The 57,671-nt window shown below is 58.4% G+C and carries 53 protein-coding genes (2 of these 53 only partly in view); 10 read left to right on the forward strand and 43 right to left on the reverse strand.

Translation table 11 applies throughout. From position 1 onward, the window contains the following. The 12 genes from recG to spoVG form a co-directional block, all read right to left on the reverse strand. Positions 1-1,495, reverse strand: partial view of an ATP-dependent DNA helicase RecG gene (gene recG / locus QY316_06815; protein ID WKZ31636.1) — the 5' portion only. Its footprint begins 953 nt before the window's first position; only the first 1,495 of its 2,448 coding nucleotides appear in the window; its start codon is at positions 1,493-1,495; the stop codon falls past the left edge of the window. A gap of 2 nt (positions 1,496-1,497) precedes the next feature. Further along, a complete protein-coding gene (locus tag QY316_06820; protein WKZ31637.1) occupies positions 1,498-3,291 on the reverse strand; it encodes a KUP/HAK/KT family potassium transporter in 1,794 nt (597 codons plus the stop codon). An 11-nt stretch (positions 3,292-3,302) separates the two neighbouring features. After that, positions 3,303-6,629 carry a carbamoyl-phosphate synthase large subunit gene (gene carB / locus QY316_06825; protein ID WKZ31638.1) on the reverse strand — a complete coding sequence of 1,109 codons (3,327 nt, stop codon included), beginning with the start codon at positions 6,627-6,629 and terminating at the stop codon, positions 3,303-3,305. 110 nt (positions 6,630-6,739) lie between these two features. Next, positions 6,740-7,867 carry a glutamine-hydrolyzing carbamoyl-phosphate synthase small subunit gene (carA, locus tag QY316_06830; protein WKZ31639.1) on the reverse strand — a complete coding sequence of 376 codons (1,128 nt, stop codon included), beginning with the start codon at positions 7,865-7,867 and terminating at the stop codon, positions 6,740-6,742. An 89-nt stretch (positions 7,868-7,956) separates the two neighbouring features. Continuing rightward, positions 7,957-9,246 (reverse strand): dihydroorotase, encoded by a 1,290-nt coding sequence (locus QY316_06835; protein ID WKZ31640.1) that lies wholly within the window; start codon positions 9,244-9,246, stop codon positions 7,957-7,959. Between the two features lie 12 nt (positions 9,247-9,258). Then, positions 9,259-10,197 carry an aspartate carbamoyltransferase catalytic subunit gene (locus QY316_06840; protein WKZ31641.1) on the reverse strand — a complete coding sequence of 313 codons (939 nt, stop codon included), beginning with the start codon at positions 10,195-10,197 and terminating at the stop codon, positions 9,259-9,261. Positions 10,198-10,210: 13 nt separating this feature from the next. Next, positions 10,211-10,744 carry a bifunctional pyr operon transcriptional regulator/uracil phosphoribosyltransferase PyrR gene (gene pyrR, locus QY316_06845; GenBank protein ID WKZ31642.1) on the reverse strand — a complete coding sequence of 178 codons (534 nt, stop codon included), beginning with the start codon at positions 10,742-10,744 and terminating at the stop codon, positions 10,211-10,213. Between the two features lie 200 nt (positions 10,745-10,944). Continuing rightward, a complete protein-coding gene (locus tag QY316_06850) occupies positions 10,945-11,247 on the reverse strand; it encodes a hypothetical protein (protein ID WKZ31643.1) in 303 nt (100 codons plus the stop codon). A gap of 140 nt (positions 11,248-11,387) precedes the next feature. After that, the gene (locus QY316_06855) at positions 11,388-12,752 is read right to left on the reverse strand and encodes a UDP-glucose/GDP-mannose dehydrogenase family protein (GenBank protein ID WKZ31644.1); all 1,365 of its coding nucleotides are present in this window, start codon (positions 12,750-12,752) and stop codon (positions 11,388-11,390) included. Between the two features lie 161 nt (positions 12,753-12,913). Continuing rightward, entirely contained in the window at positions 12,914-14,317 is a 1,404-nt protein-coding gene (locus QY316_06860; protein WKZ31645.1) for an undecaprenyl-phosphate glucose phosphotransferase, read from the reverse strand. After that, positions 14,289-15,437, reverse strand: a complete 1,149-nt coding sequence (locus QY316_06865; protein WKZ31646.1) for a glycosyltransferase — start codon at positions 15,435-15,437, stop codon at positions 14,289-14,291. The genes QY316_06860 and QY316_06865 overlap by 29 nt, the downstream gene beginning before the upstream one ends. A 451-nt stretch (positions 15,438-15,888) precedes the next feature. Next, on the reverse strand, positions 15,889-16,182 hold the full coding sequence (gene spoVG / locus QY316_06870; GenBank protein WKZ31647.1) for a septation regulator SpoVG: 294 nt from the start codon (positions 16,180-16,182) through the stop codon (positions 15,889-15,891). 297 nt (positions 16,183-16,479) lie between these two features. On the opposite strand from spoVG, the gene purM reads away from it, so the two are divergent. The 4 genes from purM to QY316_06890 all read left to right on the forward strand — a co-directional run bounded on the left by purM (position 16,480) and on the right by QY316_06890 (position 19,643). Then, a complete protein-coding gene (gene purM, locus QY316_06875) occupies positions 16,480-17,541 on the forward strand; it encodes a phosphoribosylformylglycinamidine cyclo-ligase (GenBank protein ID WKZ31648.1) in 1,062 nt (353 codons plus the stop codon). A gap of 144 nt (positions 17,542-17,685) precedes the next feature. Next, positions 17,686-18,333 (forward strand): phosphoribosylglycinamide formyltransferase, encoded by a 648-nt coding sequence (purN, locus tag QY316_06880; GenBank protein WKZ31649.1) that lies wholly within the window; start codon positions 17,686-17,688, stop codon positions 18,331-18,333. Between the two features lie 4 nt (positions 18,334-18,337). Beyond that, on the forward strand, positions 18,338-18,775 hold the full coding sequence (locus tag QY316_06885; GenBank protein WKZ31650.1) for a DUF523 domain-containing protein: 438 nt from the start codon (positions 18,338-18,340) through the stop codon (positions 18,773-18,775). A gap of 196 nt (positions 18,776-18,971) precedes the next feature. Next, positions 18,972-19,643, forward strand: a complete 672-nt coding sequence (locus QY316_06890) for a metal-dependent hydrolase (protein ID WKZ31651.1) — start codon at positions 18,972-18,974, stop codon at positions 19,641-19,643. Between the two features lie 103 nt (positions 19,644-19,746). On the opposite strand, the gene QY316_06895 is transcribed toward QY316_06890, so the two are convergent. Beyond that, positions 19,747-20,106 carry a VOC family protein gene (locus tag QY316_06895; protein ID WKZ31652.1) on the reverse strand — a complete coding sequence of 120 codons (360 nt, stop codon included), beginning with the start codon at positions 20,104-20,106 and terminating at the stop codon, positions 19,747-19,749. Between the two features lie 318 nt (positions 20,107-20,424). Next, the gene (locus QY316_06900; protein WKZ31653.1) at positions 20,425-21,036 is read right to left on the reverse strand and encodes a YdcF family protein; all 612 of its coding nucleotides are present in this window, start codon (positions 21,034-21,036) and stop codon (positions 20,425-20,427) included. A 122-nt stretch (positions 21,037-21,158) separates the two neighbouring features. Between QY316_06900 and rpmB the strand changes: the two genes are divergently transcribed. Continuing rightward, entirely contained in the window at positions 21,159-21,350 is a 192-nt protein-coding gene (gene rpmB / locus QY316_06905) for a 50S ribosomal protein L28 (GenBank protein ID WKZ31654.1), read from the forward strand. A 50-nt stretch (positions 21,351-21,400) separates the two neighbouring features. Here the strand turns inward: rpmB and QY316_06910 are convergent, their stop codons facing one another. Continuing rightward, entirely contained in the window at positions 21,401-21,796 is a 396-nt protein-coding gene (locus tag QY316_06910) for a RidA family protein (protein WKZ31655.1), read from the reverse strand. Positions 21,797-21,837: 41 nt separating this feature from the next. After that, the gene (locus QY316_06915; protein ID WKZ31656.1) at positions 21,838-24,021 is read right to left on the reverse strand and encodes a bifunctional (p)ppGpp synthetase/guanosine-3',5'-bis(diphosphate) 3'-pyrophosphohydrolase; all 2,184 of its coding nucleotides are present in this window, start codon (positions 24,019-24,021) and stop codon (positions 21,838-21,840) included. Between the two features lie 138 nt (positions 24,022-24,159). Between QY316_06915 and QY316_06920 the strand changes: the two genes are divergently transcribed. The 3 genes from QY316_06920 to QY316_06930 all read left to right on the forward strand — a co-directional run bounded on the left by QY316_06920 (position 24,160) and on the right by QY316_06930 (position 29,181). Continuing rightward, complete coding sequence (locus tag QY316_06920) at positions 24,160-26,538, forward strand: PBP1A family penicillin-binding protein (protein WKZ31657.1); 2,379 nt, start codon at positions 24,160-24,162, stop codon at positions 26,536-26,538. A gap of 6 nt (positions 26,539-26,544) precedes the next feature. Next, the gene (gene moaA / locus QY316_06925) at positions 26,545-27,540 is read left to right on the forward strand and encodes a GTP 3',8-cyclase MoaA (GenBank protein WKZ31658.1); all 996 of its coding nucleotides are present in this window, start codon (positions 26,545-26,547) and stop codon (positions 27,538-27,540) included. A gap of 69 nt (positions 27,541-27,609) precedes the next feature. Further along, entirely contained in the window at positions 27,610-29,181 is a 1,572-nt protein-coding gene (locus QY316_06930; GenBank protein ID WKZ31659.1) for a tetratricopeptide repeat protein, read from the forward strand. 24 nt (positions 29,182-29,205) lie between these two features. Here QY316_06930 and QY316_06935 read toward each other — a convergent pair whose 3' ends face one another. The 3 genes from QY316_06935 to QY316_06945 form a co-directional block, all read right to left on the reverse strand. Further along, positions 29,206-30,420 (reverse strand): HD-GYP domain-containing protein, encoded by a 1,215-nt coding sequence (locus QY316_06935; GenBank protein WKZ31660.1) that lies wholly within the window; start codon positions 30,418-30,420, stop codon positions 29,206-29,208. 217 nt (positions 30,421-30,637) lie between these two features. Next, on the reverse strand, positions 30,638-31,417 hold the full coding sequence (locus QY316_06940) for a metallophosphoesterase family protein (GenBank protein ID WKZ31661.1): 780 nt from the start codon (positions 31,415-31,417) through the stop codon (positions 30,638-30,640). A 15-nt stretch (positions 31,418-31,432) separates the two neighbouring features. Next, complete coding sequence (locus QY316_06945) at positions 31,433-31,741, reverse strand: hypothetical protein (GenBank protein ID WKZ31662.1); 309 nt, start codon at positions 31,739-31,741, stop codon at positions 31,433-31,435. 474 nt (positions 31,742-32,215) lie between these two features. Here QY316_06945 and QY316_06950 point away from each other — a divergent pair, with 474 nt between their 5' ends. Both QY316_06950 and QY316_06955 read left to right on the forward strand, forming a co-directional pair. Next, on the forward strand, positions 32,216-33,310 hold the full coding sequence (locus tag QY316_06950) for a hypothetical protein (protein WKZ31663.1): 1,095 nt from the start codon (positions 32,216-32,218) through the stop codon (positions 33,308-33,310). A gap of 56 nt (positions 33,311-33,366) precedes the next feature. Next, the gene (locus tag QY316_06955) at positions 33,367-35,658 is read left to right on the forward strand and encodes a DUF1998 domain-containing protein (GenBank protein WKZ31664.1); all 2,292 of its coding nucleotides are present in this window, start codon (positions 33,367-33,369) and stop codon (positions 35,656-35,658) included. 82 nt (positions 35,659-35,740) lie between these two features. Here QY316_06955 and leuB read toward each other — a convergent pair whose 3' ends face one another. The 24 genes from leuB to QY316_07075 form a co-directional block, all read right to left on the reverse strand. Beyond that, positions 35,741-36,820, reverse strand: coding sequence for a 3-isopropylmalate dehydrogenase (leuB, locus tag QY316_06960; GenBank protein WKZ31665.1), 1,080 nt, complete (start codon positions 36,818-36,820; stop codon positions 35,741-35,743). A 223-nt stretch (positions 36,821-37,043) separates the two neighbouring features. After that, the gene (locus QY316_06965) at positions 37,044-37,256 is read right to left on the reverse strand and encodes a DNA-binding protein (protein WKZ31666.1); all 213 of its coding nucleotides are present in this window, start codon (positions 37,254-37,256) and stop codon (positions 37,044-37,046) included. Next, positions 37,253-37,747: a 3-isopropylmalate dehydratase small subunit gene (locus tag QY316_06970; GenBank protein WKZ31667.1), complete on the reverse strand. Its 495-nt coding sequence runs from the start codon at positions 37,745-37,747 to the stop codon at positions 37,253-37,255. The genes QY316_06965 and QY316_06970 overlap by 4 nt, the downstream gene beginning before the upstream one ends. A 57-nt stretch (positions 37,748-37,804) precedes the next feature. Then, the gene (locus QY316_06975; protein ID WKZ31668.1) at positions 37,805-38,449 is read right to left on the reverse strand and encodes a methyltransferase domain-containing protein; all 645 of its coding nucleotides are present in this window, start codon (positions 38,447-38,449) and stop codon (positions 37,805-37,807) included. Between the two features lie 30 nt (positions 38,450-38,479). Beyond that, a complete protein-coding gene (gene leuC, locus QY316_06980) occupies positions 38,480-39,748 on the reverse strand; it encodes a 3-isopropylmalate dehydratase large subunit (GenBank protein WKZ34090.1) in 1,269 nt (422 codons plus the stop codon). Positions 39,749-39,917: 169 nt separating this feature from the next. Then, entirely contained in the window at positions 39,918-41,459 is a 1,542-nt protein-coding gene (locus tag QY316_06985) for a 2-isopropylmalate synthase (protein WKZ31669.1), read from the reverse strand. 10 nt (positions 41,460-41,469) lie between these two features. Then, the gene (pssA, locus tag QY316_06990; protein ID WKZ31670.1) at positions 41,470-42,276 is read right to left on the reverse strand and encodes a CDP-diacylglycerol--serine O-phosphatidyltransferase; all 807 of its coding nucleotides are present in this window, start codon (positions 42,274-42,276) and stop codon (positions 41,470-41,472) included. Further along, positions 42,269-42,910 carry a phosphatidylserine decarboxylase family protein gene (locus tag QY316_06995; protein ID WKZ31671.1) on the reverse strand — a complete coding sequence of 214 codons (642 nt, stop codon included), beginning with the start codon at positions 42,908-42,910 and terminating at the stop codon, positions 42,269-42,271. The genes pssA and QY316_06995 overlap by 8 nt, the downstream gene beginning before the upstream one ends. A gap of 96 nt (positions 42,911-43,006) precedes the next feature. Further along, the gene (gene ilvC / locus QY316_07000) at positions 43,007-44,023 is read right to left on the reverse strand and encodes a ketol-acid reductoisomerase (protein WKZ31672.1); all 1,017 of its coding nucleotides are present in this window, start codon (positions 44,021-44,023) and stop codon (positions 43,007-43,009) included. A 204-nt stretch (positions 44,024-44,227) separates the two neighbouring features. After that, entirely contained in the window at positions 44,228-44,713 is a 486-nt protein-coding gene (ilvN, locus tag QY316_07005; GenBank protein WKZ31673.1) for an acetolactate synthase small subunit, read from the reverse strand. A gap of 16 nt (positions 44,714-44,729) precedes the next feature. Continuing rightward, on the reverse strand, positions 44,730-46,424 hold the full coding sequence (gene ilvB / locus QY316_07010) for a biosynthetic-type acetolactate synthase large subunit (GenBank protein ID WKZ31674.1): 1,695 nt from the start codon (positions 46,422-46,424) through the stop codon (positions 44,730-44,732). 36 nt (positions 46,425-46,460) lie between these two features. Beyond that, on the reverse strand, positions 46,461-48,122 hold the full coding sequence (gene ilvD, locus QY316_07015; protein WKZ31675.1) for a dihydroxy-acid dehydratase: 1,662 nt from the start codon (positions 48,120-48,122) through the stop codon (positions 46,461-46,463). A 12-nt stretch (positions 48,123-48,134) separates the two neighbouring features. After that, complete coding sequence (locus tag QY316_07020; protein WKZ31676.1) at positions 48,135-48,365, reverse strand: DUF465 domain-containing protein; 231 nt, start codon at positions 48,363-48,365, stop codon at positions 48,135-48,137. A 343-nt stretch (positions 48,366-48,708) separates the two neighbouring features. After that, a complete protein-coding gene (gene tsaB / locus QY316_07025; GenBank protein ID WKZ31677.1) occupies positions 48,709-49,431 on the reverse strand; it encodes a tRNA (adenosine(37)-N6)-threonylcarbamoyltransferase complex dimerization subunit type 1 TsaB in 723 nt (240 codons plus the stop codon). Positions 49,432-49,548: 117 nt separating this feature from the next. Then, positions 49,549-50,850, reverse strand: coding sequence for an RIP metalloprotease RseP (rseP, locus tag QY316_07030; GenBank protein WKZ31678.1), 1,302 nt, complete (start codon positions 50,848-50,850; stop codon positions 49,549-49,551). A gap of 178 nt (positions 50,851-51,028) precedes the next feature. Beyond that, entirely contained in the window at positions 51,029-52,183 is a 1,155-nt protein-coding gene (locus QY316_07035; protein WKZ31679.1) for a 1-deoxy-D-xylulose-5-phosphate reductoisomerase, read from the reverse strand. Next, the gene (locus QY316_07040; GenBank protein WKZ31680.1) at positions 52,180-52,995 is read right to left on the reverse strand and encodes a phosphatidate cytidylyltransferase; all 816 of its coding nucleotides are present in this window, start codon (positions 52,993-52,995) and stop codon (positions 52,180-52,182) included. The genes QY316_07035 and QY316_07040 overlap by 4 nt, the downstream gene beginning before the upstream one ends. Positions 52,996-53,013: 18 nt before the next feature. Then, a complete protein-coding gene (locus QY316_07045; GenBank protein ID WKZ34091.1) occupies positions 53,014-53,823 on the reverse strand; it encodes an isoprenyl transferase in 810 nt (269 codons plus the stop codon). Further along, the gene (frr, locus tag QY316_07050) at positions 53,820-54,377 is read right to left on the reverse strand and encodes a ribosome recycling factor (GenBank protein WKZ31681.1); all 558 of its coding nucleotides are present in this window, start codon (positions 54,375-54,377) and stop codon (positions 53,820-53,822) included. The genes QY316_07045 and frr overlap by 4 nt, the downstream gene beginning before the upstream one ends. A 71-nt stretch (positions 54,378-54,448) precedes the next feature. After that, positions 54,449-55,162 carry a UMP kinase gene (gene pyrH, locus QY316_07055; GenBank protein ID WKZ34092.1) on the reverse strand — a complete coding sequence of 238 codons (714 nt, stop codon included), beginning with the start codon at positions 55,160-55,162 and terminating at the stop codon, positions 54,449-54,451. Positions 55,163-55,243: 81 nt separating this feature from the next. Further along, on the reverse strand, positions 55,244-55,891 hold the full coding sequence (tsf, locus tag QY316_07060; GenBank protein WKZ31682.1) for a translation elongation factor Ts: 648 nt from the start codon (positions 55,889-55,891) through the stop codon (positions 55,244-55,246). A 35-nt stretch (positions 55,892-55,926) separates the two neighbouring features. Further along, the gene (gene rpsB, locus QY316_07065; GenBank protein WKZ31683.1) at positions 55,927-56,727 is read right to left on the reverse strand and encodes a 30S ribosomal protein S2; all 801 of its coding nucleotides are present in this window, start codon (positions 56,725-56,727) and stop codon (positions 55,927-55,929) included. Positions 56,728-56,976: 249 nt separating this feature from the next. Beyond that, positions 56,977-57,576: a hypothetical protein gene (locus QY316_07070; protein WKZ31684.1), complete on the reverse strand. Its 600-nt coding sequence runs from the start codon at positions 57,574-57,576 to the stop codon at positions 56,977-56,979. A 62-nt stretch (positions 57,577-57,638) separates the two neighbouring features. Continuing rightward, positions 57,639-57,671, reverse strand: the end of a protein-coding gene (locus tag QY316_07075; GenBank protein ID WKZ31685.1) for an SUMF1/EgtB/PvdO family nonheme iron enzyme. It continues 822 nt past the right edge of the window; only the last 33 of its 855 coding nucleotides appear in the window; its start codon lies beyond the right edge, outside the window; it ends in the stop codon at positions 57,639-57,641.

The raw sequence follows: 57,671 nt of genomic DNA on the forward strand, positions 1-57,671 counted from the left end.
CCACGTCTTTCTGTATGAGGGCGTGTGTGCCTATGACGAGGTCTGCCCCGCCATCGCTCACGGACCTGAGCAGCCTCTCCCTTTCCGATTTCCTGGCGCTCCCTGTAAGGAGGACGGGCTTAAGGCCAAGCGGTTCGGCATACTTCCTCGTAAAGAGATAGTGCTGCTCCGCGAGTATTTCGGTGGGGGCCATTATCGCCGCCTGGAACCCGCACTCCACGGCCATGAGCGAGGCAAGGAGGCTTACGACGGTCTTTCCCGAGCCCACGTCGCCCTGGATGAGCCTGTTCATCGGGTGCGAGGCGGCCATGTCCTTCCGTATCTCCGAAAGCGTCCTCTCCTGAGCGCCGGTAAGCGTGAACGGGAGTATCTTGCGTAGGCCCCTCTCAAGCCTGCCACCTGCCCTGAACGATATGCCCCGCTCCTTTTTGATGCTTGCCCTTCTTAAAGCCAGCCCGGTCTCAAGTAGAAATAGCTCGTCAAAGGCTAGGCTCTTTTTCGCGAGAAGCGCAGTGCCGGCCCCGGACGGCAGATGGGCCTCCCTCATGGCCGGGCCCAGGCCCATGAGCCCGTGCCTCTCCGAGACGCCGGAGGGCACCCCGGCTACCGTCTTGCCGCCGTAGTCGTCGACAACCGACCGGACGATCTTCCTTATGGTCTTCTGGTGGAAGTTTTCCACCTGCGAATATACTGGGACTATCCTGCCGAAGTCATCCGGACCAGCGGCTCCGGCCACTTCATTCTCTTCGACAAGCTCTATATCCGGGTGCACCATCTCCTTCCTGCCACCGAAGGCCGAGACCTGCCCGAAGACGATGAGCTTCTGCCCGTTCCTGAACCTCTTCTTAATGTGAGGCCCGAAGTTGAACCATTTGACCTTGAGTATGTCGCTGCCGTCACCCACGGCCATCTCGAGGACGCGCCTTCTTCCATAGCGCGCCTCTCCTATGGCGAGCACCTCTCCCGTGGTGCTCTCGCTAAGGCCCGGCGTAAGCTCGCGTATCCTTTTAAGGCGGCTCCTGTCCTCGTACCTGATTGGAAGGAAATAGAGGAGGTCCTCGACAGTCGTGAGCCCCTTTTTTGCAAGCCTCTCCGCGAGCTTCGGCCCTATGCCCTTCACGAAAGAGAGCGGGGTCTTAAGCTCCATAAGCCTCTTCTCAGCCTCGACAGGGCCGACCACAGGCACCGAAAGAGGCGCGGGCAAGGCTTCAGCCTTTCCTTCCCCGCTTATCGAAGCTATCAGTTCGAGTGCGGCGAGCACCTTCTCCTTCCTGGATGAACAGCCGAGAGAATCAAAGCCGGAGAGGATACGCATGAGCCCTTCAAGCCTGGCGTCTACGCCGGGCGGGTTCCTCAGGGAAAGGGCTTCCTTCAGGAGAGAGCTGGCGAGAGGCTCAAGTGACTTGAGCGCCCCCAGGTGCCTGAAGCCGTCCTTTGAGGCGAACCTCAAGGGCTTGAGGACCGCTTCGAGGATTTCGGCGAGCCTCCCTTCCATCGCTACATCTCGACGCGGGTTATGACGCCGTGGAGCTTGTTTGCGGGGAGCTTATAGAATACCAGGAAAGAGGGGGTGAGCTTCTTTATGACGGAGAATATCATCCATATGAAATTGGAGGTGGTTATCTCCTCGAGGCCGTAGAATATGGTCTTCTCGTTTATTCCGGCCTCCTTCAATATGGCCTCCACGTCCACCACCTCCATGTAGCCGAGCCTGAGCTCGAATACCCGGAGGCCCGGGGCGAGGTCTTCCTTGAACTGATATTCCACGCCGAAAGGCTTCTCCGCCCTTATGAGCGAGACGAGGATGTTGTCCTCGTAGATAATGTTGTTCTTGAAGATGGTGTGGACTATGTACGGCGCTATCACCTTCGATTCCTTGGCGAAGAACAGGGCCGTGCCGCCGATCTTGGGCAACGCCTTGTATATCTGGTTGTAGCCGATGAGGAAGGCCTCCAGGTTCAGGGGCTTCATGGCCTTATAGAGCCTCTTCTGCCCGTTCGTGTAGACGAGTATGAGGCTCAGCGGCAGGAGCGCTATGATTATGGACCAGTACCCGCCGTGGGGTATCTTGAATGTGATGGAGAAGAGATATACGAGCACGATACCGGTCACAAATACTGCCGTGGCCATTTTGAAGTAGGATTTTTTCTTGTAGAAGATCATGCTCATGAGCGTGCCCGTGACGGTCATGGACCCGGTCACCGCGACGCCGTAGACAATTGCCAGATTGCTCGTTTCCCTGAACTCGAACATAACGAAGATGACAAGCACAAGCAGGAACCAGTTTGCGAAGGGTATGTATATCTGGCTCTTGATCTTCTGGGACGTATAGTCCACCCTGAACAGCGGCATGGCGTGCGTGGTTATTGCCTGGTATACGATCGAGAAAATTCCGCTTATCATGGCCTGCGACGCGATGATAGCCGCAGCTATGCTCAATAGCAGGAACGGTATGTACAAAAACTGCGCCTGGCTGAGAATCATCTCGAAGAGCACGTATTTGGCATCAGGGTTGCTCAAGAGGAAGGCGCCCTGGCCGAGGTAATTGGCCACGAGCACCAGGAACACGAAGAACCAGGCCTTGATTATGGGGATCCTGCCGAGGTGGCCCATGTCGGCGTACATGGCCTCGCCGCCTGTAGCGCAGAGTATCACCTCCGAGAGGATGATGAACCCGGCTATGCCGTTCCTGGCGACAAGCTCAACCCCGTAATACGGGTTTACGGCCCAAAGGACCGAGGGCTGATCTATAATCGCCGTTATCCCGGAGACGGCCAGCGAACCGAACCAAAGGACCATTATCGGTCCGAAGGCAAAGGCGACCCGCTCGGTCCCCCGACTCTGGAAATAGAAGAGCCCGAAAGCTATGAAGGCGGCAATGACGACCAGCCCTGTCCTGCTGAGGTTCTCGAAGCCGGGGAGGAGAAGCGAACCCTCGACCGCGCTCAGGATGGATATCGCCGGGGTGATCACCCCGTCTCCTATGAGAAGGGATATGCCTATATAGGCCAGTATAGTGACAATGGCTATCTTCCTCCCGCCTTTAAGGTACGGGAGGAGTATTTCCCTCAGGACTATGTCGCCGCCTTCGCCCCTCTTGCTGAGGCTCATCGCGAGCCAAGCGTACTGTATGGTCACGAGCGTGATGAGCGTCCAGACGACGAGCGAGAGCACGCCTCTTACATTCTCGTAGGTGGGCTCAAGGAGCAGGAATACGACTGTGATTGTGTAGATCGGGCTGGTGCCTATGTCGCCGAAGACTATGCCGAGGGATTTAAGTATGCTTCTCATCTAACCAGCCGTCAGGCGGGGCCTGGGATTTCAGCCGTTATCTTAAGTAGCGGCTTAAGCTCCTGATGATACTCCTGAAGCGCCTTGACTTCAAGCCCTCCCTTTAGCATGGCCTTTATGCCCTGGGCGGCTGCCCTTGCGCCGGCGACGGTCGTAACGTGCGGAAGCCCGAGCTCGATCGACGACCTCCTTATGGAGTACGAATCGGCCACGCTCTTTGCGCCGAAGGAGGTGTTTATGACCATGTCAACTTTTTTGCTCTTTATGAGGTCCACGATATTTGGCCTTCCCTCGGTGACCTTCAAGACCGTCTCGACCTCGACGCCCTCTGCCAAAAGAAACCTTGCGGTGCCTCCGGTCGCGATTATGTGGAAGCCCGATTCCTTGAGGCTCCGGGCCACCCCGGCGATGTCGGGCTTGTCCGCGTCGCGCACACTAATGAAGACCGTCCCTGATAGCGGCAGCCGGTTCCCCGCGGCTATCTGCGCCTTGGCAAAGGCCCCGCCGAAGTCGCGGGAAATGCCCATGACCTCGCCGGTGGATTTCATCTCCGGGCCGAGGAGTATGTCGACGCCGGGGAACTTTATGAACGGGAATACCGCCTCTTTTACGGATGTATAGGAAGGCTGCACCTCGGATGTGAAGCCGAGCTCCTTAAGGGTCATCCCGGTCATGAGCTTGGTCGCGAGCTTCGCAAGAGGCACGCCAATAGCCTTGCTGACGAATGGTATTGTCCTCGACGCCCTGGGGTTTACCTCAAGCACGTAGACTTCGCCGTCCTTCACGGCATACTGGACGTTCATGAGCCCTATTACCTTAAGCTCCTTCGCAAGCCTGACCGACTGCTCCCTTATTTCGTCGAGTATGCCGGTCCCGAGGGAGTACGGCGGGATTGAGCAGGCCGAGTCGCCCGAGTGTACCCCGGCCTCCTCTATGTGCTCCATTACTCCGGCGACCACGACCGTCTCTCCGTCGCTTATGCAGTCCACGTCCACCTCGACAGCGTTCTGCAGGAACCTGTCTATCAATACCGGGTGCTCGGGGGAAGCCTCGACCGCCCGCGACATGTAGTCCATGAGGCTCATCTCGTCGTAGACCGTCTCCATTGCCCTGCCGCCAAGCACATAAGAGGGGCGCACCATCACCGGGTAGCCTACCGCGCCAGCCACCGAGACTGCCTCGTCTATGGAGCGCGCTATGCCGCTCGCCGGCCTCTTTAGATCGAGCTTGTCGAGGAGCCTGTCGAACCGCTCCCTGTCCTCTGCCATGTCTATGGAATCCGACGAGGTGCCGAGTATCCTGACCCCGGCCTTCTCAAGAGGCACCGAGAGCTTAAGGGGCGTCTGCCCGCCGAGCTGGACTATGACGCCCATTGGCTTTTCCCTCTCGACTATGGCCATGACGTCCTCGAATGTCAAGGGCTCGAAGTAGAGCCTGTCAGAGGTGTCGTAGTCGGTCGATACGGTCTCGGGGTTGCAGTTGACCATTATCGACTCTATGCCCTCCTCGCGGAGCGCGAAGCTCGCGTGCACGCAGCAGTAGTCGAATTCTATGCCCTGCCCTATCCTGTTCGGCCCGCTCCCGAGTATCATTACCTTTTTCCTGTCCGTCGGCGCTGCCTCGCACGCGAGCTTTTCCTCAGTGCCCGACGAAATATTGAAAAAAGGCCTCTCATAGGATGAGTATAGATAGGGAGTGTACGCCTCGAACTCGGCGGCGCAGGTGTCGACCGTCTTGAATACTGGTCTGACCCCTGCTTCCTTGAGCGTCTTCCTTATACCGGCCTCGTCAATGCCGGAAAGAGACGCGAGCATCCTGTCGGAGAAGCCCGCCTCCTTCGCCTTCCTTAGTATCTCTTTTGAAAGCTGCCCCTGTTTTCCCTGCCAGAAGACCCCTTCCTCTATCTCGATTATTTCCCTGATGTTATTGAGGAACCACCTGTCTATGCCCGTGAGCGCGTGCACGTCGTCCACGTGGAGCCCGGCCCTCAATGCCTCGGCTATGTACCATAGCCTCTCGGCCCTCGGCGTCTTGAGCATGGCTTTTATGGCGTCGAGCTCTGCCTCGGTCGGCCTGAATACGGGCTCGGGCCTGGTCTTACGGACAACCCTGTCGAAGCCGTGGTTCCCGGTCTCAAGCGAGCGCATTGCCTTCTGGAGCGCCTCCTTGAAGGTCCTCCCCATTGCCATTGCCTCGCCCACGGACTTCATCTGGGTCGTAAGCGTCTGGTCGGCCTTCTGGAACTTCTCGAAGGCGAACCTGGGTATCTTTACTACGACATAGTCTATGGTGGGCTCGAAGGACGCAGGCGTCTTCTTCGTTATGTCGTTAGGTATCTCGTCGAGGGAATAGCCGACCGCGAGCTTGGCGGCCATCTTCGCTATGGGGAAGCCCGTGGCCTTGCTCGCCAGGGCCGACGACCTCGAAACCCTCGGGTTCATCTCGATGATGTATATTTTTCCGTTCTCAGGGTTTACGGAGAACTGTATGTTCGACCCGCCCGTATCGACGCCTATCTCGCGGATTATCTTGAGGGATGCGTCCCTCAACGCCTGGTATTCCTTGTCGGTGAGGGTCTGCGCCGGGGCTACGGTAATGGAATCCCCTGTATGGACGCCCATGGGGTCGAAGTTCTCTATGGAGCAGATGATGACGACGTTGTCGTTACAGTCCCTCATCACCTCGAGCTCGAACTCCTTCCAGCCGATGACCGACTCCTCTACGAGTATTTCGCTCACCGGGCTGCAATCGAGCCCGAACCTCGCCATCGTCTCGTACTCTTCCATGTTATAGGCAATGCCGCCGCCCATGCCGCCGAGCGTAAAGGAGGGCCTTATTATGGCCGGGAAGTCCATGCCCTCCATTATGGCGAGCGCCTCATGAAAGTCCCTTGCGGTCCCGCTCTTAGGCACTTCAAGGCCTATCTTCTGCATTGCCTGCTTGAATAGCTCCCTGTCCTCGGCCTTCTTTATGGCCGGGAGCTTCGCGCCTATCATCTCGACGCCGTACTTGTCGAGCACTCCGCTCTCGGCAAGCTTAACCGAGACGTTCAAGGCCGTCTGCCCGCCCATTGTCGGAAGGAGCGCGTCAGGCCTTTCCCTCTCAATTATCTTCTCGACCATCTCCGGGGTTATGGGCTCTATGTAGGTCCTGTCGGCGAGCGTGGGGTCGGTCATGATGGTGGCGGGGTTGGAATTCACCAGCACCACCTCGTAGCCGTCCTCCTTCAAGGCCTTGCATGCCTGTGTGCCGGAGTAGTCGAACTCGCAAGCCTGTCCTATTACTATCGGCCCCGAGCCGATTATGAGTATCTTTTTGATGTCGGTTCTTTTAGGCAATTAACAGTCTCCTTGAAATCTGATGAGGCGACTTCTAAAAAGCGGGAAAAATCTCTTTTAGAAGCTTGCCAAGATCGTCCAAAGTCAAAAAAATCCTGAATAACCGTTTATCAAGCTCTTTCCATCATCTCCACGAACCTCCTGAAGAGGTACTGCGAGTCGTGCGGGCCGGGAGACGCTTCTGGATGATACTGGACAGAGAATACGGGCTTGTCCTTTAGCGCGATCCCTTCGCAGGTTTTGTCGTTGAGGTTAATGTGCGTAAGCTCGGCCTTGCCCTTGAGAGAGTCGAGATCGACCGCGAAGCCGTGGTTCTGGGAGGTTATCTCGACCTTGCCGGTGGTGAGGTCCATTACGGGCTGGTTCCCTCCCCTGTGGCCGAACTTCAATTTGTAGGTGCTTCCGCCGAGCGCGAGAGAAAGTATCTGGTGGCCGAGGCAGATGCCGAATATGGGCTTTCTGCCGATGAGCTTGCCGACCGTCTCCTTCGCATAAGTGACCGCATCGGGATCGCCGGGGCCGTTAGAGAGGAATATGCCGTCCGGCTTCATGGCGAGCGCATCCTCCGCGGGGAAGGAAGCGGGCACGACGGTCACGGCGCAGCCTACCGCAGAGAGGTTACGGAGTATGTTCTTCTTAACGCCGAAATCGTAGGCTACTACCTTGAACTTCTTCTTTTCTCCCTTGTCTACCGGAGGGTATCCGCCTTTCTCAAGCTCCCAGAGGCCGCCGTGCCATTCGTAAGGCTCCCGGCAGGTGACCTCTTTTGCGAGGTCCTGCCCGGCCAGGGACGGAAGCTCCTTAGCCCTTTTTACGAGCCTGGCAAAATCGCCGTCCCTCGTGGAGATGACCCCCTGCATTGCGCCCTTGTCCCTGATTATCCTGGTAAGTGCCCTTGTGTCTATGCCCGATATGCCGACTATCCGGTTCCTCATGAGGTATCCCATGAGGCTTTCGGTTGAGCGCCAGCTCGACGGGTATAGGCAGGGGTCTTTTACGATGAAGCCCTCTGCCCAGGGCCGGATTGACTCCATGTCCTCGGGGTTTATGCCGTAGTTCCCCTGCTGCGTGTAGGTCATTACGACCATCTGCCCCTTGTAGGAGGGGTCGGTCAAAACCTCCTGGTAGCCGGAAAGCGAGGTATTGAACACAACCTCGCCTGTCGCTTCTCCGTCCGCGCCGAATGACGTGCCCTCGAAGACCGTGCCGTCAGCGAGCGCAAGATAAGCCTTTCTCAATTCATCACCTCAAAAAGTATTTGAATCACGATGGTTACATTAAAAAATTAATAGATGATATTAAGTTACCTTCTATCCCGTCTTCTCGCTTATTCCCTGCTGTAGACGACATTTCCGGCAAGGACCGTCTTTACCACCACACCCTTGAGCTCCTTCCCGGCCCAGGGCGTATTCCTCGACTTTGATTTGAGCATGGCCGCCTCGACCTTCCATTTCCCGTTCAGGTCCAGTATGGCCATGTCAGCCGGGCTCCCGACGGTAAGCTTTCCTCCTTCGAGCCCGAATGCCTTTGCGGGGTTCGCTGACATGGCCGCCAAAGCCTGATTCAAGCTCAGGGCCCCTTCCTCGACAAGTCCGTATACTACAGAAAAGGCCGTCTCAAGGCCGATTATCCCGTTCGAGGCCTTGTCGAACTCTATGTCTTTCTCTATTGTCGAATGCGGGGCGTGGTCTGTCGCTATGCAGTCTATGGTGCCGTCCCTGAGGCCTTCCCTCAATGCCTCGACGTCCTCGCGGGAGCGTAGCGGCGGGTTCATCTTGGCGTTCGTGTCATAGCCCTTAACGGCCTCGTCCGTAAGGGCCAAGTGGTGCGGAGTAGCCTCCGCCGTGACCCTCACGCCCCTTGCCTTTGCCGCCCTTATCGCCTCGACCGCGCCCCTCGTGCTAACATGCGCCACGTGGAGCCTCCCTCCGGCAAGCTCGGCAAGGTGTATGTCCCTTGCGACCATCACGTCCTCAGCCGCATTAGGTATTCCCCTGAGGCCGAGCCTTGTGGCTACAGGCCCCTCGTTCATGACGCCGGAGCCTGCGAGCACCGGTTCCTCGGCATGGCTTATTACCGGCATGCCCGATATCTTCGAGTATTCGAGCGCCCGCCTCATAAGGGCGCTATTTACGACCGGCATGCCGTCGTCCGATACGGCAACGCACCCGGCGGCCTTCAATTCAGCCATCTCGGCAAGGCGCTCTCCCTTAAGCCCGACGCTCAGGGCCCCGATCGGATAGACCTTTGCCGCCGCGCCCTCGGCCCTCTTAAGTATATACCTCGTGACCGACTCGTTGTCGTTTACGGGCCTGGTGTTGGCCATGCACATGACGGCAGTATACCCGCCGGCTGAGGCGGCCTGCGTGCCGCTCCGTACGTCCTCCTTGTACTCGAACCCCGGCTCGCGGAGATGCGCGTGAGCGTCGATGAATCCCGGAGCGACAATTAGGCCGTTGGCTTCCACGACCTCCACGCCCGGGCCTGCCTCGGACGCGTCGGACTCGGCCTTCTTTACCGAGGCTATCCTACCGCCCATGACGTAGATATTGTAGAGGCCGTCGATACCTGCAGCCGGGTCTATGAGCCTTCCGCCTTTTATGATGAGCCTGTTCATATCGCCTTTACCTCAGACATGGTGCTCTTCCCTCGCCCCGCCGACAAGCAGGTAGAATATCGCCATCCTCACGGCGACCCCGTTGGTCACCTGGTCCAGTATCACGGAATAGGGGCCGTCCGCCACCTCCGGCGATATCTCGACCCCCCTGTTCATGGGGCCCGGGTGGAGTATGATCACGCCCTCTTTCGCGTTCCTGAGCTTAGTCACGTCAAGCCCGTAGAGCCGCGAGTATTCCCTCGCGCTCGGGAAGAAGGACTCGCTCTGGCGTTCGAGCTGGATACGGAGCATCATTATGACGTCCGCCCCCCTTACGGCCTCCTCCATATCGGAAGTCGCCCTGCAGCCGAGCCTCTCTATGCCGACAGGGAGCATGGTCGGCGGGCCCGCGACCGTCACCTCGGCGCCCATTTTCGTAAAGCCGTAGATGTTAGAGCGGGCGACCCTCGAATGCGCTATGTCGCCTATTATGGATACCTTTAGCCCCTCTATCGCTCCCTTCCTTTCCCGAACCGTCAGCATGTCGAGGAGCGCCTGGCTCGGGTGCTCGTGCGCGCCGTCACCTGCGTTCACGACCGGGCAGGTGAGATACCTTGATAGCATCTCCGGGGTGCCGGATGAGGAATGCCTTACGACGATGCAGTCAGGCCTCATGGCGCCGAGGTTCATGGCCGTGTCCCTGAGTGTTTCGCCCTTTGATACCGAGCTTGCCGACACCGAGATGTTCACGGCGTCCGCGCTCATGCGCTTGGCTGCTATCTCGAACGATGTCCGGGTGCGGGTGGAAGGCTCGTAGAAGAGGTTGATGATGGTCTTGCCCCTCAGGGTGGGGACCTTCTTTATCTCCCTCTCGGATACTTCCTTGAACGACTCCGCGGTCGAGAGCAAGAGCTCCAGCTCGTCCCTGTCGAGCCCCTCAATGCCAATAAGGTCTTTTCTTTTAAGCTTCATGCGTATATGCGTCCTACTGCTGGGCCTCTATCACGACCTCGTTTACGCCGTCCGTCTCAGTAAGGTGCACCTTAACCCCCTCCTTTTGCGAGGTGGGCAGGTTCTTCCCCACGTAGTCGGCCTTGATGGGCAGCTCCCTGTGACCCCTGTCCACGAGGACCGCAAGCTGTATGGCAAGGGGACGTCCGAAGTCCATGAGGGCGTCTATGGCGGCCCTTATCGTCCTCCCTGTAAAAAGGACGTCGTCGACCATCACTACCTTTTTCCCGTCTATGGGAATGGGTATCTCCATTTTCTTGAGCGCGGGCTGGTCCTTCTTTATCCCCAGGTCGTCCCTGTAGAGCGTCGCGTCCACTGCTCCGGCAGGGAGCATTACCCCCTCTATCTCCTCGATCTTTCTCTGGAGCCGGAGCGCGAGATGGTACCCCCTCGTGGGTATGCCGAGAATGACGAGCCCCTCGGTGCCCTTGTTTCTCTCGATTATTTCGTGGGCTATCCTGGCAAGGGCCCTCTCTATGGCCTTATCGTCGAGTACGGTCCTCTTCATCGCGGGCTGGACAAAAAAATACCTCCGCGCCGGAACGGACGCGAAGGCAAAAGGGTTCTTTTTATGAGTTGTGCCACTATCTCCCCGTTTTTAATCTCTCAGGATTAAATTAAAAGGGTTTTTATTCCGGTCGGGAACCCCTCGGCTTTGAGGCATTCAGGATTCACACCGGAACCATCTGTTTTTTTAAGGCTACTATTTCACCGCAGGGGCGCCCCGGTCTGCTTAAGCGGCTTCTGCACCTCTACGTTGTAGAAAAATTCTTTTTCGTACCGGTTCAGGAAATTCACGACGACAGTGTACTCGGCGTATATATAGATGTCTTCAGGGCCCCGTTCGATTATTAGCCCTGTTCTGTCGAGCGGCAAATCCCAGGCCGCGGCCTTTGCAATGATGCGTTCTTCCAGCGCCTCGTCGGTGTGCATGTGGGCGAACTTGGCTTCCTCGCCGACATCGGTCTTGAGCATCATATACCCGATGTACGGGGGCGCGAGCTTATACACGCCGTACCCGAAAAGCGATAGCAGGGTTAACCAGAATAAAGCCCTGACCGTTGCGTACCCGGCTTTATCTACCCGCCGCCTGTTCACTATCTGAAATGTATACAATTTCGGCCAGGCGTAGTCAATATAATAATTCCGGGCTATTCGGCTTTAGCGGCAGTGGCCTTGAGAGGCCCGGCAAAGGATAGCTCCGAGTCCTTCTCGCCCCTTCCGACGCAGACGTACTCGAAGCCCAGCCTCCTCATGGCGGCCGGGTCGTAGACGTTCCTCAAATCGAGTATCTTCGGGGCCTTCAAGAGCCCCTTCACCCTGTTGAGGTCGAGCTTCCTGAACTGGTTCCATTCGGTGAGGATCACGAGAGCGTCGCTCCCGTCGGCGACTTCATACGCGTCGGTGCAGAAGGTGACAGGCCCGCGCATGGCCTTTCCGGCGTTCTCCATTGCCGCAGGGTCGTATGCCTTTATGGAAGCGCCCTCGGCCATGAGCCTTTCGGCGATGTCCATCGCCGGGGATTCCCTTATGTCGTCGGTATTGGGCTTAAATGCAAGGCCGAGTATGCCTATCTGCCTGCCGGGAAGCTCCCCGGCAAGGCCCTTTATCTTCTCGATCATCCTGTCCCTTTGCTCCCGGTTCACCTCGATAACCGCCTCGACTATCCTGAACGCGTAGCCGTGGGAGCGGGCTATCTTGGTTATGGCCATCGTGTCCTTGGGAAAGCAGGAGCCGCCGTATCCCGGGCCGGCGTGGAGGAACTTGGGGCCGATGCGGTTGTCGAGCCCCATGCCCTTGGCGACCATCTTTACGTCCGCGCCCACGCGCTCGCAGATGTTCGCGACCTCGTTTATGAAGGAGACCTTGGTGGCCAGGAAGGCGTTCGAGGCGTATTTTATGAGCTCGGACGTCTCTATGTCGGTTATGACGAAGGGCGTTTCAATGAGGTAAAGCGGGGAGTAGAGGTCTTTCATTATGGCTATGGCCTGCTCGCTACGCGCCCCGAGTACCACCCTGTTCGGCCTCATGAAGTCCTCGACCGCGGAGCCTTCCCTCAGGAACTCGGGGTTCGAGACCACGTCGAACTTGTGCTCCCCGTCCTGCTCCTTCTCGATGATGCCCTCTATGAGCTTCCCCGTGCCCACAGGGACGGTGCTCTTCGTTACGATGACCTTGTAGCCGTTCAGATTTTGGGCGATGGTGCGGGCCACCTCTTCTATGTAGCAGAGGTCCGCAGAGCCGTCCCCCTTTGGGGGCGTGCCCACGGCTATGAAGATGACGAGGGATTTCTTTATGACCTCGGAGAGGTCGGTAGTGAAGGTGAGCCTCTTCTCGTTTATGTTCTTGTCTACGAGTTCCTTGAGGCCCGGCTCGAAGATAGGTATTTCACCTTTCTTGAGCATCGCAATCTTCGCGGCGTCCTTGTCGACGCAGGAGACGTTCACGCCGAAGTCGGCAAAACAGGTGCCGGTCACGAGACCCACGTAGCCCGTGCCGATTACGCAGATGTTCATGTGATAGATGACCTCCGGATGTCTGCGGGAATGGTATTGCGCGCATCTCGGCGCCTGCTCTTCTCCAGGCGCTTTGGAAAAACTCCGTCAAAACAGAGAGTAAGGTCAGTATAATCGCGGGCAGGTACCATGTCAAGGACGCAAAAGTGCGCCTTCCGCCATCAGTAGGCGTTCCGGTTTACGAACCCCTTCCAGAGCGTAAGGAAAAGTATTTTCATGTCCAGGGCCAGCGACCAGTTCTCTATGTAATAGAGGTCGTGCTCTATCCTTTTTTTAAGGTCCGTGTGTCCCCTCCAGCCGTTCACCTGCGCCCATCCTGTAATGCCGGCCTTCATCCTGTGCCTGAGCATATAACGGGGTATCTCCCTCCTGAACTCGTGTATGAAGACCGGCCGCTCGGGCCTCGGGCCTACGAGCGACATGTCGCCTCTCAGGACGTTTATGAGCTGCGGGAGCTCGTCAAGGCTCGTGGCCCTCAAGACCCTTCCGAGCATGGTACGCCTGGGGTCGCCCCGCCTTGCCCAGACCGCGCCGGTATCGTCCTCGGCCCCGGTCCGCATGGTCCTGAACTTGAGCATCCGGAAGGGCTGCCCGCCTATGCCCATCCTCTCCTGCCTGTAGAGGACCGGGCCCGGCGAGGTAGCCCTCACGAGCGCCGCTATAACCAGCATCAGTGGCGAGAAAAGGACGAGGGCGGCGACCGAGAGCACGATATCGAAGCCCCTTTTAAGGACCATGTTCCAGCCGTAAAGGGGCGAGTTACGGAGGTTCAATATGGGTATGCCCTCGAACTCCTCGACCCCGCCCCTCAGGGTCATGAACTCCACCATGTCCGGTATTACCTTTATGTCCACGGCCTCGTCACCGATGTGTTTGACGGCTTCCGCGACCTTCGAGTGCTGGTCCCAGCCGAGGGCGATGAATACCATGTCTATGCGCATGAGGCCCAGGAGCTCCCTTAAGTCCCCGGTGGAGCCGACTACCCTCACCCCGCACACCTGCCTGCCGGCCTGCCCCTCTTCAGGAGAGACGAGCCCTTCAATCTTGATGCCCACCTCCGGATGGTTCTCGATGTTTTCAATAAGCCTCCTTGCAGGCTCGCCGGTCCCGACGATAACCGCGTACCGGAGGTTAAAGCCCCTCCTCATGAGAGACCGGAGCGCCTTCCTGAACGCGAACCTCCCGAGGCTCAAGGCCCCGATATTTATGACGGTGAAAAGTACGAATACGAGCCTCGAAAACTCGTACTGCTTGGCAAAGAAAGTGACCGCGATGAATATGAGCATGGATATCCCGCACGCCTTCCCGATGTCGATCACTTCGGAAAGCGGGGTGCCTATCCTCTTGGGCCGGTACAGGCCGAAGACCTTGAATACGACCGCCCAGATTATCGTTATGGGTATGAGGAGGAGGCTGTACGCGAAAAAATCAGGCACGCCCCTTGGCACGCTCAAGAGCCCAGAATGAAAGCGTATATGGAAGGAGAGCGCCCAGGAGGAGGCGATTATGATGAGGTCCGAGATGAGAAGGAGGCTCTCAAAGAGCTGGCTGTGTTTTTTGAGCATTTCCCCTCCCGCCCCTGGACTCGATCAGCTTCGATTCTAAATACTTTCTGATCCTTTCCTTGAATACGGTTCTGTCAAAGGCGAGAGCATGCGCCCTTATGGACTCAGGGTTGAAAATTCCTTCGGCTTTTTCGAATATTTCGACGGCCTCGTTAAGCGCCGCCGGGGCCTGCTCCATGAAGAAGACACCGGTCGCGTTCCGTCCCCTGCCAGGCGGGACGACGGTCTCCGTAGCGCCACCCCTGCCGAAGGCTATTACCGGCCTGCCGGACGCCATAGCCTCGAGGGGCGTTATACCGAAGTCTTCCTCCCCGGGAAAAACGAGTGCCCTGCATCCCTGGTATAACCCTTTGAGCTCATCGTCCGTTTTCCAGCCCAGGAACTCGATATTTGGCCGGGCCGCCTTTACGAGCCTCTTCCGTTCCTGCCCTGAACCGGCGATGACGAGCTTCTTCCCCGACGCGTTGAAGGCCTCTATGGCAAGGTCTATCCTTTTATACGGGGCAAAGGCGGAAATGATGAGGTAATAGCTTCCCGGCCTTCGGCCTATCGCGAATTTCGAGCAGTCGACCGGCGGGTGTATGACATCCGCCCTCCTCCTGTAAAGCCTTCTCACCTTCTCCGCGACATTGGCAGAGTTCGCTATGAAGTGGTCGACCCTCGCGCTCGATGCGGCGTCCCAGAGCCTCAGGTAATGGGCGACTGCCCGGTAGGCAAGCGCCCGTACTCCCCTCTTTTGCCCGAAGTACTCGTGGTACATGTCCCAGACATACCTCATTGGAGTGTGTATGTAGGAGATATGCAGGGAGCCCGGCGGGGGCAGCACCCCCTTTGCTACGCAATGGCTTGTCGAGAGCACGAGCCTGTAGCCCTTAAGATGCAGCCCCTCGACTGCTGCAGGGAAGAGCGGCAGGTAGTGCCTGTATGCGCTACGCGCAAAAGGGAGGCCCTGTATGAAAGACGTCCTCACCCGCCTGCCCTCTATGACCCCGGAGACAGACCCCCGGTCGTGGAAAAGGGTATATAGGTCTGCCGAGGGGAAGAGCTCGCAGAAGACTTCCAGGACCTTTTCCCCGCCGCGCATGCCGGTCAGCCAATCGTGTACGAGAGCGACCCTCACAAGAAGACCTCCATGCGAACGCCGGACTGTTCTTTTTTCTTTGCGGATTTTTAATGCCAGGAGGTTGAGCTTTAGGGGCGTACGCGCCCCCTGAAAAGTATAATCCACAATCTTGGGCCGTCAAATGCTAGGCCAGGCTCCGGGATAGGCGAGCGGAGGGCGGGCTCAGGGTGAGAAAGGGGGACGGATTTCGGAGAAATGAAAAAAGCGGGTTAAGGAAGGGTTTACGAAGATAAGGCTGTCAGCACGGACCGAAGCAGCGGGGCGGGCCTGAGCGAATAAGGAATCGCTCTCGGCAACGGATGAGCAACAGCCGTTGCCGCTGACCCTCCTATTTCACGGAAGTGGCCGCGCCGAATCAGCGTTCGATTCCGCTTGGCCACTTCCGCGAGGCAAAGACAGACCCCCTGCCGGGCTCCAGACGCGGCCTCAATATGAAGAGGCCTCCGTTTCAAACCGCATTTGAAAAGGCCTGGGCGCCGTCTCCCTCGGCAAGCACCTTCTTGAACTCGCTCATGACCTGCTCCTCGAGCATCTGCCTTGTGGGCTTATCGAGCGGGTGGACAAGGTCCCTGTAGGTGCCGTCCTTCATCTTCTTGGCTGGCATGGCCACGAAATACCCGGTAGTTCCCTTTATCACCTTCATGTCCCTCACAACGAAACAGTCGTCGAGCTTGATAGTCACATAGGCCTTGAGCTTTTCATCCCCATCCACCGGAAGCACCTTGATCTCGGTAATGCGCATCGTCTTCCCCCCCTGATTGTTGGTTTTCATTGCCTGGCCCAAATCGATGATATGCGAATCAGCTTTTTTAATTGCAACTGATGTGCCAATCGCTGATGTAAAAAAATATTTAGGTTAATTAACAGGATGGGGAATCCAATAATCATTATCACCTGAAAAATCGCACAGTCTTTTGTGCATGGCGCATATATATCTGTGCGCCACACGAACTTTATCGGGCTCTGCGGAAAAAATCAAGGCGTTCCCGGCCTCTCGGCAGCATACCCGTTGACTTCAAAAAGTCTTTGCATTAATCTATTGCGCATGAAAAAACTTACCTATAAGAAAGCCGGAGTTAATATCGACGAAGGCGGCAGGCTCGTTACTCTCATAAAGCCCTCGGTGCGCTCGACCTACCGGAAAGAGGTGATGGGAGACATAGGCGGGTTCGGCGCCCTTTTCTCGGGAAAATTCAAAGGCATGAAAGACCCGGTGCTTGTTTCATCGACCGACGGGGTTGGAACCAAGCTCATGGTGGCCTTTGCCGCGGACAGGCACGACACCATCGGAATCGACCTCGTTGCCATGAGCGTTAACGACATACTCGTAAGCGGGGCCGAGCCTCTTTTCTTCCTCGACTACTTCGCGACCGGCAGGCTCGACGCGAAAAGGGGAGCTGAGGTTGTAAAGGGAATAGCGGAAGGCTGCAAGCTCGCCGGATGCGCCCTCATAGGCGGCGAGACCGCCGAGATGCCGGGCCTTTACAGGCCTGGAGAGTACGACCTGGCGGGCTTTGCCGTCGGCGTGGTCGACAGGAAAAAAATTGTGGACGGCTCCCGGATAAAGCCGGGAGACAGGATAATAGGGCTTGCTTCCAGCGGCCTACACAGTAACGGCTACTCGCTCGCGAGAAAGATAATCTTCGAATCCCTCGGGCGCAAGCTTACCGACAGGCCCAGGGGCCTTGGGACCGACATCGGGTCCGCCCTCCTTGCGCCGACCCGTATTTACGTGAAGCCGGTCCTGAAGCTCATGAAACACTGCGACGTCCTCGGCATGGCCCACATAACTGGCGGAGGCTTTATTGAGAATATCCCGAGGGTGCTGCCAAAAGGCACTGTGGCGGCCATAGAAAAAGGCTCGTGGCCCGTGCCGCCCATATTCAGGCTCTTAAGGGAGGGCGGCCCGGTAGATGAGAGCGAGATGTTCAGGACCTTCAATGTCGGCATAGGGTTGGTCATCGTCGTCAGGGCCCGGGACGAGGCCCGCGCGCTAAAGAGGCTTGCGGCCCTCGGCGAGAAGGCCTTTACCATAGGCGAAATCGCCCGGGCTAAAGGCGCGCCCCGGGTTGAATTCACCGGGAAAGCGGGTATGATTTAAGGCAACCTCTAAAAATTTGAGATTTTTCCCGCAATCAAGGAAGGGCGGGAATAAAAAGCGGAGCATATATGTGAATATGTGAGCATTTTTGTTCACGCCCTGACGCAGAGTCCGGGGAAAAAATCAATTTTAGAGGTTGCCTTAATGGTCAACATAGGGGTGCTCGTATCAGGTAGCGGCACGAACCTCCAGTCGATAATAGACGAGATAGAGGCCGGAAGGCTCGACGCCTCCATAAAGGTGGTCGTCTCGAACAAGCCCGACTCCTTTGCGCTTGAGCGCGCAAGGAAGCACGACATCCCTGTCGCCGTGGTAAGGGTCAAGGACTTCCCGCAAAAAGAGGCCTTCGACGCGGAGGTGCTTCGGATTTTGAAGGAGCACGGCGTCGAGCTTGTGGTGCTCGCGGGCTTCATGCGGATAATAACCAGGGTCCTCCTGGACTCGTTCCACATGAAGGTGATGAACATACATCCATCGCTCCTTCCTTCCTTCCCCGGGCTGGAGGTACAGAAAGCCGCGCTCGAATACGGTGTGAAGTTCTCTGGCTGCACCGTGCATTTCGTGGACGACGGCGTGGACACCGGGCCCGTAATAGTCCAGGCGGTCGTGCCGGTTAAGGACGAGGACACGGTCGAGTCGCTTTCAAAGCGGATACTGGCTGAAGAGCACAGGATATATCCGCGGGCCATACAGCTCTATAGCGAGGGAAGGCTCGAGGTAAGGGGCAGAAGGGTATTCGTCAGGGACGCTAAGTCACCTTCAGGGGGCATGGAAAATCCCGGAGAAGACTAAAGGGATGTACAACGGACCGGTCATAGTGAGCGCCTGCCTCCTGGGCCTCCGGACCCGCTACGACGGGAAGGACGCCTACTCCATCGAGGCCGTAACCCGCCTTGAGGGAAGGACGTTAATCCCGGTCTGCCCGGAGCAGCTGGGGGGCTTGCCCACCCCGCGCCCCGCATCCGAGATAGCCGACGGCGACGGCACGGCCGTCCTGGCCGGGACGGCAAAGGTCATTGACGAGTTCGGGGCCGACGTCACGCTCCAGTTCATGAAGGGCGCGATGGACGTGCTTCAGATTGCCAGGATCACAGGCTCGGAAGAGGCTTTCTTAAAAGAGAGAAGCCCCTCGTGCGGTGTAGGCACAATCTGCAGGGACAGCCTTTGCGTGAACGGGACCGGGGTCACTGCAGCGCTCCTTAAGAGGGAGGGGCTTGTGGTAAGTGGTTTTTAGGCCGCATCATTCGCACTTTTTTGAAAAAATGCAAAATCTATTCAGGCTGTCTCAAAAAGCTCCCAGATGCGAGGCCTCCGTTGTAATAGGGGAGCGAGGAATGAGGCGTACTTTTCGTGTACGCCGGAGTGACGAGCGCCGATGACAACGAAGCAGATGGACTTTTTCAGCAGCCTGCAGGAGCGGAGGGCGCAGGATGAAGATAACCTGGCAGGGACACTCGTGTTTCATTGTGGAGGCTCAGGGAAAGAGCGTCATAATCGACCCCTTCCTAAGCGGCAACCCTACGGCTAAGACAAAACCGGCGGATGTGAAGGTCGACGCGGTGCTCGTTACGCACGGCCACGGCGACCACCTGGGCGACGCGGTCGAGATTTCAAAGGCCAACAAGGCCCCCATTATCGGCACATTCGAGCTCGTTAACTACTGCATTTCAAAAGGCGCGACAGGCCACGCCATGCACATAGGCGGAAGCCACGCCTTCCCGTTCGGAAGAGTGAAGCTCACAATCGCCCACCACGGCTCGGCTACTGAAGCGGGCACCCCCGGCAACCCATGCGGCTTCATTGTCAGCATGGGCGGAAAGACCCTCTACCACGCGGGCGACACCGGGCTCTTCGCGGACATGGCCCTCATAGGAGAGACCAACTCAATTGACTGCGCCCTCCTCCCGATAGGCGACAACTTCACGATGGGGATAGAGGACGCGGTACGGGCTGTCGCGTTTTTGAAGCCCAGGGTCGCGGTACCCATGCACTATAACACCTTCGACCTCATAAAGCAGGACCCGCAGGCCTTCAGTAAGGGGCTCGAAGGCAAGCCAGTCGATGTCAGGATTATGAACCCCGGGGAGAGTACCGAGATATAAGCCGCTATTTTCAGGGAAGGCCTGATTAATAGCAATCTCATCTAAAAGGCCCTGTCCGGACTCCGGACAGGGCCTTCTTGTTCCATCTGCTATAACCCGGGATTCATCTCGCTTCCTTGCTGTCCTCCCATATGCCGAAGGTATTCCCCTCGGGGTCCAGGCATATGGCGTAGTACCCCATTCCGGGCACGGCCTTTTTCGAGACCAGCGTCTTTCCTCCCAGCGCCTTTGCCTTCTCCGTGAATTCGTCTATTGAGCTCACGTCAATGTAGTTGGTGATTGTCTGCTTCGGGCTTTCCCTCCGCATGAGGCCGCCGCCGATGGGGTTTTCGCCGGTCGTGTTTATGAGCCAGTATTCCATTCCGGGTATCCTCTCGATCTGCCAGCCGAACATGTCGTAATAGAACCTCCGCGCCCTGTCGGGGTCGTCGGCTGGTATCTCGAAATGCACTACCGTGGGCATGGGCAGCCCCCCTTTCATAGAGCCATAATACAAATCTAACCGGAAAACCTGCCTTGTCAACGGCGGGACGGGAACGTGATCGCGTCCCGACCATTGAGGACGGCGGGGCATGGAGATGATATGACCTCGCTCAAGCGCCGCGCAAGGGTTGAACCTGCCAGGCCTGAGAGGTTGCTGAAAAAAAAGAAGAACACATTCAGGCTCTCAGAATCTCAAGATGGAAAGAGTCGAAAAGCGAGGATGAGGCGCACTTTTATAGTACGCCGGAGTGTCTAACTTTGAAGACGGCGCCGCAGGTTTGGCTTTTTCAGCAGCCTTCTAAACGCTTCTCGCTGCGACGGCCCTGGCAAGGCCCGGCTCTCCAAGGATGGCGAACCTGGCCTTGTACCAGTAATATTTCAGGAACTCTACCGCAAGAAGGCCGAGTCCCTTTCCGCCGTACCAGCTCTCTATCTCGAAGTTGGCGGTTGATACGCTGTAAGGCTCTATCCGGACGTCAGGCATGATCCTGGCGAAGGTGTAATGGGCCCTTTTTATGTGATAGCCGGAGGTTATGAGGACCATCGATTTGAACCCCCTCTCCTCCATTATCCTTCTCACCTCGAGGGCGTTCTCATACGTGCTCTTTGAGAATTTTTCAAGCACTATGCTTGGGCGCTCGACAAGGTTGACCTGGTTAAGGTATATGGAGTCGAGGTCCGCGTCCGCGTGGACCCCGCTCAGTATCAGCACCGCCCCCTTGCCTTGCCTCAGAAGCGAAAGCCCCTCTGCCGTCCTCCCGCGCCCTCCGGTAAGGACGACTATTGCGTCGGCCCCCGTGCCTGCCTGCCTGTAGGCCCTCGTGTCGTCGACGAAATCGAGGAAGAGCGAGATGACTACCGAAAACGCCGCGATAGCGGCGATCAATATGACAGTGCCCCTTCTTTTCATAGCGCTTGAGGCCGGAAACGGCCCCGTCTCATTCTATCCCATGTACCTGCCTAAAAAAAACTTGCAAATCCAGCTCCCTTGTGATAAATATATCAGTTCAAACATTTTTGGAGGTAATAAACATGGCAGGCACATGTGAGATATGCGGAAAGGGACCTTCGTTCGGCAACAACGTAAGCCATGCGAACAACAAGACCAAGCGGAGATGGAACCCCAACCTCCAGCCGGTAAAGGCCGTACATAACGGCAGGGTAAGGAAGATAAAGGTCTGCAGCAGGTGCATCCGCTCAGGGGCCGTAGTAAAGGCCGCCTAAGCCCATTTTTTTCGGCGCATCGTGGCCTGCCGTCAATCGGCAGGCTTTTTTTATTTCACCTTATCTCCTAGCACCGCGACCGCGTCTATCTCCACCCCGACTCCCTTTGGAAGCGCGCTCACCCCGATAGTCGCCCTGGCCGGAAAAGGCGGTGAAAAGAACTCGCCGTAAACGCCGTTCATCTCGTTGAACCTGGCGAGGTCTGAAAGGTACACCGTCGTCTTTACGACGTCCTTAAGCCCGGCGCCCGCCTCCTCTAGGACCGCCTTGAGGTTTTCGAGCACCTGCCTGGTCTCGGCCACAATGCCGCCTGCGACTATATTCCCGGTGGCCGGGTCTATGGGTATCTGCCCGGAGGCGAAGATGAGGCCCCCTGCCCTTATGCCCTGCGAATAGGGGCCTATGGCCGCAGGCGCTTTCACGGTCTTTATCTCTTCCTTTTTCATCGGATTTCCTTCCATGCCCTCGCACCCGCGTTTGATTTTGCTCAGTGCACGCTCTCGGCCTCTGCTTCCCTGTGGCTGCCGCTCTTTATCCTTTCGACCTTTGTCACCTTCTTTATTCTCTTGAGCGCCGATATGATGTTCTTAAGGTGGTTCGAGTCGCTAACCTCCACCTCGAAGGTGCAGACGGCCTTGTTGTCCTGGCTCGTCCTTATGTCCGCGCTCGATATGTTGGCGTCGGCTGTTTTTATGGCGTTGGTCATCTCGGCCAAAAGGCCCTTCTCGTTCCTGCAGACCACCTGAATGCTTACAGGCCTCATGGATTTTATCTTCCGGTCCCACGCGACCTCTATCCTCCTGTCCCTGTCGATATGCAGGAGCGTGGGGCAGCCGACCGCGTGGACGGCGACGCCCTGGCCGTGGGTGATGTAGCCCTCTATCTCGTCGCCGGGGAGCGGGTTGCAGCACCTTGCGAAGCGCACGAGCACGTCCTCAACGCCCCTCACGATTATCGCGCTCCTGTCCTTGTCGCCGGGCTTCCATTTATCGAACATCCTCCTGAAGGAGAACTTCTGGCGGTCGCGGAGCTTCTCGGGCGGCAGGAGCTTTCCGAGCACCTGGGCCGCGGATATCTTCCCGTAGCCGACGGAGGCGAGGAGGCTCTCGGCGCTCTGGACCCCGAACCCGGAGGCGATCTTCTCGAACTCCTCGGATTTGAGGAGCTTCCCGGGTTCGAGGCCGTGGCGCGTAAGCTCCTTTTCGAGTATTTCTTTCCCGAGGGAGATGGACTTCGCCCGCTCCTCGGTCTTTATCCACTGCCGTATCCTGGCCTTGGCGCGGGAGCTTACGACGAATTTAAGCCAGTCCTTCGAGGGGGTGTGGCTCTGGGACGTTATAATCTCTATGATGTCGCCGTTACGGAGCCTGTATTTCAGGGGCACCATCTTGCCGTTCACCTTTGCGCCGGAGCAGGTGTTCCCTATGTCGGTATGGACCGAGTAGGCGAAATCCACGGGGGTCGCGCCTAACGGGAACTGCTTTATGTCGCCCTTGGGCGTGAAGACGAAGACCTCCTCCGGGAAGAGGCCGACCTTTAGGGAGTCCATGAACTCGTCCGAGTCCTTCAGGTCCATCTGGAACTCAAGGAGCTGCCTGAGCCACGCGAAGCTCTTGTCGTCCTTGCCCTCGGGCTCTCTGCCCTCCTTGTACCTCCAGTGGGCGGCGATGCCGTACTCGGCGATCCTGTGCATCTCCTCGGTACGTATCTGCACCTCCATCCTGACGCCGTAAGGGCCGACCACGGTCGTATGGAGGGACTGGTACATGTTGAGCTTGGGGATGGCGATATAGTCCTTGAACCTGCCGGGAACTGGCTTCCATGCGGAGTGTATGACGCCGAGGACGCCGTAGCAGTCCCTGAGGGTCTTCACTATCACCCTGAAGGCCATTATGTCGTATATCCTGTCGAACTCGACATCCTGCTCCTTCATCTTCTTGAAGATGCTGAAGAGGTGCTTCGGCCTGCCGCTCACGTCGCCCTCGACGCCGTTCTCCTTGAGCTTGGCCTCTATCTGCTCCTTCACCGTCTCGATGAAGTTCTCCTTGATGTTCAGGGCGCTCGCGAGCTTCTCTTTCAAGTCCGCGTAGCCTTCCGGCTCGAGGTACATGAAGGCGAGGTCCTCTAGCTCGGTCTTTATCCAGCCGATGCCGAGGCGGTTGGCGAGCGGCGCGTAGATGTCGAGTGTCTCCTGTGCGATCTTCCTCTGCTTGGCCGGGTCGAGCGAGCCGAGGGTCCTCATGTTGTGGAGCCGGTCCGCGAGCTTTATGAGGATGACCCTGATGTCGCGGCCCATGGCCAGGACCATCTTCCGGAAGTTCTCGGCCTCGTGGTCGGCCTTCTTCTCGAAAGTCATGCGGCTCAACTTGGTGAGCCCGTCCACCAGGCCGGCTATCTCGGCGCCGAAGAGCTCCTCTATCCTCTCGATGGTCGTGTGGGTGTCCTCGACCGTGTCGTGGAGGAGGCCTGTCGCGACGCTCTGCGAGTCCATCCTCAAATCCGTGATGATATTCGCCACTTCGAGCGGGTGAGTGAGATAGGGCTCCCCCGACTGCCTTATCTGCCCCTGGTGGATGACGCCTGAGACCACATAGGCCTTTTTTATGAGCTCCAGGTCGGCATTGGGGCTGTAGGAGGCCACCTTCTCCAGTATGTTCTCTAACCTGACCATATAGTACCAATTTAACCTAATAAACCGCCTTTTTCAATAGACAAGGGACGCGGTTTGAGGGCCCGGCGGGCGTGAAGGCCTACTCGCGGGGTGATTGCGATTGCCTTCACTCCCTCTTTTCTGTTATTATTTTCGTCTATGAAGTTCATCAGGAAATCGCTCTATTTCGTCATTGCCGCGGTAATCCTGGGCTTCGGGGCGTACTGGTATTTTACCCGCGACCTCCCGCCGCTCGACACCATCCAGGACTATAACCCAAACCTGGTCACAAAGGTCCTCTCGCACGACGGCAGGCTCATAGGCGAGTTCTATATAGAGCGCAGAGTCATAGTGGGCCTCGACCAGGTGCCGGCCCACCTGATAAACGCCTTCATCGCCGCCGAGGACGCCGGGTTCTACGAGCACGAGGGAATAAGCTACTCGAGCATATTCAGGGCCTTTCTCAAGAACCTCCAGGCGGGCCGCGTCGTCCAGGGCGGCTCCACCATAACCCAGCAGGTCGCGAAGAGCTTCTTTCTCTCCTCGGAGAAGAAGATATCGAGGAAGGTCCGCGAGGCCATAATGGCCTTCAGGATAGAAAAGAACCTCAACAAGGAGGAGATACTCCACCTCTACCTCAACCAGATATACCTCGGGAGCGGCGCTTACGGCATACAGGCCGCTTCCGAGGCCTACTTCGGCAAGGACGTAAGCGAACTCACGCTTTCCGAATCCGCTCTCTTAGCCGGGCTCCCCAAGGCGCCGAGCAAGTATTCGCCATACGAGAACATGGAGCTTGCCAGGAGAAGGCAGGCTTACGTCCTCGACAGGATGGTCGAGACGAACCACCTTACGCGGGACGAGGCGGACAGGGCGTATGCCGAGGGCCTCAAGCTCGTGCCGAGACGGTCGGAGAGCCTGTGGGTGGGCCCGTACTTCACGGAGGAGGTCAGGAAGCACCTTGAGGCGAAGTACGGGAGCGAGCTCCTCTACAGGGGCGGCCTCGAAGTGCATACTACCCTCGACGTCGAGATGCAGAGGGCCGCTAACAGGGCGGTGGACCAGGGGCTCCGCGAGCACGACAAGCGGCGCGGGTTCAGGGGCCCGGCAAGGAAGCTCAAGAGCGAGGAGGAAGCCGGGGCCTTCAGGAAAGAGATGGAAAAGAAGCTCCTCCACGACCCGCCCGGGCCGGGTAAATACTACCTTGCCGCCGTCAAGTCGTTCAGCGACAGGGACAGGAGCCTCTCGGTCGATATAGGCGGGAGAGCCGGTATCATCCAGGCCCAGGACATGCAGTGGGCAAGGCTCTATAACCCGACGCGCGAGCCGGACGGCGGAAGGCAGGAGGACCTCCGGAAGATACTCAAGGCCGGAGACGTCGTGCAGGTCGCCGTAAAGGCAGTGCCCGAGAACGCGGCGGCACCACTCGAGCTAAGGCTCGAACAGGAGCCCCTTGCGCAGGCCGCACTCCACGCAATGGAGCCCGAGACCGGGGCCGTAAAGGCGATGGTCGGCGGCTTCGATTACTCGCAGAGCCAGTTCAACAGGGCCATGCAGGCCCGGAGGCAGCCGGGCTCGGCCTTCAAGCCCATAATATACGCGGCTGCGATGGACAGCGGACTTACCCCGGCGAGCATCGTAATGGATTCCCCTGTCGTCTTCGAGGACACCGAGAGGGAGGACTCCTGGAGGCCCAGGAACTACGACGAGCAGTTTTTCGGCCCGACCACAATCAGGGAGGCCATAGCGAGGTCCAGGAACGTAATAACCATAAAAGTGCTCAGGCAGATCGGCATCAGGCAGGCGCTCAATTACGCGAGGCTCCTGGGAATAAGCTCGCCGCTCGCGGGCGACCTCTCCCTTGCACTCGGCTCGTCCGCGGTCACGCTCCAGGAGCTGACGGTCGCGTTTTCCACGCTGGCAAACCTCGGCGTAAAACCCGCCCCGATGCTTGTTACAAGGGTCGCCGACCGGACGGGCCGCGTCCTCGAGGTGACGGAGCCTTTTTCGACGTCGGTCATCAGCCCGCAGACGGCGTATATCATGACGAGCCTCCTTCAGGGTGTCGTGGAATCCGGGACAGGCATGAGGGCCCGGGCCCTCGGAAGGCCGGCTGCAGGGAAGACCGGCACGACCAACAACCTGAACGACGCGTGGTTCATAGGCTATGTGCCGGGGCTTGCGGCAGGGGCCTGGGTGGGGTATGATGATGAAAAGCCCCTGGGAAGCAGGGAGACCGGCTCCAGGGCCGCTCTACCCGTATGGCTTGGCTTCATGTCCGGGGCGCTTGCCGAAACCCCGGCAAGCGGGTTCCCGGTCCCCGAAGGACTGGAATTCGCCCGGATAGACCCGTCAACGGGCCTCCTTGCCAATGATTCCATAAAAGACGCCGTCTTCGAGGTCTTCAAGGCCGGGACGGCGCCCGTGGATGTATCGCCCGTCCGGAACATCGGCGGGCCGTCGGACTTCTTCATGATAGACACGGACCCGGCCCCTCTTACCAGGGCCCGGCCCGATGAAACCGAGTTCATGGACTGAGTCATTATGCAGCCCCTTGTCGACTCATACGGACGGAGGATTGATTACCTCCGGATTTCGGTCACCGACCGCTGCAACCTCCGCTGCGTCTACTGCATGCCGCCCGAGGGCATTGACCTTGCCGAGCCCGAGCACATCCTGAGGTACGAGGAAATACTGCGGCTTGCGAGGATAGCGGCAAGGGGCGGTGTTACGAAAATCAGGGTCACGGGCGGGGAGCCTCTCGTAAGGAAGGGCATCGTAGATTTCCTCAGGGACCTCGCCTCGATACCGGGCATTGAGGACCTGAGCCTTACGACGAACGGTGTGCTCTTGAGGGAATACGCCCGGAGGCTAAGGGAGGCCGGGCTCAGGCGTATAAACGTGAGCCTCGATTCACTTAAGCGCGAAAGGTTCGCGGCAATGACCAGGGGCGACAGGCTTTCGGAGGTGCTCGAAGGGCTCGACGAGGCCCAAAGAGCCGGGCTTACGCCGGTCAAGATAAACATGGTCGTCATAAAGGGCTTCAACGACGACGAGATAGTCGATTTCGCCCTTATCTCGAAGGAGAAGCCCTACCATGTAAGGTATATCGAGTACATGCCCTTCAACACCCAGGAGGGCTGGCAGAGGGACAAGTGCCTGACCGCCAGGGAGATTAAGGAGCGAATAGAGGCCGCGCTCGGGCCTCTGGAGCCCGTTATCGACCACAAGGACGGCGCCGGGCCCGCGAGGAGGTTCAGGTTCAAGGGCGCTCCCGGAGAGATCGGCCTCATAAGCCCTGTCTCCGAGCACTTCTGCGGCTCATGCAACAGGCTCCGCCTCACCTCCGACGGGAAGCTGAGGACCTGCCTCTTCTCCGATACCGAAGCCGACCTCCGCACCCCGTTGAGGGACGGCTCCACGGACGAGGCCATCGAAAGGATACTCCTTGCCGCTGTACGGGAAAAGCCCAAGGGGCACACCATAAACGAGAACATCTTCAAGAAATGCAGCAGGACGATGAGCCTCATAGGGGGGTAGTCCGGGCTCATCCTTAGAATTCGGGGCCGGTCGGCCCGCGTTGAGCGTCCATGGTGGGAACGGTTTGAGATGACGTCGTCAGGAAGAACCCGTGTTGCGATACTCCTCGCAGTCGCCTTGATCCTCTCCGTACTCGCCTATTCGAACACCTTTACCGGAGAATTCCAGTTCGACGACGACGGGACCGTGGCGGAAAACCCCTATGTCACGGATATAGGGAACTTCCGGGGGCTTCATCTTAAATCCTTCGTTGACGGCATCCGCCCGGTAGCGACCTTCACCTTCGCTGTAAACTACTATTTCTGGGGCCTCGACGTCCTGCCCTATCACTTGACCAACTTCGCCGTGCACGCCGTATGCGGCCTCCTCGTCTTCTATCTGGCGTTCCTGACCGCGCGCTCGCCCGGGCTCCTCTACGACGAAAGCCGCGCCCGTTTCATCGCCCTTCTGACCTCGGCCATCTTCCTCCTGCATCCGGTCCAGACCGAGTCCGTAAGCTACGTGTCGCAGAGGTACGAATCGATCGCGTCGCTTTTCTACCTCGCCTCGCTCATCGCGTTCGTAAAGGGGCGGCAGGCGGCAGGAGCGCCCGGGAGATACGTCCTCTATGCCTTGTCTATAGCATCCGGCATACTGGCGCTCGGCAGCAAGCAATTCGCCGTAACCCTCCCGCTCGTGATAATCCTCTACGACTTCTATTTCCTAAGCGAAAGGCCCTCCTTCAAAAGGATGGCCGGGCCCCTGGTATTTCTGGCCCTCGCGGCGGTCGCTGGCTTTATCATCGTCAAGGGGCTCAAGGGAACCGACGCGGGCTTCTCCGTACAGGGCGTTACGCCCTGGGAGTACCTCCTTACCCAGTTCAGGGCGGTCGTGACCTACATAAGGCTTCTCTTCCTTCCCGCCTGGCAGAACCTCGACTATGATTTCAGGATAAGCAGGAGCCTTCTTGAAATCGACACCCTGCTTTCATTTCTCTTCCTTCTTTCGCTTTTCGTCTCCGCTATATTCCTTTTCAGGAGGCGGCGCGCCGCTTCATTCTTCATACTCTGGTTCTTCATCGTGCTCGCGCCAACCTCGAGCATAATCCCGATAGTAGACCCCATATTCGAGCACAGGGTCTATCTCGCCTCCGCAGGCCTCTTCTTCATCTTTTCCGACGTCCTTTGGGCCGCGCTTTCACGGGCCGCCCAAGGCATGGGGCGCCCTGCCCGCGGCGGGACGCTCGCGATTTCAGGGGCGCTCGCCTTGATGCTCGTTCTTTCGGGGCTTACCTACGAGAGGAACAAGGTATGGAGGACGAAACTCTCGATGTGGCTGGACGTCGCGGCGAAGTCACCGATGAAGTCCAGGCCGCACAACAACCTCGGGAACTGCTACATGCTCCTGGACAGGCCCTTTGAGGCCATAGAGGAATACAAAAAGGCGATAGCCCTCGACCCAGGCAATATCGAGGCCTACTATAACATATCGCTCAATCTCGAGAAGACGGGCCGCCTCGACCAGGCCGCCCATTATTACGATATCTTCTCGAATAACGCGCCGCCAAGGTACGAGAAGCAGAAGGAGTTCGCAAGGAAGAGGGTCGAGAGGTTCAGGGAACTGGAGCGGCTCGGGTTTGCCGCGGAAAAGGCCGCGCCCTGATACCCGCGCAGCCAGGAGCCTGACTCACGCGTGGGGGCGACCGCGCTCACCGAGGATGAACCTGTTCGTGTCAATGCCGTACTTGCCGGGGTTTGCAGAGCCTTTTATGCAGAGGTCCTTGCGTTCGGAAAGGGCCACCTCGACAGGGGGCGCGAGGGACTGGCCGTTCTTGTTCAATACGACCAGCACCGCGGGCTTGAGAGGGTTTTCGCGGTCGTTGGATTTCACGACGGCTATCTCACCGGTAGAGAGCTCGACAACGCTTCCTATGGGATATATGCCTATGCACCTGATGAAGCCCTGCAGGAAGCGGGCGTCGTAAACGGTGTTATTACCGAAAGACATGACCTGCAGCGCCTCGTGCGGCGTAAAACTCTTCCTGTGCGGCCTTTCCGAGGTCATCGCGTCATAGCCTTCGGCAACGCTGACAATGCGCCCGAACTCGTGTATGCGCGTGCCGGAGAGCCCCTCCGGGTATCCCTTGCCGTCCACTCTCTCATGGTGCTGGAGCGCCGTGACGATCGATGAGCGCTTAAAGCCGTCTGTCTTGTGGAGCAGGTCCGCGCCGAGCTCTGAATGCCTCTGCATCTCGGCGAGCTCGCTTTCCGTGTACCTCCCCGGCTTTTTAAGGAGGGCCTCCGGCAGGAGGAGCTTTCCTATGTCATGGAGGACCGCCGCCGTGCCGAGCTCGATCAGCTTTTCCCTTTCGAAGCCCAGCTCGCTTCCGAGGGCAAGCGACAGTATGCAGGTATTCAGGGAATGCCGGAACGTGCAGTCGTCGTTGTCCCTCAGCCACGCGAGGCAGGTCAGGGCATCGGGGTTCCTGAATATGCTGTCTATCATCCTGACGACTAGGAGGCCGAAGGCCTCCGCGTCAACGCTCCTCCCGGCCCTTATGTCCGTAAGGAAGCCCATGACATGGCCGACGGCCTCGTCCTTCAGGGCGGCTGCCCTGTATATCTCATCCTCGAATCCCACGGCCTCCGGAAGCGCAGTGCCGGCTTCCAGGACCGTTATCCCGGCTTCCTGATGGTCAGGCCCCCAGGCCTGTCCTCCGGCGCAATCGTCCGTTATCACATACGCAATGCCATACCCCCTGCCCCGGAAGGCCTCTATGTCGGCATCGCTCCTGACCAGGAGCGAGTTCATGAAAAAAGACGGCCTGCCGGTATCGTCCTTTTCAAGGGCGCAGAGCTTCATGCCTATCTTCAACTCATCCATCTGGATCTTTCTGAACATGCTTGCCGCCCTCGGTACACTTAATGAAGTACATTAAGAATATGCTGGAACTAACTGGAAATATTGTTTTTACATGAATTTTGCCCGAACTTGAGCCAGGCTCGGGAGGCAAAGGGTATGGCCAATGGTATTAACCTAGATATCGGCTGAAGGCAGGACAGGCTTTAGTCCTTTGAGAGGGGTCGGGTAAGGGATGCCTATGTCTGGGCAAGGCGCGCTACCACCCGAGCTTGAGCCTTTCGGCGAGCCTGTCGGGTAGACCGGCCTGCAAAACCTTCTCAGAGGCGGAGCGGATGTCATACTCGACCCTGTAAAAGACCGCCTGGTTTTTCCTTGAATCGTATACCAGGAAAGCGGCCCTGGGGTCGCGGTCGCGGGGCTGTCCGAGCCCGCCCGGGTTTATGAGGTATTTGACCCCTTTTGCAAGCTTCAAGGGGTTCTCATGGAGGAGGACCGCCTCGCCGCCCATCTCCGAGTAGGCCGCCGGGACGTGGGTGTGCCCGAAGAAGCAGATGCCGGGGGCGCCGTGCCCCTCCATGAGCTCGAAATTCCTTTCCGCGTCCCTTATCCCCATTATGTACCTGTCAATATCGTTCACCCATCCGTGTACGGCCATAAACCGCCCCTTCACGGTGAAGCTCTTGGAAAGCCCCCTCAGGTATTCGAGGTTCTCCGGCTTCAGGGCGTTCCTCGTCCAGTACACGGCAGCCGCCGCATGGTAGTTGAAGTTGTGCGGCTCCTCGAACCCGGCCACCCGTGAGTCGTGGTTGCCGAGGACGCAAACGGCCCCCCTCTCCCGCAGAAGCTCTATGCATTCGTTGGGGTTTGCGTTGTAGCCGACGATGTCGCCAAGGCATATTATCCTGTCAACGCGGAGGCGGTCCGCGTCTTCGAGGAATGCGCTGAGGGCTTCCAGGTTCGAGTGGATATCGGAGATTACGGCGTAAAGCATGGTGTATGGGCGGGGGGCCGGCACGGCCTCCGGGGCGAGGGCCATCTGCTTATAGCGGCCTCAGTGTATGGTGCCCTTGATATCCTCTCCCTCGAACACGGCCTTGCCGGTCTGGAACGGGTCGCTGGTGAACCTGTCGCGGCAGGACTTGCACAGTATGAATATGAGCTCTTTTGATACGTCCTCTTCGAGGGCCTTCGGGTCCATGCTTTCCATGGCGTCAAGGAGGTCGTTTATGCCCTCCTCGACGTCGCCATCGAAGTCCTCGAGGTAGCCGTCGAAATCCGCAAAGCTCCTTATCTCGAGTATATATTTGAGATTGCCCTTGGGCAGTTCCCTGCCGCAGCAGTGGCACCTTAATTTTTTCATCGGAAGCTTGACCCTTTCCGGGGGAGTCCGCGTCAGGGGAACCCTTTGCGGATGGCGGCCTTGGTATTCAGCCCTCTAACGGGGTCCTCCGGGCGAATTAATGAGCAAAAAGCATGAAGGCTTGCTAAATCTTAACCCTAAAGATGCCGCTTGTCAAACCAAATGGGCCGTGGTAATTTTGCCTTATGCCGTGCGATTTTATCCCTTTCACGAAGACGCATGACCTCTCCTGCGCCCCGGGGTCCCAATTGAACCTGCCCGGCCTCGCAAGCGTCCGGACGGCGGCATCCGGACCGGACCGGCTCGCCTCCTCCGGGATATCTTCAATCGAATAGGACGGGTACGATGCCGTTTCACAGGCTCCTTAAAACCGGAAGTCGACTGAGAAGCCTTCTTGAGAAGACGGCCAGAGCGTGCGCCATGCTTTTGAAGCGAGGTGCGCTAAAGGCGCCAAGCGGTCCTTTCGAGCCGTCGATGTCAATCCTCCTGACGCAGGCGCCGGAGCGCGCTCACGCCGACGCGAGGCGGGTCATGGCCGAAGCTCTCGGGCTCCGGCTTATAAGTAAAGACGGCGAGTGGACCGTAATGGAAAAAGGCATCCCTCCCCGTGTTTTTCACGTGCTCTTCCCTGCTGCGCTATTGACATTGTTTTCAGGCGCGCTCATCACCCTCCTTTTCGCTTTTGAGGGCACGATAACGCTCAGGTCAGGCTCCCCAATGGAGTTCATGCCAGAAAACCGGGGCCTCATAAGGCCGTTCTGGAAATCCGAGACCGGGAGCGTTGGCCTGCTTTTCGAGTCCTCGATTTCCGAATACGTTCAGACAGCCTCGCTCGATTACCCGCCGGACATCAAATCAAGGCTCGCGATAAAGCTCGGCTTTCAGCGCCCGGCGATTGAGGCAGGGGAAGACGCCCTCGCCTCAATCGGGACGAAAGCGCATTTGAAGGTCCGGAGCGATAACGGCGTAACCGAAGGAGGAGCCGGCACGGAAGGGCCCTTTCGGTACGGCGCCTATGCTTTCCGGCTCATTGACATTGAGCGAACGCTCCGGTTGAGGATAGATGGAAGCCCCATACCCCTTAGCGTAAAGACCGGCGGCGAGGCCATCATACCGGGCAGCCTTTCAACGCTCGAATTCGGGCAGTTCAGGAAAGGCTCGGTTACGCGGCTTGACGGCACGAGGCAGGATCTCAGGCCCCATGTGGCGGTCAGGAAAAAAGGCGCTCCCGGAGAGCCTGCCCTGCTCCGGCTCGGCGAGCCTGTTATCGTCGACGGCGCGCTGGTGTCACTCGCCGATGTGAGGGAGACGGCTGTCCTCCGCTACAGGTACGACCCGGGGAAGGCGGTCGTCCTGGCGGGCGGCCTGCTTGCCGTAATCTCCATTGTGCTCAAGCTCTTCGGGCCTTATTATCTCCTCGCTTACAGGATCGACGCTTCCGTGGAGATCGCGCGTATCGACCTCCACGCCTCCTCGGGCGGCGCATTCTCCTCAAAGGCAAGGCTCCTTCATAGGATAGAGCGCCTTCTTACGAAAGACGACCTGAGGCCCGAAGCGCTCCCGGGCTGATATTCCAGCCCGCCTCTCTCTTGGAAAAAAACCTCCGCAGTGGTATCATTTTTCCGATGGACATCAATTCATTCATAGCAGAGATAAAGGCAAGGGCCGACCTGAGGGAGATAGTGCACCACGAGGAACTCCCATCCCGGGACCCCGCCTATGCTGAGACAGCCCTGCCCCTCATGGCCGAGGTAAAGGAGGCACTCGCGTCCCTCGGCGTAAAGGGGCTTTTCACACACCAGGCCCGGGGCATAGACCTCGTCAGGCAGGGCAAGAACGTGGTCGTCATGACCCCTACGGCCAGCGGGAAGAGCCTCATATACAACTTGCCGGTAGCCGAGGCCATACTCAAGGACCCTGAGGCAAGGGCCATGTACATATTCCCGCTCAAGGGGCTCGAGCAGGACCAGCTCGGCGCTTTCAGGGAGCTTGCGGCAAGGCTACCCCTTGAAACGGAAGGCGGCGCGCCGGAGAAAGGGAAGAGAAAGGCCTTCAAGCCGGGCATATCAGAGATATACGACGGCGACACATCCGCTTACAGGAGAAAGCGGATGCGCGAGGAGCCGCCTCGTGTCGTCCTTACGAACCCGGACATGATACATCTCGCCATAAACCCCTTCCATGGGAAGTGGGAGAGGTTCCTTTCCAACCTCCGGTTCGTGATAGTCGACGAGATACACGCCTACAGGGGCGTATTCGGCTCGCATGTGGCTAACGTGCTGAGAAGGTTCCGGCGGGTAGCGAAGCTCTATGGGAGCGACCCTGTCTTCATAGCCTCTTCTGCGACCATTGCAAACCCTGAAGAGCTGGCCGAGGGCCTTGTCGGCAAGGACTTCGAGGCCATAACCGAAAGCGGCGCGCCGTCCGGGAGGAGGCATTTTCTTTTCCTCAACCCCGCCTCGGGCGTAAGCCCCTATACCATAGCCACAAGGCTCCTGGCCTCGTCGGTCCGCGCAGGTTTCAAGACCATAGCCTTCACAAAGGCCAGGAAGGTGACCGAGCTAATGCATTCCCGGATACTCGACGGCTGCCCGGATATAAGCCCGGTCGTAAGCTCCTACAGGGCGGGCTTCCTCCCCGAGGAGAGGCGCGATATCGAAAAAAGACTTTTCAAGGGCGAGCTATCCGGCGTCATATCGACGAGCGCCCTCGAGCTCGGGGTCGACATAGGAGGCCTCGACGTCTGCATACTCGTGGGCTACCCCGGCACCGTAAGCTCGACCTGGCAGAGGAGCGGGAGGGTCGGCAGGAGCGGACGAGACTCGCTCATCGTCATGGTCGCGCTCGCGGACGCGCTCGACCAGCATTTCATGCGGAACCCTCCGGACTTCTTCAGGCGCTCATCAGAGTCGGCTGTCCTGGACCCCTTCAACAGGCCCATAGTGAAGTCCCATCTCCTCTCCGCGACATCGGAGCGGTATCTGAGGGGCGACGACCCTGTCTATGATATTGCGAGGCTTGAGCCTGTCCTCGAGGAACTTGAAGCCGAAGGGAAACTGAGGCGCGGCAGGCTCGACGTGTGGTTCGCAAGAAAAAGGCGGCCCCAGATGGAGAGCTCCATCCGGGAGGCGGGTGAGGCCTACGCCATAATCAAAGACGGCGGCGGCCTCCTTGGGGAATCGAGCTCCACGAGAGTACTCTACGACCTCCATCCCGGGGCGATATACCTCCACAAGGGCGTCCAGTACAGGGTCGCCTCTCTCGACATGCGCGACCGGGTGGCCGTCTGCAGGCCGGCAGGCGAGATAGCCTATTACACGAGGCCTATGACCGAGGAGGAATCCGAAATACTCTCCGAGGACGACTCGAAGCCATTGAGGAACACGCTCGTAAAATTCGGGACGCTGAGAATAACTGAAAGGGTGCTCGGATACAGGAAAAAACACATATTCACCGAGGCCCCGATGGGCGAGTTCCTCCTCGACCTGCCGCCCTCTGTTTTCACTACAAAGGGCGTGTGGATGAAGGTCGGCAATAGCATACTCGAAGAGGTGCGCGGAAGCGGTTTCAGCATTGGCGGCGCCCTCCATGCCGCTGAGCACGCGATGATAGCTGCGCTCCCCCTCTACGCTTTATGCGACAGGATGGACCTCGGCGGGGTGAGCTATACATTGAACCCCGAGCTTCAGAGCCCGGCGATATTCGTCTATGACGGCCACGAGGGCGGAGTGGGCCTTGCACGGAGGGGCTTCGATTGCCTGAGGGAATGGCTTGGTTCCGCTCTCGAGCTCATGGAGGACTGCCCCTGCGAGGTGGCCTGCCCGTCCTGCACACAGGACCCGAGGTGCGGGAACAACAACGAGCCGCTCGATAAAAGGGGCGCGTCCATGATTCTCAGGGATTGGCTTGGCCGATGAGATGAACGGCCTGAAAATTCTCTCCTGAAATAAAAAAAGCCCCGCCGAACGGCAGGGCTTTTTGATTTCGATTCAAAAAAAATCAGAGCTCCTTCAGTACCGCCTCGCCCATCTCGGGGCAGCTTACGCGGGTCATCCCGGGCTGCATGATATCGGCGGTCCTCAAGTTTTTCCTTAAGACCTTCTCGACCGCCGCGTCGATCGAGTCCGCGGCCTCGTTCATGTCAAAGGAGTAGCGGAGCATCATGGACGCCGAGAGTATGGTGGCTATGGGGTTGGACATGCCTTTTCCGGCTATGTCCGGGGCGCTCCCGTGTATGGGCTCGTACATGGCCCTGCCCTTCCCTGCACCCAGGCTCGCCGAAGGGAGCATCCCTATCGAGCCTGTAAGCATCGAAGCTTCGTCAGAAAGTATGTCGCCGAAGGTGTTCTCGGTCACGATAACGTCGAACTGCCTGGGGTTCCTTATGAGCTGCATGGAGCAGTTATCCACGTACATGTGGCTCAATTCCACGTCCGGGTAGTCCTTTGCCACCCGCACGACCACCTTCCTCCAGAGCTCGGTAGTTTCGAGGACATTGGCCTTGTCCACGCTACAGAGCTTCTTGCTCCGCTTCCTTGCGACCTCGAACCCCACCCTGGCTATCCTCTCTATCTCCGGGGTCGTATAGACCATCGTGTTAACGCCGCGCTCGGTCCCGTCCGGAAGCTTCTCAACGCCCCTCGGCGAGCCGAAATAAAGACCGCCGGTAAGTTCCCTTACCACGACGAGGTCCACGCCTTCTATTACCTCTGGCTTGAGGGTAGAGGCCTCTATAAGCTCCTTGTATATCCTGGCGGGCCGGAGGTTGGCGAAGAGACCAAGCTCTTTTCTCAGGGCAAGGAGCGCCCTCTCGGGCCTTACCGAGTAGTCGAGCCCCTCCCATTTGGGGCCGCCGACCGCGCCAAGGAGCACGGCGTCGCTCCGTAGAGCAAGGTCGAGGACCTTATCGGTTAGCGGCACGCCGTCGGCGTCTATTGACGCGCCCCCGACGAGCGCCTCGGTCAGAATGAACTCGGCCCCGAACCTCGAACCCACGGCCTTGAGTACCTTTATCGCCTCTCTGACGATCTCCGGGCCTATGCCGTCGCCCGGCAATACAGCGACATTAAACCTTTTCACTTGCAAGCTCCTTGGTGTTTTTAGAGTCGATAGACGCTTGTGCGGGTTGAAGCAGCCTGCGCGGAGGCCTTCTCAGGATGTTTAAAAGCCCTTCCCGGACCTTTCGACCACGGCTTGGCCGGAATGAATCCGTCGAAACCTCGCAACTTGCCCGACCTGGACAATCTTCGCGATTTGGCAATCCGTCCGTGGATTGCCTGGCATGGTGTTTTTCAACACCCTGTCAGAGCGTGTTGGCGACCTTCTGGAGCACCTCCATGAAAGCGGCGAGGCCGCTTACCGGGATGACCACCGTGCTCCGCCTGTCGTTGGAGAGCTCGGCTACCTGCAGGAACCTGCCGCCTTCGTTCTCCTTCAGGTCCACGAACAGGGTCTTGTTCTCTATATGCAATTTCTCGCTGGAAAGGACCTTGCTTTTTGCGCCTTCCCTTTTCATACAAACCCCCTCTTTCTTATCGACTCCATGAGCCCGCCGGCCTGTATAAGCTCCTGCATGAACGGAGGCACCGGCCTGGCCGTGAAGCTCTTCCCCTTGGTGAGGTTTACGATGGAGCCGGTCGAGACGTCTATCTCGAGTTCGTCCCCGTCGTCCGTGGCTCCGTATACCTCGTCGGATTCGAGTATCGTAAGCCCCATGTTGAACGAGTTCCTGTAGAAAATCCTGGCGAAGCTCTTGGCGATTACGCAGGCAACCCCCGCGGCCTTTATTGCGATGGGCGCGTGCTCCCTTGACGAGCCGCACCCGAAGTTCTTGTCAGCGAGAATTATGTCCCCTGGCCGCACCTTCGAGGCGAACGAGGGGTCCTCGTCCTCCATGCAGTGCTTCGCGAGCTCCGCCGGATCGGATGTGTTGAGGTATCTCGCGGGTATTATCTTGTCAGTGTCTATATCGGCTCCGTACTTCCAGACCCTGCCCTTAAGCTTCATCTGCTCACCTCTGCGTAAAAAAATTTGTTTTCAGTGCCGCCTCGCGGCACTCCTGTCCTATGCCCGCCTGGCGGTTACAAGCTGCAATGACCTGCTTGCGAGAAAGACGCGCCTGAAGTCCCTGAAGCCCAGGCTTGAGAGTAGAGATTGTATATCGGTCCTCACCCATGCCCTGGCCGGCTCGCCTTCGAAAAATGTAAAGACCAGGGACTGCAAAAAACCCGCGGGCCCCTCGGCCCTGTGGAAATCGAGTATGGAGAGCTTCCCGCCTGATTTAAGCACCCTCCCGGCCTCGAAGAGTATTCCCCTGAGCGCCTCGGGCCTGGCCTCGTGGAGGCCCATGGAGGCCATTACCCTGTCAAAAGAGCCGCCGGCGAACGGAAGCTCCGCCGCATCCCCCCTTACGAGCCCTATCCCGAGCCTTTCGTCCCCTGCCTTTTCGCGGGCGGCCTTGAGCATCCCCTCGGAAACGTCCAGCGCGAATACGCAAGCGCCGCGCCTGGCTGCCATGAGGGACAATGTCGCGGTGCCCGAGAATATCTCAAGCACCTTCTGCCCGCCTCTAACGTCGGCCTCGTCAAGGGTCCTGGCCCTCAAGCGTGCCTCGCCGCCGAAGGGAATGGCCGCGAGCCTTACCCCGAGGTCGTAAAGCGGGGCAAGCCAATCGTACAGGTAATAATGCGGGGGGCGGGGCTTTTTCATGGCGGTCTCGCGAGGCCCGGCCCTCCGGGCCTACTTCGATACCTCGTCCGGGTGGGCTATCCTCCCCTTTACGGCCGTTGCAGCGGCGACGGCCGGGTTCGCAAGATAGACCTCGCTCTTGGGGTCGCCCATCCTGCCCACGAAGTTCCTGTTCGTGGTCGCGAGCGCCCTCTCACCGGCGGCCAGTATGCCCATGTGGCCCCCAAGGCAGGGGCCGCAGGTGGGCGGGCTTATGACGGCACCGGCCTTGAGGAATATGTCGAAGTAGCCGAGGCGCATGGCTTCGTTGTAGATGAACGGGGTCGCCGGTATTACTATGAGCCGTACGTATTTCGCGACCTTCTGCCCCTTCAATATCCTGGCAGCGACCTTGAGGTCCTCAAGCCTGCCGTTCGTGCACGAGCCGATTATGACCTGGTCTATGGTTATGCCCTTGAGCTCCGATACCTTTTTCGTGTTCTCCGGCAGGTGCGGGCAGGCGACGGTCGGCTCTATTCCAGAGCAGTCGTACTCCTTCACCTCGGCATAGGTGGCGCCTGGGTCGCTCGAATAGAATTTGTACGGCCTCTCGGCCCTGCCGTTCACATATTCCTCCGTGACAGCGTCAGGGGCTATTATGCCGCTCTTTGCGCCCGCTTCGATGGCCATGTTGCACATGGCCATCCTCGAGTCCATGGAGAGCTTCTCTATGGCCCTGCCCGTGAACTCCATTGCCCTGTAGAGCGCGCCGTCCACGCCTATGTCGCCGATTACGCGGAGGATGAGGTCCTTGCCGCTGACCCACTTGTTGAGCTTCCCTTCGAAGACGAACTTGATGGACTCCGGCACCTTGAACCACACCTCGCCGGTTATCATGGCCGCGGCAAGGTCGGTCGAGCCGACGCCAGTCGAAAAGGCCCCGAGCGCGCCGTAGGTGCAGGTATGTGAGTCCGCGCCTATGACGACGTCGCCCGGCACGACTATCCCCTTCTCCGGAAGGAGCGCGTGCTCGACGCCAACGTCGCCGCCCTCGAAGTAATATTTCAGCCTCTGCTCTTTCGCGAACTCGCGGAGTATCTTGACCTGGGCCGCGGATTTTATGTCCTTGTTAGGCGTGAAGTGGTCCGGGACAAGGACGACCTTGTTCCTGTTGAAGACCTTCTTCGCGCCGATCTTCCTGAACTCGCTTATCGCGATGGGCGCGGTTATGTCGTTCCCGAGCGCGATGTCCACCCTGGCGTTTATGAGCTCGCCGGGCGCGACTTCCTTCAGCCCGGCGTGCTTCGCAAGGATCTTTTCCGTGATCGTCATCTGCCTCATGCTCTTCAAAAACCTCTCCTGGAATGTGATAAAACCCTTGCGGGCTGGAAACTCTATATGCACGCCTGCTGGAAAAGGACTTCTGGGGGAAACTTTCTGTAGAAAGGTTCCCCCAGAACCCCTGACTTTTAGTTCCTGAGAAGACCCCCAAGGCCTTTCAGCAGTCCTCCTAAAGCACAGGTGTGTCGCGCTTCTCCTTCTTCATGTGCTCGAGCCTGTTGAGCGCGTTTATGTAGGCCTTGGCGCTCGCGACAATTATGTCGGTGTGGGAGCCCTGGCCGAGCACGATGTGCCCGCCCTCCTGCACCCTCACGGAGACCTCTCCCTGCGCGTCGGTGCCGCCCGTGATGGCGTTTACCGAGTATTTGAGGAGCCTGCTCTTCGTGCCGGTAAGCGAGGCTATGGTGTTGTAGGCCGCGTCCACCGGCCCGTCTCCTGTGCCTGTTCCGCTTTCGGTCCTGCCGTCGACCTCCATCTCGACCTCGGCCCTGGGGGGAGTATCGGTCCCGCTCTGCACCTTGAGCTTGACGAGCCTGTACCTGTCAGGCACCTCGACCCTCAGCACCTCGTCCTGCACTATGGCCTCGAGGTCCTCGTCGAAGACCTCCTTTTTGAGGTCGGCGAGCCGTTTGAAGGTCTCGAAGGCCCTCTCGAGGTTCTCCTGCGAAAGGTCGTAGCCCATCTCCGAGAGCCTCGTCTTGAAGGCGTGGCGGCCGGAATGCTTGCCGAGGACCAGCTTCGAGCGGGATATGCCGACAGACTCGGGCCGCATTATCTCGTAGGTGGACTTGTCCTTGAGGAGGCCGTCCTGGTGTATGCCGGACTCGTGCGCAAAGGCGTTGTCGCCTACTATGGCCTTGTTTGGCTGCACCATTATGCCGGTTATGCCGCTTACGAGCCTGCTCGCGGGGAATATCTGCTCCGTTGTGATGCCGGTCTCGAGGCCGAGGACGTCCTTCCTCGTCCTGAGTATCATGACTATCTCTTCGAGGGAGGCGTTACCGGCCCTCTCGCCTATGCCGTTTATGGTGCACTCTACCTGCCTCGCGCCGTTCACGACCGCGGCAAGGGAGTTAGCAACCGCCAATCCCAGGTCGTTATGGCAATGAACGGATATTACCGCCCTGTCGATGTTCCTTACGTTGTCGCGTATGCCCTTTATGAGCGCGCCGAACTGGTCCGGGAGCGCATAGCCGACTGTGTCGGGGATATTAACGGTCCCGGCGCCTGCCTCGATAACGGCTTCTATCATCTCGTAAAGGTATGCGGGCTCGGTCCTCGAAGCGTCCATTGCCGAAAACTCGACGTCGTCGACGTGGCCACGCGCCCTCTTGACCATCTCGACCGCCCTCTCGAGGGCCTCGCTCCGGGTGAGCCTGAACTGGTGCTTCAGGTGTATCTCGGAGGTCGAGATGAAGGTGTGTATCCTGGACCTGGCCGCGCCCTTTAGCGCGCCCGCCGCGGCGTCTATGTCCTCTGGCTTGCACCTGGCGAGGCTGCATATGACCGGGCCCTCGACCTCGAGCGCGATCCTCCTGACCGAGTCGAAATCGCCCGGCGAGCTGAAGGCGAAACCCGCCTCTATGACGTCGACCCCGAGCTTCGTAAGCTGCCTTGCTACGGCTATCTTCTCCTCGACGTTCATCGAGGCGCCCGGCGACTGCTCGCCGTCCCGGAGCGTCGTATCGAATATCCTGACCCTGTTGTCCATTACTGCGTCCCTATCCCTTTGACCCGGCTTCCTTCGTTTCCTTCCTGTCCCTTGCAGGGGCCTTGAGCGAAACCTTCCTCCGCTTGTCCACTATCGTCGTTATGGGCCCGGACAGCATATATCCCAGGCTCAGTATGAATAGCATCACGGGCGGGTTGGCTGCCACGACAATGAGGAGAAATATTATCCCTACCAGAAGCCTGAAAGGCATCCTCTGCGAGGGGCTCAGCTCCTTGAAGCTGTAGTAATGCACGTTGCTTATCATGAGGAACGCGAGCGTGTACACGAGTACGAGTATGGTCACGTGCCTTACGGCCTCGTCGCCCCTGCCAAGGTGGAAGAACATGAGGACCGTGGACGCGACGAGCACCGCCGCCGCGGGAATCGGGAGCCCGTTGAAACGCTTGCTCTCGACCGTCGTCACCTGCACGTTGAACCGGGCGAGCCGGAGCGCGCCGCATACGACGTACAGGAACGCCGCGAGCCAGCCGTACCTCCCGAAGGGCCGCAAGGCCCACGTGAATATGAGGACCGCCGGCGCCAGGCCGAAGGCGATGAGGTCTGAGAGGGAGTCGTATTCCACCCCGAACTTGCTGCTGCCCCCGGTAAGCCTGGCGACCCTGCCGTCAAGCCCGTCGAGTATCGCCGAGATGATGATGGCTATGGCCGCGTACTCGTACTTGCCGTCGAACGAGGCTATGATGGCGTAAAAGCCCCCGAAAAGGCTCGCCGAGGTGATGAGGTTCGGAAGGAGATACACCCCCCTCTTGACCTTTTTCTTTTCGCCGCTATCCAGGTTTATTTCGTTATCAAGCATCCCATCTTCCTATTATTGAAGAACCTGCCCTGACCCTGTCCCCAACCTTCACGTTCGGAGACGCTCCGGCCGGGAGATATACGTCCACCCGCGAGCCGAACCGTATCATTCCGAACCTCTCGCCCTTGCCGTAGCTCATGCCCTGCCTTGCGTAGCAGACTATCCTCCTCGCAACGAGGCCGGCTATCTGGTTGAAGGCGAACCTCCTGCCGCCCTGGTCCTCCATTATGACGGCGTTCTGCTCGTTCATGAGCGAGGCCTTGTCCAGGGAGGCGTTGAAGAACCTGCCGGGGTTGTATATGACGTCCACTACCCTGCCCGGGGCAGGCACCCTGTTCACGTGGACGTTAAAGACGTTCATGAATATGCAGATGCGGAGCGCGTCGGCCTTGAGGAACTTATCGTCCTTTATCCGCTCGACCTTTATCACCCTGCCGTCCGCGGGGCTGACTATCGCATTGGTGTCAGTCGGGATTTCCCTTTCGGGGTCCCTGAAAAACGAGACCACGAATACGGCAAGCGGCACGAAGATCGCCTCAAGCCAGCGGAGCCCCGCCATCCATACCACGATTATACAAAAAAAAGACGCCAGGATAAAGGGATAACCTTCCCTGGCAACCGGAATCCTTGCCAATCATACCTCCTGCAACTCCCCCTGTAATACGATAATACCCTCCCGTATGGGGAGGGTATTATCGGCAAAGAGCGGGGGGCTCTCTTCTGAAAGACCTCAGTTCTTTTCCTTGTCTACTATCTTCCCCTTCTTGAGCCAGGGCATCATGTCGCGTAGCTTTCCGCCGACCTCTTCTATCTGGTGCTCCTGGCCGAGCCTGGTGAGGGCCGAGAAGACCGGCTTGTTTGCCTTGTTCTCGAGCATCCAGTCCCTGGCGAATTCCCCGGTCTGTATCTCGCGGAGTATCTTCTTCATCTCTTTCTTGGTCTCGTCGGTTATGACCCGCGGCCCCCGGGTAAGGTCGCCATACTGCGCCGTGTTGCTTATCGAGTACCTCATGTTCGATATGCCGCCCTCGTATATGAGGTCCACAATGAGCTTCATCTCGTGAAGGCACTCGAAATAGGCCATCTCGGGCGGGTAGCCCGCCTCGACGAGCGTCTCGAACCCGGCCTGTATCAGGGCGCTCACGCCGCCGCAGAGGACCGCCTGCTCTCCGAAAAGGTCGGTCTCGGTCTCGTCCTTGAAGGTAGTCTCTATGACGCCGGCCCTTCCGCCGCCGATGGCGCTCGCGTACGCAAGGGCCGTCTGGAGCGTGTCGCCCGAGGGGTCCTGGTAAACGGCCACGAGAGCCGGAACGCCCGCGCCCTTCGTGAACTCGTGCCGCACGAGGTGCCCCGGCCCCTTGGGAGCTGCCATGAATACGTTCACAGATTTATCCGGCGTTATCTGCCCGAAGTGGATGTTGAAGCCGTGCGCGAAAGCGAGGTATGCTCCCTTCTTGAGGTTCGGGCCTATCTCCGCCTTGTAGAGGTCGCCCTGGAGCTCGTCCGGGACGAGTATCATGACTATGTCCGCGCCCTTCACGGCCTCGCTCACGTTCTGCACCTTCAGGCCGGCGGCCTCTGCCTTTTTCCACGAGACGCCTTCCTTCCTCAACCCGACCACGACGTCCACGCCGCTGTCCTTCAAGTTCAGGGAGTGCGCGTGCCCCTGGCTTCCAAACCCTATGACCGCGACCTTTTTGGACCGGATCTTCTCAAGGCTCGCGTCCTTGTCATAATAGACCTTCATCAACAGATTCCTCCCCTTCTAGTTTTCGCAATCCGTATAGTCGCTTTACGCTTTTAGCTTATGGCAACCTCTAAAAATCAGAAATTTTTCCTGCAATCAAGGAAGGGCGGGAATAAAAAGCGGAGCATATATGTGAATATGTGAGCATTTTTATTCACGCCCTGACGCAGAGTCCGGGTAAAATAGCAATTTTTAGAGGTTGCCTTATCTCTGCTTGGGGCTCCGGGCCATTGCCACCCTTCCGGTCCGGACGATCTCCTTTATGCCGAATGGGCGGAGTAGCTCGGTAATGGCCCGTATCTTCTCCTCGTCCCCGGTTATCTCTATCGTGTAGGTCCGGGAGCTTACGTCAACGACCTTGGCCCTGAATATGTCGACTATCGAGAGTATCTCGGCCCTGGTCTCGGCGTTGAGGTTCACCTTTATGAGGGCGAGCTCCCGCTCGATATGCTCCTCGCCGGTGAAGTCGTATACCTTGATGACGTTCACGAGCTTGTTCAATTGCTTGTTTATCTGCTCGAGGACTTTGTCGTCGCCGCTCGTGACGATGGTCATCCGGGATATCTTCGGGTCGAAGGTCTCGGCCACCGAGAGGCTCTCGATATTGAAGCCCCGCCCGGAGAAAAGTCCCGATATGCGCGATAGCACGCCGAACTCGTTGGTTACAAGGACCGATATCGTATGACGCACGCGTTGGACCTCCCAATCAGACCAGAAGCATCTTGTTCAACGGCTGCCCGGCGGGGACCATGGGGTAGACGCACTCGAACTGGTCCACCCTGAAGTCCATCAAAACCGGCCTGTCCTTCACTGCCAGTGCCTTCTCCAGCACCGTCCCGACCTCTCCGGGCTTTGTCGCCCGGAGGCCGACCGCCCCGTAGGCCTCCGCCAGCTTCACGAAGTCCGGCGCGACCGAGATGCAGGTGTGGGAGTACCTCTTCTGGAAGAAGAGCTCCTGCCATTGCCTGACCATGCCGAGGACCATGTTGTTGAGTATCACTACCTTTACCGGGAGCTTGTACTGCACGGCAGTGGCGAGCTCCTGGATGTTCATCTGGAGCGAGCCGTCGCCCGCTATGTCAACGACGGTCTTCTCAGGAAACGCTATCTGCGCGCCGATCGCGGCCGGGAAGCCGAAGCCCATCGTGCCGAGGCCGCCGGAAGTAAGGAAGGTCCGGGCCTTGTCGTATTTGAAGAACTGGGCCGCCCACATCTGGTTCTGCCCGACCTCGGTGGTTATTATGGCGTCACCGCCCGTAAGCTCGTAGAGCTTCTCTATGACGAACTGTGGCTTTATCTTGCCCTTCGGGTCCTGCTTGTACGAGAGCCTGTGGCTTCCGCTCCACCCCTCGACCTCGTCCCTCCAGGGCTGTATTCCTTTTTTGAACTCCTTTGCCGGGGGGCAGGCCTTCAAGAGGTCCTTCAGGACCGTCCTCACGTCGCCGACAATGGGGATATCGACCTTGACGTTCTTGCTTATCGAGGTCGGGTCTATGTCTATGTGGACGATGCCTGCATACGGCGCGAACTCGTCTATCTTTCCCGTGACCCTGTCGTCGAACCTCGCGCCCACGGCGATGAGACAGTCGGTATTCATTACCGCCATGTTGGCGGCGTAGGTGCCGTGCATGCCGAGCATGCCCATGAACAGCGGGTGCGTGCCCGGGAACGCGCCGAGGCCCATGAGCGTCGTCGTAGTGGGTATGCCGAGCTTTTCGGAAAAGGCCTTCATCTCGGCCGAGGCATTCGAGAGGACCACCCCTCCCCCGGCGTATACGACCGGCCTCTTCGAGGAAAGTATCAGCTCAAGAGCCTTCCGTATCTGGCCCGGATGCCCCTTGTAGTTGGGCTGGTAGCTCTCTATAGCGGCCTTATCCGGGTACTTGTAATCCGGAAGCGTCGCGGTAAGAACGTCCTTCGGGATATCCACTAGCACCGGCCCCGGCCTTCCGGTCGTAGCTATGTAGAACGATTCCTTTATTATCCTCGGGAGGTCCCTTATGTCCTTGACGAGGTAATTGTGCTTGGTGCACGGCCTGGTGATGCCGACGATGTCCGCCTCCTGGAAGGCGTCGTTCCCGATCAGGGGCGTCGGCACCTGCCCGGTGAAGACGACCATGGGTATGGAGTCCATGTAGGCGGTGGCAATGCCGGTTACGGTGTTGGTCGCGCCAGGGCCGGAGGTCACGACCACGACCCCGGGCTTGCCCAGTGCCCTTGCGTAGCCGTCTGCCATGTGCACGGCGCCCTGCTCGTGCCTTACGAGTATGTGCCGGAGGGGGCTGTCGTAAAGGGCGTCGTAGATGGGCAGTACCGCGCCGCCCGGGAAACCGAATATGGTGTCCACGCCCTCCTTCAGGAGGCATTCGATGAATATCTCAGCGCCGTTCTTCCTGTTCATGACAATATATTTCCCGTCTGGAATTTCGGTTTGGGCCTAAGCCTTGAGTACCGCCCCCGTATAGGCCGATGTGACCGACTTGGCATACCTTGCAAGCCAGCCGTCCTTTATCTTGGGGGACGGCGTCTTCCATGCCTGCCTCCTCGCCAGAAGCTCCTTGTCAGGCACCTTGAGCTCCATCTTCCTCGCGGGGATATCAAGCTCGATTGTGTCGCCGTCCTTTACGAGCGCTATGGGCCCGCCCTCTGCAGCTTCCGGCGAGATGTGGCCTATGCAAGGGCCCCTGGTGCCTCCTGAGAACCTGCCGTCGGTTATTAGCGCCACGGTTTCGCCCATCCCCATGCCCATGAGGGCCGCCGTCGGCGCGAGCATCTCCCTCATGCCCGGGCCTCCCTTGGGCCCCTCGTATCTTATGACTATCACGCTACCAGCCTTGATGTCGCGGCCTACTATCGCCTTCATCGCGGCCTCTTCGGAATCGAAGACGCGGGCAGTGCCGGTGAAGCGCATCATCTTTTCGCTTACGCCGGACTGCTTTACCACGGCCCCGAACGGCGCCAGGTTACCCTTGAGCACCGCTATGCCGCCTTCCTTGTGGTAGGCCTCGGAAAGGGGCTTGATGACGCGCTCGTCGACGTAGTCGACGCCGTCTATTATCGCCTTTATCCTTTTCCCGGAGACCGTCGGGTTGTCCTTTATGAGGTCCTTGAGCCTCAAAAGGAGCGCGCCTATGCCGCCGCCCCAATGAAGGTCCTCCATGTAATACTCGCCCACGGGCTCAAGCGATGTTATGTGCGGGGTCGTGAGGCTCAGGTCGTTAAACACATCCAGCGGGAGCTTCACACCGGCCTCGTGCGCTATGGCAAGGAGGTGGAGTACCGTATTGGACGAGCCGCCGAGCGCGAGGTCCGCCCTGATGGCGTTCTCGAAGGCAGCCCTTGTCATTATCTTCCGCGGGGTGACGTTCTTCCTTACGAGCTCTACCGCGCGCACGCCGCTGTCGAAGGCTATACGGCGCTTTTCAGCCGACGCGGCGAGCGCGGTGCCGCAGAAAGGGAGGCTCATGCCCATGACCTCGGTAAGACAGCTCATGGTATTCGCGGTGTAGAGGCCCTGGCAGGAGCCGGCGCCTGGGCAGGCCCCGGTCTCGCAGGCGTTAAGCTCTTCTTTTGTTATCTCGCCCGCCCGGAAACGGCCCATTGCCTCGAAGGTGTTCCTTATGAACGAGGTCTTCCTGCCCCTGTACCTTCCGGTGAGCATTGGCCCGGCGGTGACGACTATCGTCGGGATATCGAGGCGCGCAGCGCCCATGAGCATCCCGGGCGTTATCTTGTCGCAGTTCGTAAGGAGTATGAGGCCGTCAAAGGCGTGGGCCTCCGCCACGCTCTCGATGGTATCGGCGATGAGCTCCCTCGACGGAAGGGAATAATGCATGCCCCTGTGCCCCATTGCTATGCCGTCGCATATGCCGGGGAGCCCGAAGAACATGGGGTAGCCGCCTCCGGTGTGGACGCCCTTCTCAATGAACCTTTCGAGGTCCCTCATGCCGATGTGGCCGGGTATGAGGTCGGAAAAGCTCGTGGCCACGCCGATGAAGGGCTTCTTCATCTCGCCGGTGGGTATGCCTGTCGCGTAAAGGAGGGCCCTGGAAGGGACCCTATCAAGTCCTTTCTTTATCCTGTCACTTCTATTCGGCATCTACGGCTGCGGCTACGCCCCCTTCTCCTCGGCGAAATCGGAAACCCTCTTCTCCATCTCGTCCTTCAATGCGAGCTTCAACTTCTTGAGCCTCATCTTCTCCATAGTCTCGTCTGCCGTGAGCCTCGGTTTTTTTTCGAGTTTTGCGACCTTGTTCTCATAGTCCTGATGGCTCTTGTAGATCTTCCTGAATCCATCGTCCTCTTCGAGAAGCTTTTTCAGAATCTCTTCGCGTCTCTCCATTCAAGCCTCCCTTCCACTTTGAGGTCCCTGTTCCGGGTCTCCGGCATTTCCCCCTTGCAGGAAACAGGCTCACGACGTTAATAAAAAGTGCTTGTTTTTCAAGGACAAAGCTAATTTTTATAATATCGCAACCCGGAGAGCTTGTCAATTTGTTACCAAACCGGCTTTTTTCGGCCTGTTATGGCGGGAAAAATGATTTCTTATAACGCATTCCAGCGCCCAAGTCCATAAAAAACCCGGCATTAGAATGGAAAAAACGGGGTTTTGGCTGAATCTGGAATATTGTACAGGCTGGAAAAAGCGGTTTTTTTGCGGGGACATGAGTCCCCTTCACGTTATCCTGTTAGCGACCGCTTTTAAGCTCTGCTTCGGATTTCCGGAGGTATATCGGGACGAGCTCCGCCGGAGAGACGGCCTCCGCCGCGTGCTCGAAAGCCAGGAGCCCTACGTTAGAAGCCCTTATGTGCCAAAGGTGGGGCAAGGCCGCGTACGCGTCCCTGAGCGCCTCGACGAGCATTTCCATGTAAACGGAAAGGCCGCTCCCCAGGAATACGACTTCCCCCTCAAGCCCCCTCCCCCTTATTTCCCCTATGAGGGCCTCGGGCCGCATCGCCGAATCGGGCATGACCGCCCTGGGGCGGCCTGACATGGTATCGTAAAGGGCGGTGTATACCTCGCCCTTTCTGGCGTCGAGCACCGGGCAGACCATCCTTGCGGAATAAGGGATGTTCATGGCGAGCGAGGCGAGGGTCGAAACACCGGCTATCTTTTTCCCCTGCGGCCACGCGAGCCCCTTTAGGGCCGATATGCCGATGCGGAGGCCAGTGAATGAGCCCGGGCCGACATCAATGGCGAAGAGGTCTACTTCGTCGAGCCCGCACCCGGCGCTCTCAAGGTGCGCTTCAAGGGACTTAAGGAGCCAGCTGGAATGGGTCCCCGCGTCCCCGACGGTCCATTCGGAGATGAGCTTTCTATCTTCGAGGAGGGCTATCGAGCCTGACCGGGACGAGGTATCGATTGAAAGTATCTTCAGGCAACCTCTAAAAATTAGATAATTTTCCCGCAATCAAGAAAGGGCGGAAATAAAAAGCGGAGCATATATGTGAATATGTGAGCATTTTTATTCACGTAACCTACGCAGAGTCCGGGGAAAAGGTCAATTTTCAGAGGTTGCCTTCAATGCCTATCCGAATATTCGGAAAAGGTCGTTATAGGTCACAAGGAGCATGAGCATGATGAGGAGCGCTATGCCAACCTGCTGGGCCGCGGTCATGAACTTTTCGCTCAAGGGCTTGCCTTTTACGGCCTCCATTCCGAAAAATACGAGGTGGCCGCCGTCAAGGACCGGTATGGGGAAAAGGTTTATTATGCCGAGCTGGAGGCTCAGGAAGGCCATGAGCGACAGGAGTTCGGCTATGCCCGACTCGGCGGCCTGGCCGGCCACCTGCGCTATCATTATGGGCCCGCCGAGCGTCTTAAGCGAGTAGTCGCCGACAATGAGCCCCTTTACGACCACGAAGAGCTTGTAGGTCATGTCGACCCCCGAGGCAATACCCCTCTGGATTGACTCGATAAAGCCGTATTGCCTCGTGACCTGCTCCTCCTGCCTGGAGATGCCGATTAGCCAGGCCTTGGCATCTTCGTTGTAGACAGGGGTTATCTCGAAGGAAAGCTCTTCGCCTCCCCTCGCCACTTTTATGACCTTCTTGTCGCCGCTTTTGTGTATCGCGCTTTCAAGCTCGGCCCAATGGTTTATGGGCGTGCCGTTTATGGAGAGTATCCTGTCGCCAGGCGTAAGCCCGGCGTCCTTTGCGGGGAATCCCGGGGCGACCCCGCCGATTACCGGGTCCATCGGCGGGAACATCCCGCCGTAGCCAGCGCCGGTCGCCTCTGAGACGGCCGGCACAAGCGTCGTCTCATGGCGGGAGCCGTCCCTTATGAAGCCGACCTTGAGCTCCTTCCCGGGGCTCATGGCGAGGCCCATGAGGAGCTCCTCCCAGTTCCCGGTCTCGCTGCCCGAGACAGAGACGATGGTATCTCCCCTTTTTATGCCGGCCCTGTCAGCAGGCTCATTGGGAGCCACGTACCCCACCTCGGCGGGCCTTTCGAGATAGACCGGGACCTGTATGCCTATCATGAATATAAGCGGCATGAGGACGGCTGCGAGGACCAGGTTCATGGCAGGCCCGGCGGCCACGATGGACGCCCTTTTCCAGAGGGGCTTGTGGGTGAACGACCTCATCCGGAGCTCTTCGGTTATCTCCTCGCCGGGCGCTTCCCCGACCATCTTTACATAGCCGCCGAGGGGCAGAAGCGAAATCCTGTACTCGGTCTCTCCCCTCTGGATGCCGACAAGCTTCGGGCCGAAACCCAGGGAAAACTTCTCGACCCCCACTCCGCTGGCTTTAGCGGCGAGGAAATGCCCGAGCTCGTGGATGAATATCAGTATGCCGAGGACGATTATGAAGGATATTATCGTTGTCATTTCCTATCTCAATTCAAGCGTGATTTTGGCGTAAATTTCTGGCAGCCCCTAAAAATCAGAGATCTTCACCCGAATCAAGGAAGGTCGGGGTTATTCCCGGCCTGACGCAGAGTCGGGGAAAAGATCAATTCTTAGAAGTTGCATTTATTATACAATAAATTGCCGGCCAGTGTCGCGCTCATGCGGAAGCGGCAGCCGACCTGGCGAGCACCCTCGCCTCCCGGTCGGCCTCCAGGACGTCCTCGATCGACTCCGGCTCCTTCGATCGGTGCGCCCCGAGCACCTCGCAGATGATCCGTGATATGCCGGTAAAGGGGATCCTGCCCTCGAGGAAAAGCCCTACCGCGACCTCGTCAGCCGCGTTTAGCGCGGCAGGTGCGGTGCCGCCGGTCCTGAGCGCCTCGTAAGCGAGCCCCAGGCACGGGAACCTCTCCGGCTCCGGCGCGCTGAACTCGAGGGAAAGGCGGCTGAAATCCAGCGGCTCGGTCCCTGAAGCTATCCTTTCAGGGTACGCAAGGGCGTACGAGATGGGCGAGCGCATGTCCGGGGCGCTCATCTGGGACATTACCGAGCCGTCGATATACTCGACCATCGAGTGTACTATCGACTGGGGGTGTATTACAACCGATATCTTCTCAGGCGGCAGGCCGAACAGCCACCTGGCCTCGATGACCTCGAACCCCTTGTTCACGAGCGTGGAGGAGTCTATAGTGACCTTCCTGCCCATCTTCCATTTCGGGTGCTTCAATGCCTCTTCAGGCCCCATCCTTTCGAGCTCGGGAAGCGGGGTCTTGAGGAACGGCCCGCCGGAGGCCGTGAGAATTATCCTCTTTATGTCCTCTTTCCTGTGCCCAAGGAGCGACTGGAAGACCGCCGAATGCTCGCTGTCTACGGGCAGTATATTGACGCCCCGCTTCGCGGCCTCTTCCATTACGAGCCTGCCGGCAAGCACGAGCGATTCCTTGTTGGCGAGCGCTATGTCCTTACCGGCCCTTACGGCGGCGATCGTCGGGAGGAGCCCGGATGCTCCCGATATGGCGGCTACCGTCATGTCCACGCCCTCGAAGGCGGCGGCCCTCATGGCGGCGGCGAGTCCGGCCTCAACAGCGACCGGAACTGAAAGCGAGTTCCTCAAGGCCACTGCCGCATCCTCGCTCTCTACCGAGACGAAAACGGGCCTGAACTCTTCAATCTGCTCCTTGAGGAGCGCGATATTCCGGCCCGCGGCCATTGAGACCACCCTGAACCTCTCCGGGTGCGAGCGCACCACCTGGAGGGTGTTCGTCCCTATGGACCCGGTAGAGCCGAGTATGGAAATCCCCTTTCGTTTCATGTGTGCATGGCCCTGATGGTCAGGTAAAAATAAACGAACGGGATATTGAAAATCAGGCTGTCTATCCTGTCGAGCATCCCCCCGTGGCCTGGTATGATAGCGCCCGAGTCCTTAACCCCGGCGCTCCTCTTCAGGACCGACTCGGCGAGGTCGCCCGCTATGGCTATAAGGCCTATGCCTGCCGATAGCGCGAATATATCCAGGTAATCCGGCCCAAGCCCGGCCAGACGGGCGAAGACGAAACCCGTAATGACGCCACCGGCAATGCCCCCTATCGCGCCCTCAACGGTCTTTTTCGGGCTTATCTCCGGAGAGAGCTTGTGCCTGCCGAGCGTCTTCCCGACGGACAGGGCAAAGGTGTCGTTCGCCCAGACCACCACGAGGAGGAAAAGGAGCCACCACTCGCCCTGGTGAAGCTCCCTGAGCGGGGTGATAAAAGAAATGGGCAGGGCTATGTACAAGAGGCCGAGCGCCTTGTGCGCCGTATCCAGGGAGGAATCGCCGAGAGGGCGGCCGGATACCATCGAATGGAAAAAGAAGAGGAATACGAGGGTGATGAGGGCCGGGGCCAGGAAGACCGGCCCGAGAAAATAGACGGCAAGTACGATTATTACGCCGGATGCGACGCCGAGCCGGTCGAAGACCCTGTCTTTAGCGTCCACCCGGGCGAGCGCGTTGAACTCGGAAAAGGCAAGCGCGGCGATTACGGCAGAGACCGCGAGTATCCAGTAAGGGCCGGCGTAAAGGACTATCGCGACGATAATCGGGATAAGTACGGCCCCGGTTGCTACCCTTTTCAGACTCCCCTCCAATCGGAAATGCGCGCCCGGCTACCTTCTGGCGGCCGCGCCCACTTCCTTTTCCTTCACCAGGCCGAACCTGCGCTCCCGCTTCCGGTAATCCCCTATGGCGGCCTCCAGGTGCTCTTTCGTGAAATCGGGCCAGAGCACGTCTGATATGTATATCTCGGTGTAAGCGAGCTGCCAGAGGAGGAAGTTGGATATCCTCATCTCGCCGCTGGTCCTTATTAGGAGGTCAGGGTCGGGGATGCCGGCGGTGTAGAGGTTCGACTGGACCGTCTCGTCCGTCACGTCGGACGGCATGAGGCTTCCCTCGTAGACCTGCATGGCGATTTTCCTTGCGGCCCGGGTTATCTCCTCGCGTCCGCTGTAGCTCAAGGCGAGCTGGAGCCCCATGCCCGTATTGCCCCTAGTATTCTCCTCAAGGTCGGATATAACGGCCCTAACCCCGGCCGGGAGGTCCTCGACGCAGCCGATGGCCCTGAAACGGATGTTGTTCTCAATGAGGCTTTTCTTCTCGCCCTTCAAGTGGGTCTCGAGGAACTTCATGAGCATTTGGACCTCGCGGGCTGGCCTGTTCCAGTTCTCCTTCGAAAAGGTGTACAGGGTCAGGTAACGGACGCCCATCTCCCGGCAGTGGCGGACGGTCTCCCTCGCCGCCTCCACGCCCTTACGGTGGCCGTTTATCCTGTTGAGGAGCCTCTTACGCGCCCACCTTCCGTTGCCGTCCATTATGACGGCTATGTGCCTGGGGAGATTGTCCCTGGGAATTTCGCTCATAGGGAAATGCGAAGCCTTCTTTTCATGTGGGGTCGAAGAGGCCTGAGGGAGGGCGGCTATACCTCCATTATCTCGGCCTCTTTCTGGACGACCATCTCGTCTATCCTGTGTATCTGCCTGTCGGTCACGTCCTGCACTTCCTTCTGGAACTTCTTAAGGTCGTCTTCCGAGATGGCCTTGTCCTTTTCCAGCTTCTTGAGGCCCTCGTTGGCGTCCCTCCTTACGTTCCGCACGGCTATCTTGCATTCCTCGGCGTACTTTTTGGCGAGCTTTACGAGGTCCTTCCTCCTCTCCTCCGTAAGCGGCGGGATGTTTATCCTTATGAGCTTGCCGTCGCTCGAGGGCGTAAGCCCGAGGTCCGAGGTCATTATGGCCTTCTCGATGGCGTGGAGCTGCGAGATGTCCCAGGGCTGTATGGTGATGGTCCTGCTCTCGGGGACCGAGAGGGTCGCTATCTGCTTGATGGGCGTGGGCGTGCCGTAATAATCGACCTTCACGTGGTCGAGTATCGCAAGCGATGCCCGGCCGGTGCGAAGCCCGCCGAGCTCGTGCGTGAGCGCCTCGAGGGCCTTTTCGGTCCGTTTCTTCAAATCGGAAAATATCTCTTCCTTCATCTCCTGCTCCGTTAAATCGGGATTAGCTTCTTTATTCCGCGCGAGCAGCGCTCAGAGGCTCCGGGCCTCTTTCAGGAAACGAGCGTGCCGATACGCTCGCCCTTTACTATCCTGACGAGGTTCCCGTGCTCCTTTATGCTGAATACGATTATAGGCAGGCTATTGTCCATGCAGAGGGAAATGGCCGTCGAGTCCATGACTTTCAAGCCGTCCTTGAGGACGTCTATGAACTTGAGGCTCTCGTACTTGACCGCGTCCTTCTCCTTCATCGGGTCCCTGTCGTAGACGCCGTCGACCTTGGTGCCCTTGAGGATCACGTCGGCGTGTATCTCCATTGCCCGGAGCGACGCGGCGGTGTCGGTAGTGAAGTACGGGTTTCCGGTGCCGGCAGCGAAGATTATGACCCTGCCTTTCTCGAGGTGGCGCACAGCGCGCCTCCGAATGTAGGGCTCGGCAAGCTCCTTCATCTCGATCGCCGATATGACCCGCGTAAAGACGCCGTTCTTCTCGAGCGCGTCCTGGAGCATGAGGGAGTTTATGACTGTCGCGAGCATGCCGACGTAGTCGGCGGTAGCCCTGTCCATGCCCTTGGCGCTCGCGGACACCCCCCTGAAGATATTTCCGCCCCCGATGACCACGGCCACCTGGACCCCGAGGTTATGCACGTCCTTTATCTCCTGGGCTATGGAGTTTATGACGGACGTGTCGACCCCGAACTCCTTGCTTCCCATCAGGGCCTCGCCCGAGAGCTTCAGGAGTATCCTGTTATATTTGTATTCTGGCATGTCGCGCACGGAAAGGCCGTCCGGCCTAAAGGTGAGATATGCAAAAAGGAGCGGGGGGCCTGGCCCTCCCGCTCCCGGTTTTTACTTCTGCGCGGCCGCCACCTCGGCGGCGAAGTCGGACTGCTTCTTCTCGAGCCCCTCGCCTACCTTGAACCTGGCAAACCTTCTTATCGATATGTTCTCGCCGAGCTTCGCGATGTTCTCTATCACGACCTGCTCGATTGTCTTTTCCGGCTCTTTCACGAACGGCTGCTCAAGGAGGCAGACTTCCTTCAGGAACTTCTCGACCTTCCCGTCCACCATCTTGGCCACAACGTGTTCGGGCTTCCCTGACTCCTTTGCCTGGGCCTCGTATATACGCCTCTCGCTCTCTATCACCTCGGCCGGGACTTCCTTCCTGCTTACGTAGGACGGGCTCATCGCCGCTATGTGGAGCGCTATCTCGCGGACCAAGGCGCTGAAGCCGTCAGTCTTGGCCACGAAATCGGTCTCGCAGTTCACTTCAAGGAGGACGCCCACCTTGCCCCCGCCGTGGATATAGCTACCTATTATGCCTTCGGTCGCGGCCCTGGCCGCTTTCTTCTCAGCCGCCGCAAGGCCCTTCTTGCGGAGAAACTCTACCGCAGCCGCCACGTCGCCCTTGGTCTCGGCAAGGGCCTTCTTGCAGTCCATGAAGCCGGCCCCGGTCTTCTCCCTGAGTTCCTTTACTGCTCCCGCGGAAATCTCCATTATCCGAAAAACCCCCTGGTATTATTATCTGCGGCTCAGCCCTGTGCCGTTCCCTCGGCGCCCGCTCCGGCCTGGGGGGCCGGGATTGGCGCCTCAGCACCCGCTTCAGCCTTCACGGCCTTCTTGTCGGCCTTGGCCTGGAGCGCTTCCTCGTATACGGCCTTGCCTTCGAGGCAGGCGTCGGCCATGGAGGCGGAGAAGAGCTTTATGGCCCTTATGGCGTCGTCATTTCCGGGTATCACGTAGTCGACCTCGTCCGGGTCGCAGTTCGTGTCCACGATGGCCACGACCTTGATGCCCAGCCTGTTTGCTTCCTTGATGGCTATGGACTCTTTCTTGGAGTCGATTATGAAAAGGACGTCAGGCACCTTGTCGAGGTTCTTAACGCCGCCCAGGTATTTCTCGAGCCTTTCCCTCTCCCTCCTGAGGAGCAGGAGCTCTTTTTTGGTCGCCGAGGCGAAATCCGGGTTTGTCTCGAGGGTATCGAGCTCCTTCAATCTGTTTATGGACTTCTTGACGGTGGCGAAGTTGGTGAGGAACCCGCCTATCCACCTGTTGTTTATGTACCCCATCCCGGCCCTTGAAGCCTCTTCCAGTATCGCGTTCTGGGCCTGTTTCTTGGTGCCGACAAAGAGGACCCTGCCGCCCTTGGAGGCGGAGTTCCTGATGTAGTCGTATGCTTCCTTGAAGAGCTTGACGGTCTGCTGAAGGTCGATGATGTAGATGCCGTTCCTGGCCCCGTAGATGTAGGTTTTCATCTTCGGGTTCCACCTCTTGGTCTGGTGCCCGAAGTGGACGCCTGATTCCAGAAGCTGTTTCATTGAAAGATAAGCCATTTGCGATTCTCCTCCCTTTCGGTTTTTTTCCTCCGCGGCGCATGGGACCGGAACCCTGGAAGGGCACCGCCGGTCCTGGATCTCCGCGTGCGTAGTTAATCGAAGATATTTAGCACAATGATGCGGTTGTTGCAAGAAGAAAAAGGCTTTCGCATGCCTTGTGAGGGGCGGGAATATGCGAAAGCCGCTGAGAATTATTGAACTTTATGAAAAAAGACGCAAGAGAAACGATTGACCAAGGACAGCCCGCTATTCGCCAGTCCGCCAGGCTATCTCGCCCCTGCCCATAACCCCGGTCACCACGAGCTTCAACGTGCCGTCTGCACCTGGCAGCTCCGTGCCTTCCTCGGAATATCTCGGGAATTGGACACTATAAGCCCTGCTCCAGAGGTCGAAATACGGGAAGAACTCCCTTATGAAAGCCTCTGTGCCCTCGACCCTGGAAATGGAGATCGGCCTCGCGCGGTTACCGCTCCCGTCCTCGAGATAGACCTGCCAGACCGAGTCCCTGCGGTCGAAGTCGTTAACGGCCGCGTCAGGCGTATAGGCCGTAAAGAAGACCTCGTTATACTTCTCGGCCTGTTCAAGCTCCCGGGCAAGTAGCGCTTCCTCGCGCTCCGGGCCGAGCGCGTAGCTTTCGCCGTACTTCCTTATGTAGGCCCTTCTGAACTCCTCGCTCTTGTAAGTGGCGTTCAGGTAAAGCCTTGATTCGAGCTTCTCGTGCAGCCTGACCCCGCCTGACCAGCGGTCCAGCACCTTATGGTAGGGCGGCTCAGGGGCCGGACCCTTTGCGCAGCCCTGAAAAAAAATCGCCGAGAGGGCCAGCAGGCAAAGGACCGCTGAAAACACCCTGCCTCCCCGCCTGGCTATTCCCTGTTTGAGAACGCGCGTTAGCATACCCGTGGGCCGTCCTATTCCGCAAGCCTGATGCCGAGGTTTATAAG

The organism is Thermodesulfobacteriota bacterium (genome assembly GCA_030583865.1).
GTDB lineage: Bacteria > Desulfobacterota > GWC2-55-46 > GWC2-55-46 > GWC2-55-46 > UBA5799.

What these genes read in the sequence shown, in the direction of transcription:
- QY316_06940 (WKZ31661.1), bottom strand. Translation starts at nt 31,417, where the DNA reads ATGGCCCTCGCCCCGGAGGCCGTGCCGGCCCCCCGCCCATACACCATG.
- pyrH (WKZ34092.1), bottom strand. Translation starts at nt 55,162, where the DNA reads ATGCCAGAATACAAATATAACAGGATACTCCTGAAGCTCTCGGGCGAG.
- QY316_06915 (WKZ31656.1), bottom strand. Translation starts at nt 24,021, where the DNA reads ATGGTCAGGTTAGAGAACATACTGGAGAAGGTGGCCTCCTACAGCCCC.
- QY316_06835 (WKZ31640.1), bottom strand. Translation starts at nt 9,246, where the DNA reads ATGAACAGGCTCATCATAAAAGGCGGAAGGCTCATAGACCCGGCTGCA.
- QY316_06965 (WKZ31666.1), bottom strand. Translation starts at nt 37,256, where the DNA reads ATGAAAAGGGAAGGCGCAAAAAGCAAGGTCCTTTCCAGCGAGAAATTG.
- tsf (WKZ31682.1), bottom strand. Translation starts at nt 55,891, where the DNA reads ATGGAGATTTCCGCGGGAGCAGTAAAGGAACTCAGGGAGAAGACCGGG.
- rseP (WKZ31678.1), bottom strand. Translation starts at nt 50,850, where the DNA reads ATGACAACGATAATATCCTTCATAATCGTCCTCGGCATACTGATATTC.
- QY316_06920 (WKZ31657.1), top strand. Translation starts at nt 24,160, where the DNA reads ATGAAGTTCATCAGGAAATCGCTCTATTTCGTCATTGCCGCGGTAATC.
- QY316_06945 (WKZ31662.1), bottom strand. Translation starts at nt 31,741, where the DNA reads ATGAAAAAATTAAGGTGCCACTGCTGCGGCAGGGAACTGCCCAAGGGC.
- ilvC (WKZ31672.1), bottom strand. Translation starts at nt 44,023, where the DNA reads ATGAAGGTCTATTATGACAAGGACGCGAGCCTTGAGAAGATCCGGTCC.
- QY316_06930 (WKZ31659.1), top strand. Translation starts at nt 27,610, where the DNA reads ATGACGTCGTCAGGAAGAACCCGTGTTGCGATACTCCTCGCAGTCGCC.
- purN (WKZ31649.1), top strand. Translation starts at nt 17,686, where the DNA reads ATGGTCAACATAGGGGTGCTCGTATCAGGTAGCGGCACGAACCTCCAG.
- QY316_07035 (WKZ31679.1), bottom strand. Translation starts at nt 52,183, where the DNA reads ATGAAACGAAAGGGGATTTCCATACTCGGCTCTACCGGGTCCATAGGG.
- QY316_06900 (WKZ31653.1), bottom strand. Translation starts at nt 21,036, where the DNA reads ATGAAAAGAAGGGGCACTGTCATATTGATCGCCGCTATCGCGGCGTTT.
- QY316_06885 (WKZ31650.1), top strand. Translation starts at nt 18,338, where the DNA reads ATGTACAACGGACCGGTCATAGTGAGCGCCTGCCTCCTGGGCCTCCGG.
- QY316_06910 (WKZ31655.1), bottom strand. Translation starts at nt 21,796, where the DNA reads ATGAAAAAGGAAGAGATAAAGACCGTGAAAGCGCCTGCGGCCATAGGC.
- QY316_06860 (WKZ31645.1), bottom strand. Translation starts at nt 14,317, where the DNA reads ATGCTCAAAAAACACAGCCAGCTCTTTGAGAGCCTCCTTCTCATCTCG.
- QY316_06820 (WKZ31637.1), bottom strand. Translation starts at nt 3,291, where the DNA reads ATGAGAAGCATACTTAAATCCCTCGGCATAGTCTTCGGCGACATAGGC.
- QY316_06840 (WKZ31641.1), bottom strand. Translation starts at nt 10,197, where the DNA reads ATGAAGCTTAAAAGAAAAGACCTTATTGGCATTGAGGGGCTCGACAGG.
- QY316_06890 (WKZ31651.1), top strand. Translation starts at nt 18,972, where the DNA reads ATGAAGATAACCTGGCAGGGACACTCGTGTTTCATTGTGGAGGCTCAG.
- moaA (WKZ31658.1), top strand. Translation starts at nt 26,545, where the DNA reads ATGCAGCCCCTTGTCGACTCATACGGACGGAGGATTGATTACCTCCGG.
- ilvD (WKZ31675.1), bottom strand. Translation starts at nt 48,122, where the DNA reads ATGCCGAATAGAAGTGACAGGATAAAGAAAGGACTTGATAGGGTCCCT.
- QY316_06855 (WKZ31644.1), bottom strand. Translation starts at nt 12,752, where the DNA reads ATGAACATCTGCGTAATCGGCACGGGCTACGTGGGTCTCGTGACCGGC.
- QY316_07020 (WKZ31676.1), bottom strand. Translation starts at nt 48,365, where the DNA reads ATGGAGAGACGCGAAGAGATTCTGAAAAAGCTTCTCGAAGAGGACGAT.
- QY316_06970 (WKZ31667.1), bottom strand. Translation starts at nt 37,747, where the DNA reads ATGAAGCTTAAGGGCAGGGTCTGGAAGTACGGAGCCGATATAGACACT.
- QY316_06935 (WKZ31660.1), bottom strand. Translation starts at nt 30,420, where the DNA reads ATGTTCAGAAAGATCCAGATGGATGAGTTGAAGATAGGCATGAAGCTC.
- QY316_06895 (WKZ31652.1), bottom strand. Translation starts at nt 20,106, where the DNA reads ATGCCCACGGTAGTGCATTTCGAGATACCAGCCGACGACCCCGACAGG.
- pssA (WKZ31670.1), bottom strand. Translation starts at nt 42,276, where the DNA reads ATGCTTGATAACGAAATAAACCTGGATAGCGGCGAAAAGAAAAAGGTC.
- rpsB (WKZ31683.1), bottom strand. Translation starts at nt 56,727, where the DNA reads ATGGCTTATCTTTCAATGAAACAGCTTCTGGAATCAGGCGTCCACTTC.
- leuC (WKZ34090.1), bottom strand. Translation starts at nt 39,748, where the DNA reads ATGAGGCAGATGACGATCACGGAAAAGATCCTTGCGAAGCACGCCGGG.
- rpmB (WKZ31654.1), top strand. Translation starts at nt 21,159, where the DNA reads ATGGCAGGCACATGTGAGATATGCGGAAAGGGACCTTCGTTCGGCAAC.
- spoVG (WKZ31647.1), bottom strand. Translation starts at nt 16,182, where the DNA reads ATGCGCATTACCGAGATCAAGGTGCTTCCGGTGGATGGGGATGAAAAG.
- ilvB (WKZ31674.1), bottom strand. Translation starts at nt 46,424, where the DNA reads ATGAACAGGAAGAACGGCGCTGAGATATTCATCGAATGCCTCCTGAAG.
- frr (WKZ31681.1), bottom strand. Translation starts at nt 54,377, where the DNA reads ATGAAGGAAGAGATATTTTCCGATTTGAAGAAACGGACCGAAAAGGCC.
- QY316_06955 (WKZ31664.1), top strand. Translation starts at nt 33,367, where the DNA reads ATGGACATCAATTCATTCATAGCAGAGATAAAGGCAAGGGCCGACCTG.
- QY316_06985 (WKZ31669.1), bottom strand. Translation starts at nt 41,459, where the DNA reads ATGGACAACAGGGTCAGGATATTCGATACGACGCTCCGGGACGGCGAG.
- QY316_06975 (WKZ31668.1), bottom strand. Translation starts at nt 38,449, where the DNA reads ATGAAAAAGCCCCGCCCCCCGCATTATTACCTGTACGATTGGCTTGCC.
- pyrR (WKZ31642.1), bottom strand. Translation starts at nt 10,744, where the DNA reads ATGAAGAGGACCGTACTCGACGATAAGGCCATAGAGAGGGCCCTTGCC.
- QY316_06950 (WKZ31663.1), top strand. Translation starts at nt 32,216, where the DNA reads ATGTCAATCCTCCTGACGCAGGCGCCGGAGCGCGCTCACGCCGACGCG.